60 protein-coding genes (2 of these 60 running past the window's edge) are annotated in these 55,551 nt (G+C 62.8%); 25 read left to right on the forward strand and 35 right to left on the reverse strand.

Features of this window, described 5'->3' with window-relative positions; translation table 11 throughout:
- The 4 genes from guaA to ABJ363_01235 all read left to right on the forward strand — a co-directional run.
- On the forward strand, window positions 1-1,142 hold the 3' portion of the coding sequence (guaA, locus tag ABJ363_01220) for a glutamine-hydrolyzing GMP synthase (GenBank protein ID MEP4377593.1). It extends 433 nt beyond the left edge of the window; only the last 1,142 of its 1,575 coding nucleotides appear in the window; its start codon lies beyond the left edge, outside the window; the stop codon is at window positions 1,140-1,142.
- Window positions 1,143-1,256: 114 nt separating this feature from the next.
- Complete coding sequence (locus ABJ363_01225) at window positions 1,257-2,069, forward strand: class I SAM-dependent methyltransferase (protein MEP4377594.1); 813 nt, start codon at window positions 1,257-1,259, stop codon at window positions 2,067-2,069.
- Window positions 2,070-2,080: 11 nt separating this feature from the next.
- A complete protein-coding gene (locus tag ABJ363_01230) occupies window positions 2,081-2,884 on the forward strand; it encodes a GNAT family protein (protein ID MEP4377595.1) in 804 nt (267 codons plus the stop codon).
- Window positions 2,881-4,137 (forward strand): alpha-hydroxy acid oxidase, encoded by a 1,257-nt coding sequence (locus tag ABJ363_01235; protein MEP4377596.1) that lies wholly within the window; start codon window positions 2,881-2,883, stop codon window positions 4,135-4,137. Before ABJ363_01230 ends, ABJ363_01235 begins: the two co-directional genes overlap by 4 nt.
- Here the strand turns inward: ABJ363_01235 and ABJ363_01240 are convergent.
- A complete protein-coding gene (locus tag ABJ363_01240; protein ID MEP4377597.1) occupies window positions 4,134-5,165 on the reverse strand; it encodes an adenosine deaminase in 1,032 nt (343 codons plus the stop codon). The genes ABJ363_01235 and ABJ363_01240 overlap by 4 nt on opposite strands.
- Before the next feature lie 75 nt (window positions 5,166-5,240).
- Window positions 5,241-5,552, reverse strand: coding sequence for a hypothetical protein (locus ABJ363_01245; protein MEP4377598.1), 312 nt, complete (start codon window positions 5,550-5,552; stop codon window positions 5,241-5,243).
- Window positions 5,553-5,774: 222 nt separating this feature from the next.
- Here ABJ363_01245 and ABJ363_01250 point away from each other — a divergent pair, with 222 nt between their 5' ends.
- The 3 genes from ABJ363_01250 (at window position 5,775) to dusA (ending at window position 7,993) form a co-directional block, all read left to right on the forward strand.
- Window positions 5,775-6,263 (forward strand): twin-arginine translocation pathway signal, encoded by a 489-nt coding sequence (locus ABJ363_01250; protein MEP4377599.1) that lies wholly within the window; start codon window positions 5,775-5,777, stop codon window positions 6,261-6,263.
- A gap of 5 nt (window positions 6,264-6,268) precedes the next feature.
- Entirely contained in the window at window positions 6,269-6,901 is a 633-nt protein-coding gene (locus ABJ363_01255; protein MEP4377600.1) for a ferric reductase-like transmembrane domain-containing protein, read from the forward strand.
- A 78-nt stretch (window positions 6,902-6,979) separates the two neighbouring features.
- On the forward strand, window positions 6,980-7,993 hold the full coding sequence (gene dusA, locus ABJ363_01260; GenBank protein ID MEP4377601.1) for a tRNA dihydrouridine(20/20a) synthase DusA: 1,014 nt from the start codon (window positions 6,980-6,982) through the stop codon (window positions 7,991-7,993).
- Between the two features lie 24 nt (window positions 7,994-8,017).
- Here the strand turns inward: dusA and ABJ363_01265 are convergent, their stop codons facing one another.
- Both ABJ363_01265 and ABJ363_01270 read right to left on the reverse strand, forming a co-directional pair.
- The gene (locus ABJ363_01265; GenBank protein ID MEP4377602.1) at window positions 8,018-9,427 is read right to left on the reverse strand and encodes an ATP-binding protein; all 1,410 of its coding nucleotides are present in this window, start codon (window positions 9,425-9,427) and stop codon (window positions 8,018-8,020) included.
- A complete protein-coding gene (locus tag ABJ363_01270) occupies window positions 9,424-10,155 on the reverse strand; it encodes a response regulator (protein ID MEP4377603.1) in 732 nt (243 codons plus the stop codon). Before ABJ363_01270 ends, ABJ363_01265 begins: the two co-directional genes overlap by 4 nt.
- Window positions 10,156-10,593: 438 nt before the next feature.
- Between ABJ363_01270 and ABJ363_01275 the strand changes: the two genes are divergently transcribed.
- On the forward strand, window positions 10,594-10,926 hold the full coding sequence (locus ABJ363_01275; GenBank protein MEP4377604.1) for an EF-hand domain-containing protein: 333 nt from the start codon (window positions 10,594-10,596) through the stop codon (window positions 10,924-10,926).
- A gap of 55 nt (window positions 10,927-10,981) precedes the next feature.
- On the opposite strand, the gene ABJ363_01280 is transcribed toward ABJ363_01275, so the two are convergent.
- On the reverse strand, window positions 10,982-11,941 hold the full coding sequence (locus tag ABJ363_01280; GenBank protein MEP4377605.1) for a GNAT family N-acetyltransferase: 960 nt from the start codon (window positions 11,939-11,941) through the stop codon (window positions 10,982-10,984).
- Between the two features lie 5 nt (window positions 11,942-11,946).
- Window positions 11,947-12,852, reverse strand: coding sequence for an N-acetylmuramic acid 6-phosphate etherase (locus ABJ363_01285; GenBank protein ID MEP4377606.1), 906 nt, complete (start codon window positions 12,850-12,852; stop codon window positions 11,947-11,949).
- 125 nt (window positions 12,853-12,977) lie between these two features.
- Here ABJ363_01285 and ABJ363_01290 point away from each other — a divergent pair, with 125 nt between their 5' ends.
- Window positions 12,978-13,883, forward strand: coding sequence for a BadF/BadG/BcrA/BcrD ATPase family protein (locus ABJ363_01290; protein ID MEP4377607.1), 906 nt, complete (start codon window positions 12,978-12,980; stop codon window positions 13,881-13,883).
- The gene (gene nagA, locus ABJ363_01295; GenBank protein MEP4377608.1) at window positions 13,880-14,974 is read left to right on the forward strand and encodes an N-acetylglucosamine-6-phosphate deacetylase; all 1,095 of its coding nucleotides are present in this window, start codon (window positions 13,880-13,882) and stop codon (window positions 14,972-14,974) included. Before ABJ363_01290 ends, nagA begins: the two co-directional genes overlap by 4 nt.
- Before the next feature lie 14 nt (window positions 14,975-14,988).
- On the opposite strand, the gene ABJ363_01300 is transcribed toward nagA, so the two are convergent.
- The 4 genes from ABJ363_01300 to ABJ363_01315 form a co-directional block, all read right to left on the reverse strand.
- Complete coding sequence (locus tag ABJ363_01300; protein MEP4377609.1) at window positions 14,989-16,122, reverse strand: DUF1343 domain-containing protein; 1,134 nt, start codon at window positions 16,120-16,122, stop codon at window positions 14,989-14,991.
- A 52-nt stretch (window positions 16,123-16,174) separates the two neighbouring features.
- A complete protein-coding gene (locus tag ABJ363_01305) occupies window positions 16,175-16,492 on the reverse strand; it encodes a hypothetical protein (protein MEP4377610.1) in 318 nt (105 codons plus the stop codon).
- 195 nt (window positions 16,493-16,687) lie between these two features.
- Window positions 16,688-17,029 (reverse strand): DUF2794 domain-containing protein, encoded by a 342-nt coding sequence (locus ABJ363_01310; GenBank protein MEP4377611.1) that lies wholly within the window; start codon window positions 17,027-17,029, stop codon window positions 16,688-16,690.
- 83 nt (window positions 17,030-17,112) lie between these two features.
- On the reverse strand, window positions 17,113-17,439 hold the full coding sequence (locus ABJ363_01315; GenBank protein MEP4377612.1) for a hypothetical protein: 327 nt from the start codon (window positions 17,437-17,439) through the stop codon (window positions 17,113-17,115).
- A gap of 171 nt (window positions 17,440-17,610) precedes the next feature.
- Here ABJ363_01315 and ABJ363_01320 point away from each other — a divergent pair, with 171 nt between their 5' ends.
- Genes ABJ363_01320 through der form a run of 3 tightly spaced genes read left to right on the forward strand, consistent with a single transcriptional unit; the run spans window position 17,611 to window position 20,982 of the window.
- Window positions 17,611-18,255, forward strand: coding sequence for a tetratricopeptide repeat protein (locus ABJ363_01320; GenBank protein MEP4377613.1), 645 nt, complete (start codon window positions 17,611-17,613; stop codon window positions 18,253-18,255).
- Between the two features lie 2 nt (window positions 18,256-18,257).
- Window positions 18,258-19,601, forward strand: a complete 1,344-nt coding sequence (locus ABJ363_01325) for a PQQ-binding-like beta-propeller repeat protein (protein ID MEP4377614.1) — start codon at window positions 18,258-18,260, stop codon at window positions 19,599-19,601.
- Between the two features lie 19 nt (window positions 19,602-19,620).
- A complete protein-coding gene (gene der / locus ABJ363_01330) occupies window positions 19,621-20,982 on the forward strand; it encodes a ribosome biogenesis GTPase Der (protein ID MEP4377615.1) in 1,362 nt (453 codons plus the stop codon).
- 38 nt (window positions 20,983-21,020) lie between these two features.
- Here der and ABJ363_01335 read toward each other — a convergent pair whose 3' ends face one another.
- Genes ABJ363_01335 through ABJ363_01370 form a run of 8 tightly spaced genes read right to left on the reverse strand, consistent with a single transcriptional unit; the run spans window position 21,021 to window position 29,572 of the window.
- On the reverse strand, window positions 21,021-21,746 hold the full coding sequence (locus ABJ363_01335) for an SDR family NAD(P)-dependent oxidoreductase (protein MEP4377616.1): 726 nt from the start codon (window positions 21,744-21,746) through the stop codon (window positions 21,021-21,023).
- Window positions 21,747-21,754: 8 nt separating this feature from the next.
- Window positions 21,755-23,230 (reverse strand): amidophosphoribosyltransferase, encoded by a 1,476-nt coding sequence (gene purF, locus ABJ363_01340; protein ID MEP4377617.1) that lies wholly within the window; start codon window positions 23,228-23,230, stop codon window positions 21,755-21,757.
- Window positions 23,227-23,892: a CvpA family protein gene (locus ABJ363_01345; GenBank protein MEP4377618.1), complete on the reverse strand. Its 666-nt coding sequence runs from the start codon at window positions 23,890-23,892 to the stop codon at window positions 23,227-23,229. Before ABJ363_01345 ends, purF begins: the two co-directional genes overlap by 4 nt.
- Before the next feature lie 3 nt (window positions 23,893-23,895).
- Window positions 23,896-25,302 (reverse strand): DNA repair protein RadA, encoded by a 1,407-nt coding sequence (gene radA / locus ABJ363_01350; GenBank protein ID MEP4377619.1) that lies wholly within the window; start codon window positions 25,300-25,302, stop codon window positions 23,896-23,898.
- A 3-nt stretch (window positions 25,303-25,305) separates the two neighbouring features.
- Complete coding sequence (locus ABJ363_01355; GenBank protein MEP4377620.1) at window positions 25,306-26,088, reverse strand: ATP-binding cassette domain-containing protein; 783 nt, start codon at window positions 26,086-26,088, stop codon at window positions 25,306-25,308.
- Window positions 26,085-26,855: an ABC transporter permease gene (locus ABJ363_01360; protein MEP4377621.1), complete on the reverse strand. Its 771-nt coding sequence runs from the start codon at window positions 26,853-26,855 to the stop codon at window positions 26,085-26,087. The genes ABJ363_01355 and ABJ363_01360 overlap by 4 nt, the downstream gene beginning before the upstream one ends.
- A 2-nt stretch (window positions 26,856-26,857) precedes the next feature.
- Window positions 26,858-28,018 carry an alanine racemase gene (gene alr, locus ABJ363_01365; protein ID MEP4377622.1) on the reverse strand — a complete coding sequence of 387 codons (1,161 nt, stop codon included), beginning with the start codon at window positions 28,016-28,018 and terminating at the stop codon, window positions 26,858-26,860.
- Between the two features lie 30 nt (window positions 28,019-28,048).
- Window positions 28,049-29,572 (reverse strand): replicative DNA helicase, encoded by a 1,524-nt coding sequence (locus tag ABJ363_01370; GenBank protein MEP4377623.1) that lies wholly within the window; start codon window positions 29,570-29,572, stop codon window positions 28,049-28,051.
- A gap of 241 nt (window positions 29,573-29,813) precedes the next feature.
- Here ABJ363_01370 and ABJ363_01375 point away from each other — a divergent pair, with 241 nt between their 5' ends.
- Window positions 29,814-30,797: an NADPH:quinone reductase gene (locus ABJ363_01375; protein MEP4377624.1), complete on the forward strand. Its 984-nt coding sequence runs from the start codon at window positions 29,814-29,816 to the stop codon at window positions 30,795-30,797.
- 7 nt (window positions 30,798-30,804) lie between these two features.
- Here the strand turns inward: ABJ363_01375 and ABJ363_01380 are convergent, their stop codons facing one another.
- From ABJ363_01380 to rpsF, 6 genes are all read right to left on the reverse strand, one after another.
- The gene (locus ABJ363_01380) at window positions 30,805-31,260 is read right to left on the reverse strand and encodes a YaiI/YqxD family protein (GenBank protein MEP4377625.1); all 456 of its coding nucleotides are present in this window, start codon (window positions 31,258-31,260) and stop codon (window positions 30,805-30,807) included.
- A gap of 21 nt (window positions 31,261-31,281) precedes the next feature.
- Window positions 31,282-32,514 (reverse strand): cyclopropane-fatty-acyl-phospholipid synthase family protein, encoded by a 1,233-nt coding sequence (locus ABJ363_01385; protein ID MEP4377626.1) that lies wholly within the window; start codon window positions 32,512-32,514, stop codon window positions 31,282-31,284.
- An 83-nt stretch (window positions 32,515-32,597) separates the two neighbouring features.
- Window positions 32,598-33,311, reverse strand: a complete 714-nt coding sequence (gene rplI / locus ABJ363_01390) for a 50S ribosomal protein L9 (GenBank protein MEP4377627.1) — start codon at window positions 33,309-33,311, stop codon at window positions 32,598-32,600.
- A 1-nt stretch (window position 33,312) separates the two neighbouring features.
- Window positions 33,313-34,275 carry a hypothetical protein gene (locus ABJ363_01395; GenBank protein MEP4377628.1) on the reverse strand — a complete coding sequence of 321 codons (963 nt, stop codon included), beginning with the start codon at window positions 34,273-34,275 and terminating at the stop codon, window positions 33,313-33,315.
- Between the two features lie 47 nt (window positions 34,276-34,322).
- Window positions 34,323-34,580 carry a 30S ribosomal protein S18 gene (gene rpsR / locus ABJ363_01400; protein ID MEP4377629.1) on the reverse strand — a complete coding sequence of 86 codons (258 nt, stop codon included), beginning with the start codon at window positions 34,578-34,580 and terminating at the stop codon, window positions 34,323-34,325.
- 5 nt (window positions 34,581-34,585) lie between these two features.
- Window positions 34,586-35,086: a 30S ribosomal protein S6 gene (rpsF, locus tag ABJ363_01405; GenBank protein ID MEP4377630.1), complete on the reverse strand. Its 501-nt coding sequence runs from the start codon at window positions 35,084-35,086 to the stop codon at window positions 34,586-34,588.
- Window positions 35,087-35,365: 279 nt separating this feature from the next.
- Between rpsF and fabD the strand changes: the two genes are divergently transcribed.
- The 5 genes from fabD (at window position 35,366) to mltG (ending at window position 40,004) form a co-directional block, all read left to right on the forward strand.
- Complete coding sequence (gene fabD, locus ABJ363_01410) at window positions 35,366-36,307, forward strand: ACP S-malonyltransferase (GenBank protein MEP4377631.1); 942 nt, start codon at window positions 35,366-35,368, stop codon at window positions 36,305-36,307.
- Window positions 36,308-36,316: 9 nt separating this feature from the next.
- Window positions 36,317-37,054 (forward strand): 3-oxoacyl-ACP reductase FabG, encoded by a 738-nt coding sequence (fabG, locus tag ABJ363_01415; protein MEP4377632.1) that lies wholly within the window; start codon window positions 36,317-36,319, stop codon window positions 37,052-37,054.
- A 232-nt stretch (window positions 37,055-37,286) separates the two neighbouring features.
- Complete coding sequence (locus ABJ363_01420) at window positions 37,287-37,523, forward strand: acyl carrier protein (protein MEP4377633.1); 237 nt, start codon at window positions 37,287-37,289, stop codon at window positions 37,521-37,523.
- A gap of 83 nt (window positions 37,524-37,606) precedes the next feature.
- On the forward strand, window positions 37,607-38,866 hold the full coding sequence (gene fabF, locus ABJ363_01425; GenBank protein MEP4377634.1) for a beta-ketoacyl-ACP synthase II: 1,260 nt from the start codon (window positions 37,607-37,609) through the stop codon (window positions 38,864-38,866).
- Window positions 38,867-39,029: 163 nt separating this feature from the next.
- A complete protein-coding gene (gene mltG / locus ABJ363_01430) occupies window positions 39,030-40,004 on the forward strand; it encodes an endolytic transglycosylase MltG (protein ID MEP4377635.1) in 975 nt (324 codons plus the stop codon).
- 33 nt (window positions 40,005-40,037) lie between these two features.
- On the opposite strand, the gene ABJ363_01435 is transcribed toward mltG, so the two are convergent.
- Together ABJ363_01435 and ABJ363_01440 are read right to left on the reverse strand one after the other, a co-directional pair.
- The gene (locus ABJ363_01435) at window positions 40,038-40,838 is read right to left on the reverse strand and encodes a glucose 1-dehydrogenase (GenBank protein ID MEP4377636.1); all 801 of its coding nucleotides are present in this window, start codon (window positions 40,836-40,838) and stop codon (window positions 40,038-40,040) included.
- Between the two features lie 15 nt (window positions 40,839-40,853).
- Entirely contained in the window at window positions 40,854-41,579 is a 726-nt protein-coding gene (locus ABJ363_01440) for an SDR family NAD(P)-dependent oxidoreductase (GenBank protein MEP4377637.1), read from the reverse strand.
- A 136-nt stretch (window positions 41,580-41,715) separates the two neighbouring features.
- Between ABJ363_01440 and ABJ363_01445 the strand changes: the two genes are divergently transcribed.
- Entirely contained in the window at window positions 41,716-42,591 is an 876-nt protein-coding gene (locus ABJ363_01445) for a YicC/YloC family endoribonuclease (protein MEP4377638.1), read from the forward strand.
- An 8-nt stretch (window positions 42,592-42,599) separates the two neighbouring features.
- A complete protein-coding gene (gene gmk / locus ABJ363_01450; protein ID MEP4377639.1) occupies window positions 42,600-43,253 on the forward strand; it encodes a guanylate kinase in 654 nt (217 codons plus the stop codon).
- Between the two features lie 44 nt (window positions 43,254-43,297).
- Here gmk and ABJ363_01455 read toward each other — a convergent pair whose 3' ends face one another.
- The 6 genes from ABJ363_01455 to lptF form a co-directional block, all read right to left on the reverse strand.
- The gene (locus ABJ363_01455; GenBank protein MEP4377640.1) at window positions 43,298-43,498 is read right to left on the reverse strand and encodes a hypothetical protein; all 201 of its coding nucleotides are present in this window, start codon (window positions 43,496-43,498) and stop codon (window positions 43,298-43,300) included.
- 24 nt (window positions 43,499-43,522) lie between these two features.
- On the reverse strand, window positions 43,523-44,362 hold the full coding sequence (rsmA, locus tag ABJ363_01460) for a 16S rRNA (adenine(1518)-N(6)/adenine(1519)-N(6))-dimethyltransferase RsmA (GenBank protein ID MEP4377641.1): 840 nt from the start codon (window positions 44,360-44,362) through the stop codon (window positions 43,523-43,525).
- The gene (locus ABJ363_01465; GenBank protein MEP4377642.1) at window positions 44,355-45,596 is read right to left on the reverse strand and encodes a peptidylprolyl isomerase; all 1,242 of its coding nucleotides are present in this window, start codon (window positions 45,594-45,596) and stop codon (window positions 44,355-44,357) included. Before ABJ363_01465 ends, rsmA begins: the two co-directional genes overlap by 8 nt.
- A gap of 84 nt (window positions 45,597-45,680) precedes the next feature.
- Complete coding sequence (lptD, locus tag ABJ363_01470) at window positions 45,681-47,810, reverse strand: LPS assembly protein LptD (protein ID MEP4377643.1); 2,130 nt, start codon at window positions 47,808-47,810, stop codon at window positions 45,681-45,683.
- Window positions 47,810-48,910, reverse strand: a complete 1,101-nt coding sequence (gene lptG / locus ABJ363_01475) for an LPS export ABC transporter permease LptG (GenBank protein ID MEP4377644.1) — start codon at window positions 48,908-48,910, stop codon at window positions 47,810-47,812. The genes lptD and lptG overlap by 1 nt, the downstream gene beginning before the upstream one ends.
- Before the next feature lie 12 nt (window positions 48,911-48,922).
- Entirely contained in the window at window positions 48,923-50,032 is a 1,110-nt protein-coding gene (gene lptF, locus ABJ363_01480; protein MEP4377645.1) for an LPS export ABC transporter permease LptF, read from the reverse strand.
- A gap of 225 nt (window positions 50,033-50,257) precedes the next feature.
- On the opposite strand from lptF, the gene ABJ363_01485 reads away from it, so the two are divergent.
- The 3 genes from ABJ363_01485 (at window position 50,258) to ndk (ending at window position 52,749) form a co-directional block, all read left to right on the forward strand.
- A complete protein-coding gene (locus ABJ363_01485; GenBank protein MEP4377646.1) occupies window positions 50,258-51,748 on the forward strand; it encodes a leucyl aminopeptidase in 1,491 nt (496 codons plus the stop codon).
- A 13-nt stretch (window positions 51,749-51,761) separates the two neighbouring features.
- On the forward strand, window positions 51,762-52,220 hold the full coding sequence (locus ABJ363_01490) for a DNA polymerase III subunit chi (GenBank protein ID MEP4377647.1): 459 nt from the start codon (window positions 51,762-51,764) through the stop codon (window positions 52,218-52,220).
- 106 nt (window positions 52,221-52,326) lie between these two features.
- Window positions 52,327-52,749, forward strand: a complete 423-nt coding sequence (gene ndk / locus ABJ363_01495; protein ID MEP4377648.1) for a nucleoside-diphosphate kinase — start codon at window positions 52,327-52,329, stop codon at window positions 52,747-52,749.
- Window positions 52,750-52,782: 33 nt separating this feature from the next.
- Here ndk and ABJ363_01500 read toward each other — a convergent pair whose 3' ends face one another.
- The 3 genes from ABJ363_01500 to purM all read right to left on the reverse strand — a co-directional run bounded on the left by ABJ363_01500 (window position 52,783) and on the right by purM (window position 54,737).
- Window positions 52,783-52,908, reverse strand: coding sequence for a hypothetical protein (locus ABJ363_01500; GenBank protein ID MEP4377649.1), 126 nt, complete (start codon window positions 52,906-52,908; stop codon window positions 52,783-52,785).
- Window positions 52,909-52,998: 90 nt separating this feature from the next.
- Window positions 52,999-53,652, reverse strand: a complete 654-nt coding sequence (gene purN, locus ABJ363_01505) for a phosphoribosylglycinamide formyltransferase (protein ID MEP4377650.1) — start codon at window positions 53,650-53,652, stop codon at window positions 52,999-53,001.
- Complete coding sequence (gene purM, locus ABJ363_01510) at window positions 53,649-54,737, reverse strand: phosphoribosylformylglycinamidine cyclo-ligase (GenBank protein ID MEP4377651.1); 1,089 nt, start codon at window positions 54,735-54,737, stop codon at window positions 53,649-53,651. The genes purN and purM overlap by 4 nt, the downstream gene beginning before the upstream one ends.
- Window positions 54,738-54,846: 109 nt before the next feature.
- Between purM and ABJ363_01515 the strand changes: the two genes are divergently transcribed.
- Window positions 54,847-55,551: the 5' portion of a DUF2066 domain-containing protein gene (locus tag ABJ363_01515; protein ID MEP4377652.1), read on the forward strand. 477 nt of this gene lie beyond the right edge of the window; only the first 705 of its 1,182 coding nucleotides appear in the window; the start codon lies at window positions 54,847-54,849; its stop codon lies beyond the right edge, outside the window.

The raw sequence follows: 55,551 nt of genomic DNA on the forward strand, positions 1-55,551 counted from the left end.
GCGTCACGGCATTGCCCGACGGGTTTCGGGTCGTTGCGACGAGCCACGGCGCACCGTTCGCGGCGATCGCGGATGATGAGCGCAAGTTCTACGGCGTTCAGTTCCATCCCGAGGTGGTACACACCCAGGACGGTTCACGCCTCTTGTCGAATTTCGTCCATCATGTTGCAGGCTGCCGCGGTGACTGGACAATGGCGGCATTTCGGGCGGCGGAGATCAAGAAGATCCGAGAACAGGTCGGTGACGGCCGGGTGATCTGCGGGCTGTCGGGGGGCGTGGACAGCTCCGTCGCAGCGGTGCTCATCCATGAGGCGATCGGCGACCAGTTGAATTGCATCTTCGTCGATCATGGCCTGTTGCGCGCGGGCGAGGTGGAGGAAGTGGAGCGGGTGTTCCGCGAGCGGTTCAACATTCCCCTGGTTGTGCGTGACGCGAAGGACATGTTCCTCGACAAGCTCGACGGCGAGTCCGACCCGGAGACGAAGCGGAAGATCATCGGCGGGACCTTCATCGATGTGTTCGAGGAGGAAGCCGCGAAGATCGGCGGCGCGGATTTTCTGGCCCAGGGGACGCTCTATCCCGATGTCATCGAATCCGTCAGCCCGTTCGGCGGGCCGAGCGCGACCATCAAGTCCCACCATAACGTGGGTGGGTTGCCCGAACGCATGAACATGGAATTGGTGGAACCGTTGCGTGAATTGTTCAAGGACGAGGTGCGTGACCTCGGTCGTGAACTGGGCATGCCCCACGAGATCGTCGGCCGCCACCCGTTTCCGGGGCCGGGCCTCGCGATCCGGATGCCCGGAGACTTCGATCGTGAAAAGCTGGAGATGTTGCGCCAGGCCGACGCGATTTATCTCGATGAAATTCGCAAAGCCGGCCTGTATGATTCGATCTGGCAGGCCTTCGCCGTGCTGCTGCCGGTGCGGACTGTGGGCGTGATGGGCGATGCACGCACATATGATCATGTCTGCGCGTTGCGGGCCGTGACCTCGACCGACGGCATGACGGCGGATAGTTATCCTTTTGAGCATGCCTTCGTGGCCAGGGTGGCGACCCGCATCATTAATCAGGTACGCGGTATCAACCGGGTGGTTTACGACGTAACCTCGAAACCGCCGGGCACGATTGAGTGGGAATAGTCGTCCTTGCGCGTGAATGAATTTGGGGGTCATCCTTCGACGCCAATTTCTGCGGCAGTGCACTGGAGAAGAGCAGGTCGCAAAAGACGGCTTTCCCGAAGGACGCAACGAGCCATGAACATGCCGCAGTTCGTAAAGGAAGTCGCCGACGGGAAGCGTTTCGAGTTCGGTAAAAACTGGAAAAAATTCCTTGGAACGCTCAGTGACGAGCGTATCGCCGATGCTGAAACCTCCCTCCGGACGATGCTCGAGGTCGAGGACCTCGAGGGCAGGACATTTCTGGATATCGGCTGCGGAAGCGGTCTTTTCTCTCTGGCCGCGAGAAACCTTGGTGCGGACGTTCGTTCATTCGACTATGACCGCTCGTCTGTCTGGTGCACCGCCGAATTGAAAGACCGCTACCATAAGGACGACCCGCGATGGATCATCGAGCAGGGGTCCGTGCTCGATATCGAATACCTTAAGTCATTGGGAACATTCGATATTGTCTATAGCTGGGGGGTGCTTCACCACACCGGCGATATGTGGAATGCGTTGGAAAATGTGTGTTCGTCCGTTAACGACGGCGGCCAGCTGTTCATCGCGATCTACAACTATCAGCAGTTCGCGAGCGGCTATTGGTCCTTTGTGAAGCGAAGCTACAATTCGAGCAAGTTGATGCGCCCGTTCTGGGTTCTGCTGCACCTGATCTACCCGACGATACCTTCGATAATTCTAAAAACCGTTCGGGGCCGCCGGCCTCCGAGAGGGATGACCTATTGGTATGACCTCTTGGACTGGCTCGGCGGATATCCGTTCGAAGTCTCATCGCCTAAGCGCATCTTTGATTTCTACAGGCAACGCGGTTTTGCCCTGACGCAGCTGGAGACGGTTGGCGGCAAGCATGGGTGCAACGAGTTCGTGCTCCGGAAATCGAAACTTGATTGACACTTGGCCACATGCTGCAGGAAACAGCGGTTGGTAAGCTTTCTCCATTTCCTCCTTTCCGCAGTCGCGGCATCCCGATGATCGAAAAAAATTCACTTGGCCAGAATGTTGGGATTTCGTTGCCCGGCTGGGTGCCGCCGCCACGCCCACCACGTGAAGCTCTGTTGGGGAAATTCTGCCGGCTGGAGCCGCTGGATGTCGCCGCGCATGCCGGCGACCTGCATCACCATTTCGGCGAAGACACGGATGGACGCGACTGGTCTTATCTGCCCTACGGGCCGTTCGATAGCCTCGGGGCATTCGAAGCGTGGATGACCGATACCTGTCTCGATGCGGACCCGTTCTTCTATGCCATTGTCGATACCGCAACAGGACGCGCGGCCGGGATGGTGAGTTTTATGCGCATCAATCCCGCGCATGGCTCGATCGAGGTGGGGCACGTGCACTACGCGCCTGCGATTCAGCGTGGTCGGGTGACGAGCCAGGCCATGTATCTGATGATGCAGTGGGCTTTCGAGGCGGGTTACCGGCGTTATGAATGGAAATGTCATAGTTTCAATCGTCCTTCGCGCGTCGCGGCGCAGCGGCTGGGGTTTTCCTATGAGGGCGTGTTTCGCGATCACATGATCCATCGGGGGCGCTCGCGCGATACGGCCTGGTATGCCTGCGTCGCGTCCGAATGGCCGGCGCTGAAGGCGGCCTATGAAACATGGCTCGATCCGGATAATTTCGATGCCGAAGGTAACCAAAATATACGCTTGTCCACGCTTACGAGACCCATCCTCGTGGCCACCGATCCGGAGTTGGAACCATGACCGAAGATAGTCCGAAGGCGGGTTCCGAAGAGCCCGATTACAAGGTCACGGCGGGGCGGCCCGACACGTCGACGCGTGCGGGCAAGCTCAAGATGCTCTACCCAACCATCGAGGATTTGCGCGCCAAGGCGCGCAAACGCGTGCCGCGCTTTGCCTTCGACTATGTGGATGGTGCGGCCGGGGCGGATGAACCGAACCGCAAGGGCAACGCTGCCGCGCTGGACGGAATCGAAATTCTGCCGCGCTACGGGGTCGAAAACTACAGCGCCGACACTTCTGTAGAGCTGTTCGGCAAACGCTATGCGGGGCCGTTGGCCATTGCCCCGATGGGGCTGCCCGGCCTCGTGCTGCCGGGTGGCGAGGAGATTTTCGCGCGCGCCGCGGCGGCAAATGAGATCCCGTTCACGCTCGGCAGTTCGGCGCTTGCGCCGGTCGAACATGTGGCCGAACTGGCCAACGGCTTCGCATGGTTCCAGATATATCGGATGCCGCGCGACGATCTCGCCATCAACATGGACTGGATCGCCCGGGCAACGGCCGCAGAGGTCGCCGCCCTGGTCGTTACCATCGACGTGCCGGCGCGTACGAAGCGCCCCCGCGAGCTGCGCAACAGGCTGGTGCTGCCCTACCGGATCGGGCCGCGTACGGTCGCGGATGTGGTGACTCATCCGGCCTGGTTGAGGGCCTATCTTCGTCACGGGCAGGCGATGTTCGCCAACTTGCGTAAGTATGCGGGCGAAAATGTCAGCCATGCCGAGGTCGCGGACTTTGCGCGGCGCGAGGGCGGCGGCGCCTTCACCTGGGACGAAATCGGTCGGTTCCGCGACGCCTGGAAGGGACCGCTCGTGATCAAGGGCATCCTGCATCCGGGTGACGCCGAAAAGTCCGCCGAACTCGGCGCGGACGGGATCGTGGTCTCGAATCATGGCGGCCGTCAGCTCGAAGCCGCGCCGGCTTCCGTGGATGTCCTGCCGGGCATCGTCTCGGCGGTTGGCGGACGCACGGAAATCCTGTTCGACGGTGGCTTGCGCAGCGGGGTGGACCTGATGCGGTCGGCCGCGCTGGGCGCGCGGTTCAACCTGGTCGGCCGGGCGTTCATGTACGGGCTTGCCGCACTGGGCGAGGACGGACCGGGTTTCGTCGCAGACTTCTTCATCGAGGAACTGCGCGAGGCGCTTCGCCAGGTCGGAGCGCGTGATCTCTCGGGCGCGCGAGACTTGGATATACGCCATCCCACGGCGTGGAAATTCTAGTCGGCGTCGCGGATAAACGTCTCGGCGTGGCGATCGACAGCATCGATTCGGGCCTGTTTCTCGCCATCGGGCAGGAAGGACGCGGCGAAGGAGTTCTTCGCCAGAGTCACGATATCGCCAGGTGACAGGCCGAGCGCGTCGGAGACCGCCTGGTAGTTGTCGTTGATATAGCCGCCGAAATAGGACGGGTCGTCGGAATTGACCGTGACCAGCAGGCTCGCGTCGAGCGCTTTCTTGACCGGTTGCTCGGCCATGGACGCAATCCCGCTGAGCCGCAGGTTTGATAGCGGGCACATGGTCAGCGGTGTCTTATCGCGCGCCAGGCGGGCAACGAGCGCCGGATCGTCGAGCGCGTGATTACCGTGGTCCACCCGCGATACCTTCAGAATATCCAGCGCGTCGGCGACGTATTCGGCGGGGCCTTCCTCACCGGCATGGGCGACGGCGAGGAAGCCTTCGTTGCGCGCGGCCTCATACACCCGGGCGAAGTTCGCCGGCGGGTTTCCGGCCTCGCCGGAATCGAGGCCGACGCCGTGGATATGGTCCTTGTGGCGGCACGCCGAATGAAGCGTGTCGAAGGCCTGCTCCTCGGGCAGGTGGCGCAGGAAGCACATGATCAGCCGCGACGTGATGCCGAGCTCGGTCTGGCCCTGCTCCAGCGCAGAGACGATCCCGCCCAGCACGGTCTCGAATGCCACGCCCCGGTCCGTATGGCCCTGGGGGTCGAAGAAAATCTCGACATGGGTCACGCCCTGATCGGCGACCTTTTCCAGATAGGCCCAGGTCAGGTCGTGGAAATCGCGGGCCTCGATGAGGACGGACATGCCGGCATAGTAGAGGTCGAGGAAGTCCTGCAGCCCATCGAAGTTATAGGCCGCGCGGATTTCTTCGACATTGTCGTAGGGCAAACTGACACCATTACGCCGTGCCAGTGCGAGCATCATCTCGGGTTCAAGGGTGCCCTCGATATGTAGGTGCAACTCTGCCTTGGGCAGCTTGTCGATCAGCTTGTCGGTGGTGTCAGCCATCGACGCCGATTTTAACCGACTGCCCGGGTCCGTGCCGCGAATTAATCGCGACATGGACACCGGTTGTCGGAACAATCAGGAATGGTCACGGTCCATTTTCTTCATATGTCGCCCGTCATGATCGTCGTCGTCGCCATGGCGTTGTCCCTCATGACTTTCACCGTGGCGACCCTCGCCGCGATGGTCTTTGTCGTGGTCGGATCGGCTGGCCGTGGAATGTCGTTCTTTTTCGGAACCCATACCCCGGCCCATATGCTGCCCGTCGCCATCCTGCATTTGGGTATGCGGCCCGGTCATGCCCGGGCCTTTCATGGAGTCCCCATCGGCGAGTGCCGCACCGGAAATCAACAGGGCCGCGAGTGCGGCGGTTGTCAGTAGGGTTTTCATTGCGATTCTCCAGTTGTTTATAAGAGAAACATAATATTAGAATATTCTGAATAAAGGGGTGCGGCGGAATATCGCGCTTCCGGTCGCGGCGACCGTTCTCCGCGTCTTCACGGCAATGGCCGGAAGTCACAAGACCGTGAAAGATGTTTAATGCGCTTTCGGCCTCCCTTAATCTAAGCGGCGCGGCTAATCGCGCGACCGAAAATTGGATCAGAGATCGACATGACCACTGATGGACTGACACGCCGGACCATACTCGTCGCAGGGGTGGCTGCCGTTGTGACCGGCACTCCCGGACTGCTCGTGCCTGCCCGCGCACAGGGGCTGGCGCCGACACGATCAATGCGGGGCGGTTCCAATAATTATCAGCCCGGTGCGCCTGTCGTGGAGAAGATCGGCGGTGGCGGCTTCTGGATGTCCGGTACCGTGCGGCGCGCGGGTGATGGCGCGCCGGTCCCGGGCCAGCGTATCCAGATCTGGGCCCATACGACCGAGGGTCGCGAGCGGGATCCGCAAAGCCACGGGGCGACACTGTCAGACGCAAATGGCGAGTTCCGCCTGGAAATGCCGCAGATTGTGCCGACCTTCGGCCAACCCCATGGTCATCTCGCCTATGACGGCGGAGATTTTGAAACCGTTTTCCTGCGCCCGGTCATGCGAAGTGCGGAGCAGACAAGCCTCCGCGCGGACTTTGTGCTGCGCCCGGCCTGACTACGATGAATGACCGGGGCAGGCACCGGGTCCCTGGATTTCTGATCTGGGCCGCGCTTCTGGTCGCCGTTGCCGTGCCGATTGCCGCAGCGGCGTTCAGCCCGCAGCTCGCCTGGCGCGACCCGGTCTACATCGGCGCCGGATTCGCCGGGGTTGTCGCGATGTCACTCCTCCTACTTCAGCCATTGCTGGCGGGCGGCTATCTCCCGGATTTGTCCGTCCGCAACAGCCGGCGCATTCATCGCTTGATCGGAACCTGCCTGGTGGCGGCCGTCATGATCCACGTTGCCGGTCTCTGGGTCACGAGCCCGCCAGACGCGCTCGACGCGCTCTTGTTCCGGGCGCCAACCTTCTTCTCCGCCTGGGGCGTGGTCGCCATGTGGGCCGTCTTCGGTGCCGCACTGCTCGCCCTGTTGCTTCGCCGTCTTCGTTTGAAATGGTGGGTATGGCGGCTCTGCCACACCTCCCTGGCGGCGGCCACCGTCGTGGGGAGCGTCGTCCATGCCGTGCTGATCGAAGGCACCATGGAGACGGTGTCGAAAGTGTTGCTATGCGCGGCCGTGCTCGCAGTGACGTCGAAGGTCTTGATCGATCTTCGGGTATGGACGACGGAAACCCGGCGAAAGCGAAAAGCCTGAAATCCGTTCGGGCAGTGATGCGTGGTACGACATCACGCCTTAACGTGACGCCCGGTTTGGCGTATGTCTTCGTCAATCATGACCAACGCAAAGACATTCCCGGCCGCGCCGCTCTCCGTGGCGCCGATGATGGACTGGACGGACCGCCATGAGCGGTACTTCCTGCGCCTGATCAGCGCCCATACGCGGCTTTATACGGAAATGGTCACCACGGGGGCGATCCTGCATGGCCCGCGTGAGCGGTTGCTCGCCTTCGATCCGGCCGAACACCCGGTGGCGCTTCAGCTGGGCGGCGCCGACCCGGCCGCGCTCGCCGAATGCGCGCGGATCGGCGCCGACCTGGGATATGACGAGATCAATCTCAATGTCGGCTGCCCGTCCGACCGTGTGCAGTCGGGGCGGTTTGGCGCCTGCCTGATGGCGGAGCCCGATCTCGTGGCCGAAAGCGTGGCGGCGATGCGCCAGGCGGTGGATGTCCCGGTGACCGTCAAGCACCGGATCGCCATCGACGATCAGCCCGAATGGGACACGCTCATCGATTTCGTGGACCGGGTCGCCGCAGCGGGATGCGAGCGCTTTATCATCCATGCCCGCAAGGCCTGGCTCGAGGGTTTAAGCCCGCGCGAGAACCGCGAGGTGCCGCCGTTGCATTACGATCTGGTCTATCGCCTGAAGACAGAGCGGCCGGGTCTGCACATCACGATCAATGGCGGGATCGAGGATCTGGATTCGGGAGCGGAGCATCTTCGCCACGTGGATGGCGTGATGCTGGGCCGCGCGGCCTACCAGAATCCCTACATACTGGCGGCTGCCGATCAGCGATTTTTCGATGCCGATCTCGATCTAAGGACCCGGCACGAGATCATCGAGGACTTTTGCGCCTATATCGAACGGGAAGTTGGCGCCGGTACCCATCTGATCGCAATGACGCGGCATATCCTCGGCTTGTTCAACGGGTTGCGCGGCGCGCGGGCGTGGCGGCGGTATCTCTCGGAAAATGCACCCGGCTTCGACGGGTCACCCGTCGAGGCCGCGGCATTGGTTCGGGAGGCGGCAAGCTTCGTCGAGGAGAACCGCCGCGCGGCTGCGTGAAGAATCGCCTGACTCTCGGACGGACTACTTGTGCGGCGGTACCTTGGTGCCGGTCGTATTGGGCGCGGCGTACATGTCCCGGGGGAGTGCGACGGATACCTTCAGGCCGTTTGGCACCATGTTGCTCAGTACGATTGTGCCCCCATGTGAGCGAATGATCTGTCGGGCGATCGATAGTCCTAATCCGGCACCGCCGGTATCGGAACTGCGGCTGTCCTCACCCCGAACAAAAGGCTCGAACATGTGATCGAGACGTTCGGGGGGAATGCCGGGACCATCATCCTCGATCTCGATGGCAAGCTCCATGTCTTTCCCGGTCATGCGAACGCGTGCGGTGTGACCGTAGCGGCTTGCGTTGTCTATCAGGTTTCCGAATGCCCGCTTCAATGCGACGGGTCTGCCTGCGACAATCGCATCTCCTTCGATTGTCAGCGCGGCTCCCATTTCGTTGCAAAACCCCTCCAGCAGTTCGCCGATATCGACGGCCTGTTTTTCCTCGACATCACCATCACCGCGGGCGAAGGCGACAAGTCCGTCCGCCATCACCGCCATTTCGTCCAGCGTGCGGATTATCGGCTCACGCGCATCATCCCCCAGCATTTCGGCTCGAATCCGGAGTGAGGTGATGGGCGTGCGCAAATCGTGTCCGACAGCAGCCAGCGTTCGAGTGCGTTCATCCTCGAACCGGGCGATCTGGTCTTGCATCGTATTGAATGCGGCGGTGGCCTCCCGCATTTCCCGCGCTCCGCGTTCGAGTATGCGTATGGAATGGTCACCGTGACCGGCTGAGCGCGCCGCCTGCGCGAGCTCACTCAAGGGCTGGGTCAGGCGACGGACGAATAATAGTCCGACGCCGAGAACCGCAAACAGGGATACACCGAGGACCAGAAAGAACACGTCCTCACGAATGCGATTTCCCACGCGCCGCGCGCCGCGCGTTACAACATTGAGCCAGGTGCCATGTGATTCACCGGACGTCTCTGCTAGCGCAATGGAGATGGTGATGATCTCGGGTGGCGCTGGCGGAAGAGGCTGATCTTTGATGTCTTCACGGTCGGCCCGCTCGCGAATTCGAACCCGAACATCCCGATCCCCGAGGGCGCCCGAAATGCTGTCGCGCAGTGATCGAGAGCGCGCATCCGACCCGGGATTGCGGACGAGCGGTTGCGGTCCGATGCGCACGCGCGCAACGCGTGTCGAGGCATGTCGTGCAATTGCTTGCCTGATGTCGGGACTTACGGCTTCCAGTGCGGGGACGAGGGCAACGATGCGCTCGATTTCCTGCGCTTCCCGTGCGGCGCGCTCCTGCTGTTCCCGATCCAGCGACAGCACAGCAAGCGCCGCCAGGTTTGCGACCACCAACGCGCTGGCCAGCAACAATGCGAAGCGTCCGGCAAGCCCCTGCGGAAGGTAGCGCGAAAGGTGGGGTTTCATGCCCGATCCGTCTGTTCGTTGTCCACATCGGCAGCCAGCGCGTAGCCACCGCCCCAATCTGTCACCAGAAGTTTGGGATGTTTCGGTTCAGCTTCTATTTTGCGGCGCAGGCGGCTGACCTGATTGTCGATTGCCCTGTCATAGGCCTTGGCGTCGCGTCCTGCCGTGAGATCCAGCAGGCGTGCGCGGCTCAGGATCTCTCTCGGATGGTCCAGAAATACCGTCAGTAATCTTGTTTCAGTCGACGTCAGTTCGGCGTGGCGCCCGTCTTCATGATGCAGAGAACGCTCAACTGGGTCGAATATCCAACCGGCAAAGCGGCGGGTCTCGATTTCAATGCTCGCTGCTGGCGGTGGAGTGCGGCGGAGAACTGCGCGGATCCGCGCCAGCAATTCGCGGGGGTTGAAGGGTTTGACAAGATAATCATCGGCGCCAATTTCCAACCCCACGATGCGGTCGATCTCGTCGGCCATTGCCGTGAGTAATATCACCGGCGGCCCACCTTGTTTCACCAGCCATCGGCAGAGGCCAAGTCCGTCCTCTCCCGGCATCATCACATCGAGAACCACGAGACTGATTGTTGTCATCTTGATCAGTTTGCGGGCTTCATCCGCGTTCGCGGCAAGCTGGGTTCGGAATCCCTGTTTTCGCAGGTATTGACCCAGCGGTTCCCGAATATCCCGGGCGTCATCGACAATCAGTATCTGAGGTTCTGCGGTGTCCGACATTCGTCGCTTGGTCTTCCGAATGAAATTTCGTGCTGTCTGAATGTGCGCAGGATTGCGCTTGTATTTCCAGACCCGGCCACGACGACGAGCAAGAACTTTGTCGCAATTTGTCGCAAGGCCGGTCATTGCGACGAATGGCGCCAAACGAGCAACAGCGTTGACACACATCAGTTGCGTTCTTCGCCTAGATCAAGGGCGAGGGGCGATGGCCTCTTTCAACGCTAACTTATGAAAGGTTCCACAATGAAACCGTCCAAAATTCTTCCGGTGCTTGTCCTTGCCGCCTCCACTCTGGTGTCGGGAGTCGCGCTCGCAGATTCCGAACGCGGGTCCAAGCACGATGAATCATCTTCCCGGGCCCATGCGATCAAGGTTGAATCGCACGCCGATCATGGCGGCAAAACCCGCTCCGGTCGGGGCGGACCAGGTGGTGCCGCCATGTTCGAGAAACTGTTCGTCCAGATGGATGCCGATAAAAACGGAGCTGTGACACAGGAGGAAGTCGATACGTTCCGCGCCGCGCAGGTTCAGAGCGCAGATGCCAACGGCGATGGTGCGCTGAATATTCAGGAGTTTGAATCGCTCTATCGCGCCTTTACCCATACCCGCATGGTCGATGTCTTCCAGGTTCTTGACGACAATGGCGATGGGGTCATCAGTCCCGATGAAACGGATGCGAAATTCGGCTCGTTGGTGAAGCGAATGGACCGCAACGGCGATGGTGCGTTGAGCATCGAGGACCGCGGCCGGAAAGGTGGTCACCGCGGATAAAGAATGTCGAAGCGGGCGGGGTGCGGCGCGCCCCGCTCGACTCGTTGTCCGTCAACTATACGTAACCGCCGACCAGCCAGGATTCCGTGCCGCCCAGACCGGACTTGAAGCGCTCGACACCGGGTGCCTCGGCGCTGATGCCGCCCAGATCGAAACCGTCATATCCGTCGGCCTTCAAAAGCTGGATAGCGTGCCACAGCAAAAGGTGGGTCGCGCGCAGGTCACGGCCGGTATCGCCAGTCCATCCCACCAGATAGGTTGCTGTCTTGCCGTGATGGGCGAGCAGGATACCGGCCACCGGGGATCCCGCATGTTCGGCGACCATCAGGCGCAGGCCCGCGGTCGCGTTGCTGTGCCTGTGGAGGGCGTCGACGAGCCCGCCCGAAGGCCCACGATAGCCGCCCAGTTCCATATGTTCTGCATGGCGCTCGGTAAGCCAGCCGAGACGGGCGCAGTCCCGGTCGTCGATGACCGTGAGATTGTTCTTTTCGCCCTGAACGAGCGCGTTGCGCCAATTCTGCCTTTGCCCGGCCCGAAGCTCTTCCAGAGATTTCGACAGGTCGAGCCAGATGGTCCGGTAGCCGTCCACGACCCGTTTGAAACCGGCCGTCAGCATATGCACGCGATGCTCGGGGGTGTCGCTGAGTTCGGGGTGAAACGTGACCGGTCGCCCGCGACGCAAACGGAAGCGTTTTCGCAGGAGTTCGAAGGCGAGTTTCCGCATCTGCGCGGGTATTTCGTCATGTATCCACAGCGGGCCGCGATAGATCGTCTGGTTCCCGGGCGTCCGCAATATGGGCTTGCCGTGGGCGACCACCAGCCCGATGGGTTGTTTGTTGAAGCGGATCAGGCCGAAATCGGCCCTGGCGCCCTGTACGTCATGAAGCGCCAGCGCATAGGTCGAGGTCTGGGTGAGGGTGGGGCGTTTGCACGCGGCCAGCATCGTGTCCCACTGATCGCGTCCGTGGCGGTTCCAGGTAATCCTGAACGGGTTGAGATCGGGCCCTGGGGTCATGCCGGTCAGGCCGTGTCCGCGCCGGTGTTTGCCGCCAGGGCCAGACGCAGATCGCCGCCATGGACATCGAGCAACGCCTCGGCCTCGCCGAGGGACATCCCCCGGGCGATCAGCACGGCGGGTTTGACCGCATTCTCGCTTGTCGCCAGCGCGGCGCGTGCAGCGTCTTCCCCGACACCTGCCGCCTCCATGACGATTCGCGCGGCCCGGGCACGCAGCTTGTCGCTCGACGCGATCACGTCGACCATCATGCCGCGATAGACCCTCCCGAGACGGATCATGATCAGGGTGGAGAGCAGGTTGAGCGTGACTTTCTGCGCGGTGCCGGCGGTCATGCGGGTCGAGCCACCGATCGGTTCCGGCCCGGTTTCCAGCAAAATCGGATACGCCGCCGCATCCAGCAAAGGCGAGCCGGCATTGTTGGCGATGCCGATGGTCACCGCCCCGGCTGCACGCGCCGCCGCACAAGCCGCCAACGCGTAAGGTGTGACACCGCTGGCAGACAGGATGACGCAAACATCTGCCGCGTCGACGTCGATGGCGTCCGAATCCAGCTGTGCCTGGCGGGAATCGTCCTCCGCGCCTTCGGCGGTCCGGGTGAGGGCCTCGGGCCCGCCCGCGACGAGATAGGCAAGCCGGGCATGGGGCCAGCCGAACGTGGGTACGAGTTCGACCCCGTCCTGAACGCCGAGGCGCGCCGATGTACCGGCGCCGCCATAGATGAGTCGCCCCGTCGGGTTTTCACGCAAACGCTTGGCCGCCGCGCGTGCCGCTGCCGTCAAATCGGAGACCGATTGCCGGATTGCAGCCAGCCCGCTCGACTGGGCGTCGAGGATCGCGGCGGCGATGTCCTCGTCGGTGCGCGTTTCCAGGTCGCTGAATGCTTCTGCGAATTCTTCGGTTTTACGCATGTGCTGCTTTGCCTGAGATCACGAATCCTCCATAGCATATGCAATCGCGCCGCCCATTTCCCAAACATGAGACCGCCCGGGCTCGTGTAGGATGGCGCAACGAAAAGGAACGGCAGCGTCTGGCCATGAACGAACGTTTGTATTGTTGCGTTGACGGTGGTGCCAGCAACACGCGGGTCGCCCTTTATGACGATTCGGGCCACAGGCTCGGCCTGACCGTGACGGGCCCGACGAGCCTGACCATTCGCGGCACCGCGGCCTGGGATGAGATCCTTGTCGCGCTGGAGAACCTTTCGCGCGCGGTTGCCCTTGAGGGAGACTATCTCTCCCATACCCATTTCGGTATTGGGCTTGCCGGCGCGAACAATAAATCCCAGCGGCAGAAATTCGTGGACGCCGCGCCCCTGGCGGGGGCATTGCGGGTCTCGACGGATGCCTACATCGCCGCGCTCGGCGCGCATGGTGGTGCTCCAGGGGCCGTGATCATCATCGGTACCGGCAGCGTCGGCTATCGGATCGAAGCGGCCGGGCGTTGCCGGCTCGTGGGCGGCTGGGGATTCCCCATCGGCGATGAGGGCAGTGGCGCGTGGATTGGACGGCGCGCGGTCGCCCAGGTTGCGCAGATCGTCGACACAAGGTTTCGCAAGCGGGTTACCGAAATGCATCACGCGGTGATGGCGCAGACCGGTCAGTCGCGCGACGGGCTGCTGGACTGGCTGCTCGCCGCGCCACCCGCCCGGTTCGCCGAACTGGCGCCGTTGGTGGTGGAGCATGCAGGATGGGGGGATACCGCCGCGCTCGAGATCGTCAGCGAAGCCGGTCGCGAAATCGATGCCCTGGCGGAAGCTCTGGATTCCGGGCGCAGAATCCCGCTGGCGCTGGTCGGCGGGCTGGCGGAGCCTTTGGATGCCTTCCTGCCCGATCGCTTGCGAAGCTGGGTACGTACGCCACAGAAAGACCCCGTCAGTGGCGCATTGATGCTGGCGCAGGGGCGTGCACCGGATGAAACAATCATGTGGCAAAACCGATGAGCGAATCACAACGTGCAGGACACATCCTCACCCCCGACGGTTGGGTCGATGGCCAGATCGCGTTCGACAGCCATATCGTGGCCATCGAAGAAGGTGAAATTCCCGCAGACGCGCCATACGTCATTCCCGGTTTCGTCGACCTCCATGTGCCGGGTGGCGGCGGCGCCGATGTGATGCAGGGTGAAGAGGCTGTGCGGACAGCCGCGCAGTTACATGCCCGGCACGGCACCACGTCGTTCCTGCCGGCGACCATTACTGCCCCCGAAGACGAACTCGTCGCGGCTCTGGCGGGTATTGGCAAAGTGCAGACAGCGCGCCAGCCGGGCGAAGCTCGGGTTCTCGGTGCCCATATGGAAGGCCCCTATATCAACGCCGTCCGCCTCGGCGCTCAGCCGCCCTTTGCCCGCGATCCCGATCCGGCGTTCCTGGAGGTCGTGATGGGGGAAGGCGTCGTGAAGCTCGTTACGCTGGCGCCCGAGATTACCGGTGGCCTGGACATGATCCGCCAGCTGGCCGAAGCGGGGATCGTGGTCCAGATCGGCCATTCGGATGCTGACTATGAAACGGTTTGCGCAGCGCTGGACGCCGGGGTAAGGGGATTCACCCACCTGTTCAACGCCATGTCGCCGCTGCATCATCGCGCACCGGGGGTTGCCGGGGCGGCGCTGGCGCATGGCGAATACGCCGCACTTATTCCCGACGGCATTCATGTCGTGCCGGGGGCCTTGAAGGTCGCCCTGCGGTCGATCCCGAGGCTGTTCGTGGTCACTGATGCGACAGCGGCGGCAGGAATGCCCGACGGCGAGTATCCGTTGGGCAGTCACACCGTGACAAAGCGTGACGGCAGCGTGTTTCTGGCCGACGAGACGCTGGCCGGCAGCGCCCTGACGATGGACCGGGCATTTGCGAATTTGCTGGGTTTGGGGTTGTCGCTGGATGAAGCGAGCCACCGCACATCCGCCTATCCGGCTGATTTCCTCGGCCGGATGGATCGCGGGCGCCTTCAGCCGGGTGCCTGGGCCGATCTTGTATTACTGGACCCCGCCTACAAGCTGGTCGAAGTGGTCATCGAGGGTGAGGCGATCGGCTGATCCGGACCGTCATGCTATCGCCAGTCCTGCAGGATGGCGTCGGCGGACCGACCCGTTTCGAGCTGTGTTCGAAGATCGGCGCGTCCGAACAGCACATCGATCGCCATGTCGGAGGTTGAACCGCCAGCCGGCAACCACGCGAAGTCTTCGTGTTTTTCCAAAAGCCACGCGAGCAGATATACGCCGAGCGCGAGCGGCTCGTGGCGGGGCACACGCCTTGGCCAAATCGCGACCCCGGGAACCGGCTGTCCCGATGCGGGCGGGCGGGTGAAGAATATCTCGCCGGGTGCAGCGCCGAAGCCCGTCGACCATTCATTGACCGCGTGGGCGAGGGCTTCGGCGTCGAGACCCGGTGCGGAAACCGAGCGAAATGAGACCGAAGTGCCCCGGCCCTCGCTCACATTCGTGGCTTCGAGCAGCACCAGTCCGGCATAGGCCGCCACCGCGTCGGGGTGAGACAGGGCCGGCGACGGCGGAATCCAGCCGAGCGGCGGCTGCAGCGATACGTCGGCGGGATAGACCGCAAACGGCGCCTGGGTGATCATCGGTGCGACGGAGAGCGCGATGAGTTCACCTATGGTGCGACCGTGGACGAAAGGCACATCGAAATAGGCGAGCAGGGACCTGCACTCGGCCTCGGGGCGGGGGCCCTCAATCGTGGGGCCGAGAGGGTTGGCGCGATCGCAGACGATAACCTCGATGTGACGCTCCAGTGCCGTGCTGGCAAACCGGGCCGCCGTCGCGGCGTAGGTGTAGCAACGCACACCGACGTCACGCAGGTCGATAACCAATGCATCCAGCCCTTCCAGAACAGCGTCCGCATTGTCCTCCGCGCCCTCGTACAAACTGTGAACCGGGAGTCCCGTTAGCGGATCCGTGCTGTTCGACACGGCTTCGCCGGCGCCCTCAGACAGCCGCATGCCATGCTCCGGTGTAAACAAACGCGGGCTGTCGCCACCATGGCCGCCTATGGCCCGCATTAGCGCCAGCGTTGCCGGAATCTGATCTGCCGTGGTGCAGGCGTGATTCGTCAGCAGGCCAACCTTTTGCATCGCAAGACGCCGGGTCATTTGTTCATCGGCAATCAGACGGTCGAGACCTGACAGCGCGCGTTTTCCATTTTCAGCGCGGCTGTCCGTCCCGGTCATGGGGCAAGCTTACCGACGTGGGGGGTCGGGAACAATGATCGCCGGCATGGGGTCAGGCCCGCCAGTTGAGGATCGCGCCGCCGCGTTTTGTGACCTCGTCTTCCGCGGCCTTCTCGGCGGGGAAGCGCCGCAGGACCTCACCCGACTGGGTGTCGAGAATCTCAACGAAAACGTCTGATTCGAACGGGTCATAGTTGAGGCGCGCCTCGATCTTCGACTTCACGGGCTCCGGAATCCGGATGGGTTCGGGCACGCCCGGCTTCTCCGCAGGATCTTCCGGAAGTTTCTCCGTGACATCCTTGGGGATCGGCTTTGGCGCGCTGATTCGCGCTTCGCCGGGACTGGTTATCTTTCGCTCGAATACTTCCATCATCCGCTCCGCGGAACTCTCCGTGATCCTCAACAGAAACTCGGCATGGTTTTCATCAACACCGCCATACGACACTGGTTTGGACCCGATTGCGGCGAAGCGCAAACAGGATTGCATCGAGTTTTAGAATTCCGATTTTTCGCTAAAAACGGCGGAAATATCGGGCGAATTTGAGACAAATTCACGCAGAGCGAATCAGCCGATGGTCCGCAGCCGGGGTTTGCTTTTGATTGCGTCCAGGACTGTTTCCAGGCTCTCGCTTTGTTTCAGGCGCTGGGGGCCACGAGAAACCGCATAGAGCGGGGGCCGGCCGCCCTTGCCGGGGGATTTTTCGATCGCATAGAGCGGGTGCTCGGCAGTGTGCCGAAAAACGGAGAAAACCGCCCGGTCGCGGGTAAAATCCATCGCGTAATCGCGCCATTCACCGGCCGCGACCCGCCGGCTGTACTCGTTCAGAAGAATGCGGAGTTCGTTCCGGCCGAACGTAACCTTGCCTGCCTTGTGACTGGATTTGTGCAGGGTCTGATAGGAACTCATGAGTGGAACGCTCGCCCGTGACCGTTGAGTGGCTGACGGGGCAAGTTTTCCTGATTTTCGGGGGCCTGTCCAGCGAACCCGGCTCAGGGGGCGAGGCGGGTTTCCGTTTCGAAACGGTTGGCGACCTCGTAGCAACTCACCCGCGCAATCGATTGGTAGCAGACGAGATTGGCCTGTTCGCCGGAATCCTCGTAACGCTTGGGCTGACACCAGGCCTCCCCGCGCAACGAATGGCGAAAGGTGCATTCTTCGCCTGTCGCAAATGACATGACATGGTCAGACACAGTCTTGCCGGAATCCATCACGGTCACCACGCTGGCGCCGCCGAGCGCAAGCGTGGCCGGGTCGGCACATGCCGCCAGGGCGAGGGGGGCGGCGATGGCCAGAATGTTTCGAATGCCCGGTCGCATGATCGGATTTCCTCTTGTTGAGGTACGATTGTGTCAGCGTCGGGTTAAAAAATGGTATGACCCCATACCGACTTTGATCAAAACGCCGTTAAACGGTTGATTTCGGTGCGCTGTGCGGCGATATAGCGGCGTGTGATAATCACGCGAAGTTCTTGAAAAGGAATTGTTTTCGTGTCGGATCAGCTGTTCCGCGAAGTAGATGAAGAAGTCCGCCAGGACCGTTTCCAGGAGATATGGAAGCGCTATGGCATCTATCTGGTGATTGGCGTCGTTGTGATCGTCGGCGGGACCATCGCCTTCGTCCTCTGGCGCGATGCCCAGCAGAGTGCCCGCGATGCGGATAGCGCGCGTTTTCTGGATGCCGTTGTGCAGGAAAGTGTGCAAGCAGACGCGGCGCTGCGCGAACTTCGCGTCCTGGCGCAGGAAGGCACGCCCGCCTATCGGTTCCTCGCACAGTTGCGCGAAGCGCGCCTGCTGGCGACCCAGGGTGACAAGGCCCAGGCGCTTGCTGTTTTCGATTCGATCGCCGCTGATTCCGACCTGCGCGGCACCTATCGTGATCTGGCGCGCCTTCTGGCCGTCGCGAACGGGTTGGACGTCTTGTCCCAGAATGAAGTCGAGGCGCGGATCGGGCCGCTGAATACGGACGGCAATCCCTTCCAGGTGACCGCGCGGGAATTCCTCGCCGTCGCCGCCATCCAGGCCGGCGAGCGAGAACGGGCAGCGGAACTGTTGCGCGCGAACCAGGCCGACCCCTCGGCACCGGTCGCATCGCGCGCGCGCGCCACAGAACTTCTCACGGCGATCGGTCTTTGATCATGTTCGCGAGCATGTTCGTACCCGTGCGTAAAGTATGGCTTCTGCCGGTAATGCTGTTCACGCTTGCCGCCTGCGATACGTTCGATTTCCTCGGTGCGAGCGACGATGTGCCATTGCCCGGCGAGCGGATCGCGGTTTTGCAGGCGCAGGATCGGATTTCCGCGTCATCCCAGGTCGCCGACCTGGCCATCCGACTGCCGCGGCCCCAGATCAATGAAGACTGGCCCCAGCAGGGCGGTTTCGCCAACCACGCGATGCATCATCTTGCACTCTCCGGCAATCCGGTTGAGGTCTGGTCGTACAGCATTGGTTCGGGCGGCGATGATGATGCCCCGATCCTGTCCGGTCCGGTCGTCGCCAATGGGCTGGTGTATTCGATGGATTCCGACGCGGTCGTGACCGCGCGACGGGCGGACAACGGGGAGACCGTCTGGGCAGCGGACATCGAACCCGAAGATGAAGATGACGGAAACTGGGGCGGCGGTGTCGTCTATGATCTTGGCCGGATTTATGCCGGCACCGGTTTCGCACAGGTCGTCGCGCTCGACGCCGCGACGGGACGCGTACTCTGGCGGACGTCGGTATCGGGACCGATGCGCTCGGCCCCAACGGCCTTCGGCGGCAAGGTCTATGCGGTCACGAAGGACAACCAGATCTTTGCCATTGATGCCGATCTGGGGGTCGTCGATTGGACCCATACGGGCATCGAAGAGGGGGCCGGACTGATTGGTTCGGCGAGCGCCGCGGTGGACGGCGATATTGTCGTGGTCCCTTATTCGTCGGGTGAGATATTCGCACTCCGCGCCGAAAACGGGCGCCAGCTCTGGAGTGACAATCTGGCGGCGATCCGGCGCGTGGACGCCGTGTCGGCCCTGGCGGATATCCGCGGGCGCCCCGTTGTCGATCGTGGCCGGGTCTATGCCATAAGCCATTCGGGACGGATGGTCGCGATCGACCTGGCCAGCGGACGACGTGTCTGGGAAGCCGAAGTGGGCGGGGTGAACCAGCCCTGGATCGCGGGCAATTTCCTGTTCGTCGTCAGTACCGAAGGTGATGTCGTGGCGCTGGTCGCCGAGAACGGGCTGGTCCGCTGGGTGACCCCGCTGGGCCGGTATGAAGACCCCGAAGACCGTGAGGGCCTGATCAACTGGTCGGGTCCGGTGCTTGCCAGTGACCGGCTGATCGTGACGGGCAGCCATGGCGTCGCGGTCGCACTGTCGCCCTATACCGGTGAAATCATCGGTGAGATCGACATGCCCGGCGACGTATCGCTGCCCCCCATCCTGGCGAACGAGACCCTGTATTTCCAGACCGATGGCGCGCGCCTGATCGCGTACCGTTAGGTCCCGGCGGGAACCTTCCATGCAACCGACCGTGGTCATTGTCGGACGTCCCAACGTCGGCAAATCGACGCTGTTCAACCGTTTGGTGGGCCGGCGCGAGGCGCTGGTCGACGACAGGCCGGGGGTCACGCGCGACCGCCGCGAAGGGCAGGGTTCGCTCGGTGATCTCGAGTTCCGGATCGTCGACACGGCGGGTCTGGAGGAGGCATTCGACGACAGCCTGCCGGCACGCATGCGCCGCCAGACCGAGCAGGCGCTCGCCGAGGCCGATGTTGTTTTCATGGTGTTCGATGCGCGCGCGGGGATCACCCCGCTCGATGAGCAATTCTCCTCATGGCTCCGCAGCCGGGATGCAAATGTCTTTCTCGTCGCCAACAAATGTGAGGGCCGCGCCGGCGAGAGCGGAGTCCTGGAATCCTATGCGCTGGGTCTGGGCGATCCGATCGCGATCTCCGCGGAGCATGGCGAGGGCATTCATCTTCTGTTTGATCCGATCGCCGCGGCCGCAGGACCGGCCGAGAGCGACAGCCGGGATGAACCCGATGCGGATCCGGATGCCGATACATCCGTGCTTCGCCTGGCGATCGTCGGGCGGCCGAATGTCGGCAAGTCGACCCTGATCAATACGGTGCTCGGCCAGGACCGGCTCCTGACCGGCCCCGAAGCCGGGATCACACGGGATGCGATATCGGTCGAATGGATGTTCGAGGGCCAGCGCATCGCGCTGGTGGATACGGCGGGTATGCGCCGCAAGGCCCGGATCGACGAGAAGCTGGAGAAACTGTCTGTCGGAAACTCACTCCACGCCATCCAGTATGCGCATGTGGTGGCGCTCGTGCTCGACAGCGAACAGATGCTCGAGCGCCAGGACCTGGCCATCGCCCGTCATGTGATCGAGGAAGGCCGCGCCTTCGTGATTGTGGTCAACAAGTGGGACCTGATCACCGATCACAAGGCCGCACTGGATTTGTTGCATGACCGGATGCAGGTGTCGCTGCCACAGGGTGCCGGAACGCCGATCGTGACCCTGTCGGCGACGACCGGGCGCGGTCTCGACAAGCTGATGCCGGCGGTACTGGGGGCCTACAAGGACTGGAACCTGCGCATCACGACGTCGGAACTGAATGCCTGGCTGAATGATTCGATCGAGCGTCATCCGCCGCCGCTGGCGGCAAACAAGCGTCCCATCCGCCTGCGCTACGCGACCCAGCCGAAGGCCCGGCCGCCGACCGTCGTGCTTTTCGGAAACCGGCCGGAAGACCTGCCGACCAGCTACATTCGCTATCTCGAGAACAGTTTTCGGGACAGGTTCAAGCTTGCCGGCACGCCGATCCGCGTGCTGACCCGCAAGGGTGATAACCCCTATCACGACAAGAAATAGCTGTGTCGGTGCGCAGCGCGCCGCAGGGGCGGTATCCCTCAGGCGAGGTCGATCAGCTCGTCGTGCCGCGTGCACGCCGGAGACGCCAGTTCCACGAATGTCCCGGTAATGTCCTCGGGAGTCTTGAGAGTTTCCGGGTCCTCGCCGGGGAACGCCGCAGCGCGCATGCCGGTGCGCGTCGCACCGGGGTTGAGCAGATTGACGCGTACGTTCGTGTCCGTCAGTTCGGATGCCCAGACATGCACAAGCGTTTCCAGGGCGGCCTTGGTGACCGCGTAGGCGCCCCAGAAGGCGCGCGGTTTGGCTGCGGCCGCGCTGGTCACCATGATCGCGCGCCCGGCGTCCGAACGGCGCAACAACGGGTCCAGGGTTCGGATCAGGCGCCAGTTTGCATGGACGTTGACGTCGAAGACGCCATGCCACGCCTTGGCCTCATAGTGGGTGAGGGGCGTCATTTCACCCAGCGCGCCGGCGTTGCCGACCAGGATGTCGAGTTTATCGAACCGTTCCAGCAGCGCCGGTCCCAGCGTGTCGATGCGCTCGAACTCGGTCAGGTCGCACGGCACCAGCGTGGCCTGACCGCCTGCTGCCTTGATCGCATCGTCAACTTCCTCGAGACCGCCGACCGTGCGGGCGAGCAGGATTACATGGGCTCCCTCCGCGGCGAAACGCTTCGAGACCGCCGCGCCGACCCCGCGGGACGCGCCGGTGATCAGGGCCACGCGGCCGGCAAGGGCACCCGAGCCTGTTGTTTCGTTCGCCATCGTCTCGCCTAGGCCAACTCGGCGAGGAGCGACATCTGCGACGTGTTGTCGGTGTCGTTCATGTCGGTGAGCATGATCGGGTACTCGCCGCTGAAACAGGCATCGCAATATTGTGGGGCTTCGTTGTCGCGCCCTGTTTCGCCCATGGCCCGGTAGAGCCCGTCCATCGATACATAGGCCAGGCTATCGGCGCCGATCAGTTGGCGAATACCGTCCACGTCCTTGTTCGCGGCCAGGAGTTCGGACGCCTGCGGGGTGTCGATGCCGTAGAAGCAGGGGCTTCGCGTGGGCGGGCTCGAAATCCGGACATGCACCTCTGCGGCACCCGCGTTGCGGACCATCTCGACGATCTTCTGGGAGGTCGTGCCCCGGACGATGCTGTCGTCGACGAGGATCACGCGTTTGCCGTCGAGTTGGCCGCGGTTGGCATTGTGCTTCAGGCGGACGCCAAGATGGCGGATTTCATCTGTCGGTTCGATGAAGGTACGCCCGACATAGTGGTTGCGGATCAGGCCGAGTTCGAACGGGATTCCGGCTTCGGCCGCATAGCCGATCGCCGCCGGCACGCCGCTGTCGGGCACCGGGATCACCAGATCGGCTTCGACCGGACACTCGCGCGCCATCTCCGCGCCGATCGCCTTGCGTGCCTCATAGACATTCTTGCCGTCGACATTGGAATCCGGCCGGGCGAAATAGATGTACTCGAAGATGCAAAAGCGTTTGCGCGCCGGCGGGTTGGGCTTGTGGGAGTGCAGGCCGTCATCGTCGATGACGATGATCTCGCCCGGTTCCACGTCGCGCACGAAGTCCGCGCCGATGATATCCAGCGCGCAGGTCTCTGACGCCAGAATCCAGGCATCCCCGATCTGGCCCAGTACCAGCGGTCGCACGCCCAGCGGATCGCGGGCGCCGATCAGCTTGCGGCGCGACAGCGCGACGAGTGAATACGCACCGTCGATGGCTCGCAATGCCTCGATCACCCGGTCGAGAAGCCGCGCCTCCCGGCTGGTCGCGATCAGGTGCTGGATTACCTCCGTGTCCATCGTCGACTGGAAAAGCGAGCCAGCCTGAACGAGTTCACGCCGCAGCTGGCGGGCATTGGTCAGGTTGCCGTTATGGGCCAGCGCCAGCCCGCCGAAGCTGTAGTCGGCATACAGCGGCTGCACGTTACGCAGGACCGTCTCGCCGGCGGTGGAGTATCGGTTATGGCCGATCGCGGAATCGCCGGGCATCCGGTCAATCACGTCCCGGTCCCCGAAAATGTCACCGACGAGGCCCATCGCCCGGTGGGGATGAAAGCGCATGCCGTCATAGGACACGATACCGGCGGCTTCCTGCCCGCGATGCTGCAGGGCATGCAGGCCGAGCGCGGCAAATGCCGCCGCGTCTTCGGTGCCGAAGACCCCGAAGACTCCGCATTCTTCGTGGAATTTGTCCGGGTCGGCGGTTGCCTGGAACGGGTGGGTGGTGAGTGTGTTGGTCACTGGTTCCGCCGGATCAGATCTTCGAGGCCATCGCGCTCGCGCTCGTTATACCCTTCTTGCGGCCGCGGCGCAGAGGATTCGGGGGGCCGGGTGAGACGGTCGAGCGCGTCGCGCGCGGCGTCGATGTCGTTGGCGCGTTGTTGCGCGCGTTTGAGCGCGTCGCCGGTCTCGCCAATGACCTTTGCGGGCAGCAGTTCCTTGACGAGTAGCGCGCCACGTTCAACGGCGGGCCGCGTGCGGGCGTTCTCTACCCAGGGCGGTGGCTCGTCTCCGAAAACATCGCTGAGGAAGAGAAACGCGACGGAAATGACGATCCCCGCGGTGGCAAGGCCGGCAAGCAGCCCGAGCGAACGATCGAGTGCGTTGAGCCGGCCCGCGCGGACCCAGCCGCTGAGGATGTGGCTCAACAGATGGAGCACGATCAGCGCGACGATGAACAGGGCCGCGCCGGCGACGAGGTCGGCCAGCCATTCGGGATTGATGTACCGTGCCGCAAGGGGCGAGACGCGCGCGAGCCCGAAGATCGTGATCAGGCCGGCGCCGATCCAGGATGCGACGAACAAGCCGCCCCGCACGAAACCCGTGACCAGCCCGAACAGGGCGCCGAGGAAGATTGTCGCGAGGACCGCGATATCGAAAATGCTGAAGCCGCCGAAATCCATGGCTCAGACCGTCGCCAGATTGCCGCGCTGCGGCGTCGTGTCGAAACGGTCGAAGAGGTCGCGCAACCGGGCGATCTCGCCGACATCGAGACGGGTTTGGGCTTTTTTACTGCCCTGCTTGCGTCCGGTGCCGAGCGGCGGTGTCCAGGCGCGCTCGAAACCCAGTTTCTCCGCTTCGCGCATACGGGCATCCGCCTGGCCCACCCCGCGGACTTCGCCGCCGAGGCCGATTTCGCCAAAGACGACCGTACGCGGCGGCAAAGGCTGTTCCAGATGGGCCGACACGAGCGCGGCCGCCACGGCCAGGTCGGCAGCGGGTTCGCCCACCCGCAGGCCGCCGGCGACGTTCAGATAGACGTCGTGGGAGCCCAGATTCATGCCGCACCGGGTCTGCAGGACCGCGATGATCATCGCCAGGCGGCTCGAATCCCAGCCGACCACGGCGCGGCGCGGCGTACCCAGCGGGGTCGGCGCCACCAGCGCCTGAATCTCGACCAGCAGCGGCCGTGTGCCCTCGATGCCGGCGAATACGGCCGAGCCGCTGGTGGTGTCGCTGTGGCCCGCGATGAACAGTTCCGACGGGTTCTCGACCTCGGCGAGGCCTGCGTCGGTCATTTCGAAGACACCGATTTCGTCGGTGGCGCCGAACCGGTTCTTCACCGCCCGCAACAGGCGATACTGGTTGGCGCGTTCGCCCTCGAAATACAGGACGGCGTCGACCATATGCTCGAGTACCCGGGGGCCGGCAATCGCGCCTTCCTTCGTGACATGCCCGACCAGGATCATGGTCACGCCGCGGCGCTTCGCGACACGGATCAGCTCCTGGGCACAGGTGCGCACCTGTGCCACGGTGCCGGGCGCGGAATCGAGATTGTCGGCATACATCGTCTGGATCGAATCGATGATCGCGACGTCGGCGCCACCGACGGTATCAAGCGCGGCGAGGATGTCGCGGATGTTGGTGGCCGACGCCAGGTCGACCGGCGCGTCTGCCAGCCCGAGCCGTGCGGCTCGCAGGCGGATCTGATCGACGGCTTCCTCGCCCGAGATATAGGCGACGGAGACGCCGGTCCTGGCGAGCATCGCGGCCGCCTGCAACAGGAGCGTCGATTTGCCGATGCCCGGATCGCCACCAACCAGCAACGCGGAACCCGGGACCATGCCACCCCCACAGACCCGGTCGAGCTCGGCCATGCCGGTCATGCGTCGGGTGCGCTCGTCGGGGGCGCCGTCCAGTGACGTAAATGCGACGGCCTTGCCGCCAGCCTTGGTCACGCCCTTGGGGACGTTGGTCTCGCCCGATTCCTCGACAATCGAGTTCCACTCGCCGCAACCGTCACACTTGCCGCTCCACTTGCGGTGGACCGCGCCGCAGGACTGGCACACGAAGTTGCTTGTCGCGCGCGCCATGGCCTAGACCGCAACCTGAAGCTGGATCGGCCCGATGGAGCGTCCATTGATGAACTGGTCGACCATGTCATTTCCAGAGTGATCGATCTCGGCGACCGGACCATGCCAAACGATCCGACCTTGGTAGATCATGGCGATATTGTCGGCGATTCGCCGTGCGCTTGCCATGTCATGTGTAATCGTCAATGCCGTCGCGCCGAGTTCGCGGACGGATTTTACGATCAGGCTGTCGATGACGCTGCCCATGATCGGGTCGAGGCCGGTTGTCGGCTCATCGAAGAACAGGATTTCAGGCCGCGTCGCGATGGCCCGCGCCAGCCCGGCGCGTTTCTGCATGCCGCCCGACAATTCGGCCGGCGATCGGTCGGCGATATCGGCGTCGAGGCCGACCATGTTCATCGCCTGCAGGGCCGCGTCACGGGCGTCGTGCCGGCGAACGCCCTGGCTCTGGATCAGGCCGAAGGCGACGTTTTCCCAGACGGGCAGGCTGTCGAACAGGGCCGCGCCCTGAAACAGCATGCCGAATTTCCGGGTCACCCGCTCACGCTCGCGCGGCGACATGCCGAGGGTTTCCTCGCCATCGATCAGAATGGAGCCGGAATCCGGCTCCAGCAGGCCGATGATGCTCTTGATGAGGACCGATTTACCCGTGCCCGAACCACCGATCACCGCGAGCGAGCGCCCGGCGGGCAGGTCCAGATCGACCCCGCGCAGAACTTCGTTGGTACCGAACGCCTTGCGCAGGTCCCGGACCGAGATTTTCGGTGCCTCTCCGGGGGCGGTCATGACGCAAAGAACACGGCGGTGATGATGAAGTTGAACAGCAGCAGGAGGATCGAGGCCGAGACCACCGCGTTGGTCGTTGCCTGACCGACACCCTGTGCACCGCCCTTCGAATGGTAGCCGTGATAGGTCCCCATCAGGGCGACGAGAAAGCCGAACACGGCGGCCTTGACGAGGCCGGAGATGAAGCCGGTCCCGTCCAGACTGTCCCAGGTGCTCTTCAGATAGGTGGTCGGATTGAAGCCGAAATCATAAATCGAGACCAGAAACCCGCCGAGTACCCCGATAACGTCTGCAACCAGGACCAGCAGGGGCAGCATGGCGATGGCGGCGATGAGGCGCGGGGCGACGAGATATTTGTAGGGGTTTGTCGAAAGGGTCGTTAGCGCGTCGATCTGCTCGGTGACGCGCATGGTGCCTATTTCGGCCGCCATCGCCGCACCGATGCGGCCGGCGACCATCAAACCGGCGAGGACGGGGCCCAGTTCGCGGGTGATGCCCCAGACCACGACGTTGGCGATCGTGGCCTCACCGGCGAAGCCGAATCCGCTGAAACTCTGCAACGCGAGGACCGCGCCGGTAAAAATGGCGGTCAGGCCCACCACCGGCAGGGAGTAGTAGCCGATTTCGATCATCTGCTGGACGATCAAGCGGGGATAAAAGGGCGGCCGCACACAGTGATACAGGCCGATGCCCGCGAAGCCCGCGATCTGGCCGATCATCGCGAAGGTGGAGATCGTGCCGCGACCGATGGATGCCAGAAATCCCATGATCAATTCGTTCCACCCCGGTATTCGAGATGTAGCCGCGGGCCCAGCCGGCAAAGGGTCTCATACGCGATGGTCCCGGCGGCGTCTGCGAGGTCGTCGGGGCTGACGTTGGGCCCCAGAAGTTCGACCGCTTGTCCCGGGCGACAAAGCGCGGCCGCGAGGTCGGTGACATCGATGGTGATCAGATCCATGGAAATCCGTCCCGCGAGCGGGGCAGGCTGCCCGTCGATAAAGGCGCACATGCTGCTGCCCTCCGTATTACCGGTCGTGGTTCCGGCGGCGCGGGGGTATCCGTCGGCATAGCCTGCCGCGAGGGTCGCAATCCGACGGGTTCCGGTGACCTGATGGGCGGCACCGTATCCAACGGTCATGGGGGTGTCAACGTCACGGACTTGCAGAATTTTCGTATGAATTTCAACAACTTGTTTCATGGGATTGGGGCCATTGGCGTTCGGCCGAATCCCATAGAGTGACGCGCCCGGCCGGACCAAATCGAAATGATAGGCGGGGCCCAGAAAAACCCCGGGCGAATTCGCCAGACTGGTTTGAAACGGGTCGATCAACGGCGTCAGGCGTTCGCACGCAGACACAAAGCCGTCGCGCTGTGCCGCGTTCATCGGATGGTCCGGCGTGTCGGCACATGCGAGATGGCTCAGGACCGTCGATATCCCGACCCCGTCCAAACGCGCGGGCTCGGCCAATATTGTCTCGAGTTCCCCCTGGCCCAGCCCTAGTCGATTCATGCCCGTATCCACATGCAGAAAGGCATCCGGAACTTGCATGGATGCGCCGCGGCAAGCGGCGGCCCAGGTCTCGATCTGGGGCATGCTGTTCAGGGTCGGTGTCAACCGGTTGTCGAGGAATGTAGCGATGGCTTCGGGCGTCGGCCCGTTGAGGACGACGATCTCGGCCGTGGCGTTTGTCGCGCGCAGATGCGCGCCTTCGGCCGGTGTCGCGACGAAAAACGTGTCGCAGCCCGCTTCCGCCAGCGTGCGTGTAACGGGACCGACGCCGAGGCCGTAGGCATCGGCCTTGACCGCAGCGCCGACGCGCGCGCCGGGGCAGGTGGACCGGATCAGGCGGAAATTATCGGCGATCGCGTCCAGGTCAACGATCAGGACGGCGCCGGTATCGGCCGGGATGATAATTTCGTGTGCCGCCAAGGGTTTAGTGCCTTGTAACCATGGAAGGCTCTAGTACCGGTCCTCGGGCAGATAGTCGTCGGGCGACAGGTCGGCGAACTGGGTGTAGTCGCCGTTGAACTGCAACACCACCGTCCCGATCGGTCCGTGCCGCTGTTTGGCGATGATCACTTCCGCCTTGTTCCGGCATTTTTCGAGCAACTCCATATAGCGTTGCTCGCGTTCCAGAAAGGTTTCCGATTTTTCGCTGTCGCGCGGGGTCGGCTTCTCGCGCTCGCGGTAATATTCCTCGCGATAGATGAACGTGACCACGTCGGCGTCCTGCTCGATCGATCCCGATTCGCGGAGGTCCGAAAGCTGCGGGCGTTTGTCCTCGCGTTGCTCGACCGCACGAGACAACTGACTCAACGCGATCACCGGGACATTCAGCTCCTTCGCCAGTGCCTTCAGGCCACGGGTGATTTGGGAGACCTCCTGGACCCGGTTGTCACCGCGGCTGTTGGCCGGTGGATTAATGAGCTGCAGATAGTCGATGATGATCAGGCTGAGACCGTGCTGTCGCTTGAGCCGTCGCGCCCGGGTCCGGATCTGCGCCATGGTCAGCGCCGGCGTGTCATCGATAAACAGCTTCAGGCCATGCAATGCCTGGGAGACGGCGAACACCCGGTTATACTCTTCCTCGCGCACATCGCCGCGCCGGATCGAGTCCGAACGCACATGGGCCTGTTCGGAAATAATACGCGTGGCGAGCTGTTCGGCCGACATTTCGAGCGAGAAAAAGGCGACGCTTTCGGTTTCCTCGATCTCCGTCCCGTCGGGTCCGTCCTTGCGCTGCTTCGTCGAGGCCGCGTGGTAGGCGATGTTGGTGGCCAGCGCGGTCTTGCCCATGGATGGCCGCGCCGCGACGATCACCAGATCGGACTCATGCAGCCCCCCCAGCAGCTTGTCGAGATCGGTGAAGCCCGTTGGTACGCCGACAAGCTGACCGTCACGCTTGTAGGCCGCCGCCGCCATGTCGATGGCGCCCGTGACGGCACTCTTGAAGTCCCGGAACCCGGTATCGGTCGTGCCTTCCTCGGCCAACTGGAAAAGCATCTCCTCGGCGCGCTCGATCTGCTGGGGTGCGGGCGTTTCGAGCTCATATTCATACGCGTTGTTGACCACCTGGCCGCCGATATCGATCAGCTCGCGCCGCAGGAAACAGTCATAGACCTCGCGCCCCAGGTCGAGCGCGTTCTGGATGGTGATAACCGCGTTCGCCAGTTCGGCGATATAGGCCTGTCCGCCGATTGCTTTCAGGTCCGCATCGTCCTTGAAATAGTTTTTCAGGGTCACCGGATCGGCGATCTGGCCGTGCTCGATCAGGTGGGCGCAGGCGGCATAGACGCTGGCATGGGCCGGGTCGGCGAAATGTTCGGGCAGGAGAAACTCCTGCACCCGCTCAAACGAGCGGTTATTGACCAGAATCGCGCCCAACAGCGCCATCTCCGCCTCGAAATTATGCGGCGGAGAGCGGAATCCTATCCCGCCTTCTTCGCCGTGCAGAGGCATGATGTTGGCGGCTTCGTCGGCCATCGGATCGGTCATATCGCTCGTTGTCATGGCGCTGCACCCTAATGATGCTGGCGTCCCCACATTGTACCCATCTGCGGTGAGTCTGGTGGAACATGAGGATAAGCCGTTTCGCGAGGGGCAAATTTCCGCTTGCGGCAACCGAAAATCTGAGTAATTGCCCGCGTCTTTCGCTGCTGGCCGGGCTGGCCGGGCGGACCATCGGGTCTATAGTCATCCCCGCAAATCCAACGGGGGAAAGCAAATGCGTGCAGCCTGGTACGCGGAATTCGGTGCCGCGAAGGACATATTCGAAATCGGGGAACTGGATAAGCCGGTGGCCGGCGACGGCGAGGTGCTCGTCAGGGTGCATGCCACGGGCATCAATCCGCTGGATGTGAAGCGCCGCGCCGGTCTGCGCGGGCCCATGATGGGAGAGGTGATGATCCCGCATTTCGATGGTGCCGGCGTGATCGAGGCGGTCGGTGCGGGCGTGGATGCGGGCCGCATCGGCGAGAGGGTCTGGTTGTATGAGGGACATATGCGACGTGCCAACGGGACGGCCGCAGAGTATATCGCCCTCGATGCCTCCCGCGCGAACCCGCTGCCCGAGGGCCAGAGTTTTGCTGCGGGGGCGTGTCTGGGTATTCCCGCGATGACCGCCCATGCTGCCGTGTTCACGGATGGACCCGTCGGTGGCCAGACGATACTGGTGACCGGCGCCGCCGGGGCGGTGGGCAACTATGCCGTGCAGATGGCGCGTAATGGCGGTGCAACTGTCATCGGCACGGTCAGTTCTGACGAGAAAGCGGCCCGCGCGATGGAAGACGGTGCGACCCACACCATCAACTACAGGACCGAGGACGTCGCCGCGCGGATCAAGGAACTGACCGACGGCAAGGGCGTCGACCGTGTGGTTGAGGTCGAGCTCGGCGGCAATATCGAGACGACGGTCAGGATTCTCAAGACCGGGGCCACCATCGCGGCCTATGCGTCCATGGCCGAGCCGGTGGTGCCGTATCCGTTCTACAAGCTGCTGGCGAAGGCCCCCACACTGCACATCATCGGCTGTTTCACCATGGCCGAGGCATTCAAGACGCAAAGTGTTGCGGACATCTCCCGCTGGATGGCGGCGGGGAAGCTGACCAGCCGGGTCGCGCGCGAGTTCCCGCTGGAAGATATCGCGGCGGCCCATGAGCTGGTCGAAGAAGGCAGCCAGGTGGGCGGTGTGGTCGTGACGATCGAGTAGGGTGCGGCTATGGGGCGTTCTTGATCGCCTGGATTGTCGTTTCGAGGGCCTGCAGGAAATTCGACCGGTCCTGTTTGGCAAATGCGCGGGGGCCACGCGTGGTCTCGCCGGCCGAACGCAGGTCCGTCATCAGGTCCCGCGTGGCCAGCGCCATGCCGATTGAGGCCTTGTCGAGCGCCTTACCGTTGGGTCGCAGCGCGCGGGCGTCCTTCTTGATGCAGCGGTCGGCAAGCGGGATGTCCTGGGTGATGACAATATCCCCCGGGCCGATACGCTCGGCGATCCAGTCATCGGCCACGTCCGCGCCGTCGGCAACGACTGTCTGGGACACGAGCGGATGCCCGTGGAACCCGAACATGCCGCTGTTCGAGACGAGATGGACGCGCAGCTGGTGCCGTTCAGCGACCCGCACGATCTCGTCCTTCACCGGGCAGGCGTCGGCATCGACATAGAGTTCGAGCATGAGCAATGTGACGCGCCGGGACTACTCCGCGGCCTTCGTCTCCGCCTGACCGACCGCCCGGTCCCAGTCGGTGATGTAGTCCCGGGTCAAGGGAACCGCGTCCTGGCGCTTGGCGATCTGGATCTGGAAGACCATCTGGCCCATCCGCCGGAAGGCGATCTCACAGCCGAGCAGATAGAACTCCCACATCCGGCAAAAACGCTCGTCATAAAGCGCCAGCGCCTTGTCGCGCTGATCCATGAAGCGGTCGTACCAGATGTGCAGCGTATCGGCGTAGTGCAAGCGCAGGATCTCGATATCCGTGACCCACAGGCCGGCCTTTTCGATGGCCGTGAGGGTCTCGGACAGGGATGGCGTGTAGCCGCCGGGGAAGATGTACTTGCGCAGCCACGGGTTGGTGTTGCCCGGTGGTTCCATCCGTCCGATCGAATGAAGCAGGAAGACACCGTCATCCGAGAGCAGTTGCCTGGCCTTTCGGAAATACTCCGTGAAATGGCCTGCACCCACATGTTCGAACATGCCGACCGAGACGATCCGGTCAAAGGTCTCCGGTTCGTCGCGATAATCCTGGAGCTTGAAACGGACCCGGTCGGAAAGTCCGGCGTCTGCCGCGCGCTGCTGGCTGACCTTGTGTTGTTCCTTGGAGAGGGTCACGCCCGTGACGTCGGCCCCTGTGGTCTGCGCAAGATAGAGCGCCATGCCGCCCCACCCCGACCCGATGTCGAGCACCTTCATACCCGGGCGGTCGAGCAGAAGCTTGGCGGCGATATGACGCTTCTTGTCGTGTTGGGCCCGCTCAAGATCCGTGTGGGGTTCATTGAAATAGGCGCAGGAATATTGCCGGTCCTGATCCAGGAACAAGTCATACAGATCATCGGACAGGTCGTAGTGATGGGCGACATTCTTCTGTGCCTTGCCGACCGGATTATATTGCTGGATGTGCCGGAACAGCCGGCTCATGACCGCGGTCAAACTCGAAAACCAATGGTCCTCGAAGATTTCGATATTGCGGCCGATGAGATCGATCAGGTCGTAGAGGTTGCCTTCTTCGATTATCAGCGTGCCGTCCATATAGGCTTCGCCGACTGCGAGACGCGGGTTTATCAGCAACCGTCGTTCGGTTGCGCGGTCCTGTAGGCGAACCTTGACGCGGGGCGAAGCACCGTTTCCGAAACGGTGCGTTTTTCCCCCTGCATCTATAAGGCTGAAATCGCCCTCACCGATGATCCCGTCGAGAAACCGCGCGAGAAGCATCGCATCCCCCGTTTTGCAAAATAATTACGACGCGGTGAAAATCTAGCAAAACCTGCATCGCGGGGCAAAACACGGATTTGCGTTCAGGAGGTGACCTCTTCCGCCTCGCCGTCAGCACCCGATTCCGGGCTGTCTTCGCCGGCGGATTGATCGTCGGTTTCCGAAGCTTCGCCCGCGACGCGTTCGGCGACCTCTTCCTCGACCATGCCCTCGATAGCCTCGGCTTCGGCGGCCTTGTCGTCGGCCACGGCGAGCGCTTCGTCGGCAAGCGCAACGGCATTCTCGGCCGCTTCGGCGTCCTCGGCGATCTGCGTGATCGACTGGCCATGCTCGCGCTGGGTCGCGGCTTCGTCCTCGGTACGGGCGATGTTGATCGTCAGCTCGACAGAAACTTCCGGATGCAGGGAAATGCGGATCGGATGAAGACCCAGCTCCTTGATGGCCCGGTCGAGCAGAACCTGGCCGCGCCCGACCGTGACACCGTTTTCGGTGACAACGTCGGAGATATCGCGTGCGCTGACCGAGCCATAGAGCTGGCCGCTGTCGCCCGCCTGGCGGATCAGGGTCACATCGAGGACCTCGATCTTGCCGGCCACGGCTTCGGCTTCCTCGCGCCGCTTGAGGTTTTCTGCCTCGAGCTGCGTGCGTTGGGATTCGAAATGCTCCCGATTACCATCGGTGGCGCGCAATGCCTTTTTCTGCGGCAGCAGGAAATTGCGTGCGTAGCCGGATTTCACGGTGACAACGTCACCCATCTGGCCGAGTTTTTCGATACGTTCGAGAAGAATTACATCCATGTCATACCTCCTGGCCGGGTCGCACCAATCCGGTGCGCCGGCGAAGACCGAGTATCTGGTCTGCCATACCGATCAGTGCGACAGGCACACTCAACGGCGGGAAGACGATTAGAAAGCCGTAGAAAACGGCAAGGATTACGAAAGTGATTGGTGTGCGCCGCGCAATCGCGTGAAACGTGCCGACCCCGACGAGGAACATCGGCACGAAAATGGCAATCGCCGCATTCTGGCCGAGATAGGCGTAGTTGCCGTCTCCCCACCAAACGAACAGCAAGGCCACAAGGAAAGCCACCGGCACCCAAAGCGGGGTCCGGAGTTCTTCCATGCGCGGCGTGGGCCGCCCCAATGCGCCGCGGTTGTGGAGCAGGGCGATGGCCCCGGCGGTGGAGACCGTGAGCAACAACAGCCACACCACCATCACCGCGCCCGGGAAGAACGGCGCCATCATGCTGGACATCGACCGGATCCGGAACAGACCGAACTCGGGGAAAAGCCCCGTCAACGCCGGTTCCAGAAATGTTCGGGTTAAAACCGCAAGATCCGTGTCGCCCTTGATCACCATCAAACCGATAATGACCATGACGGCAATGGCTGCCGCGAGTAGCCAGGCCATGACTGTCAATGGCGGTTGCCACTCGATATAGCCCAACGACGACGTGCGTGAGCGTCCCAGCATGTGCACGGCAAACACAATCGGTGCGGCAAACAACACGGCGAACAGAATTGACGGTTCCGGCCCCAGCGCAAGCGCCAGGACAATACCCGTGATCACCACAAGCCCGGTGAGGCCTGCACCCGCCGCCGCGATCACACCGATTCCCAACCCGGCGGCCATCAAGGGGATGCCGGTCAGGGTCAGGGGTGCGGCCGCGCCGATGCCGAACGCGAACGGCACCGCAAACAGCAGTGCAGCCAGCGCACCAGCGCTGAGCGTTAAGGCATAGGGTCGGACGGCGTTGATCATCGTCATGTTCCGAACGGATACTTGTGAGGCACCCGGCCTGCCTGTCGTCAGTCGACGACGTAGGGAAGCAACGCCAGGAACCGTGCGCGCTTGATGGCGCGCGACAGCTCACGCTGTTTCTTGGCGGAGACAGCGGTGATCCGGCTCGGCACGATCTTGCCGCGTTCGGAAATGTACCGGGACAGCAATTTGGTGTCCTTGTAGTCGATCCGTGGCGAATTCGCGCCCGAGAACGGGCATGTCTTGCGACGACGGAAGAAGGGGCGTCGGCCGCCTCCGCCGCCACCGCCGGTGCGGGGTCCCATGGCCATTATTCTTTCTCCCCTTCGCTTGCAGCGGCGGCCGTATCGTCGGCCGGTGCTTCGGTTGCCGGTGTTTCGGCAGCAGGCGCCGCCGGTGCGGCTTCCGCCGCCGGCTTCGCATCTTCGCTCTTGGCGGCAGGCTTGCTGTCCCCGTCATCGTCATCGTCGCGGCGCGAACCGCGTTCCTTGCGGCCCTGCATCATGACCGACGGGGCTTCCTCATGCTCGTCGACCCGCAGCGTGAGATAGCGAAGAACGTCGTCATGGATGCGCTGCTGACGCTCCAGTTCGAGGACGACATCCGACGGGACATCGAGGTTCATCATGACGTAGTGACCCTTGCGGTTCTTCTTGATTCGGTAGGCGAGGTTGCGGAGGCCCCATGATTCGGAGGCCACGACCTTCCCGCCACCGGTTTCAACGACCCCGGTAAAGGTTTCGATCAGTTGATCGACCTGCGTGCCGGAAATATCCTGGCGCGCAATAAAGACGTGTTCGTAGAGTGGCATATTCTGCGACTCCCCTTGGCTGTTAGCTGACCACCGACGATCGCCCCTTTCGGGCCGCGTCCGCATGGTCATAGCCGGCCTGCAATGGCGAGACCGGCAAGGAGTTGACGCCGGATGTCTCCCGGCGCCGCTTGAGGCGCGGGAATACACCACAAGCGCCCTGTTGGCGCAAGCGATAGATCAATGTCTTGCCCGCGCGTATCGGGTTGCGTTGCCTTGCGGCTCGGCGGTGGCGGCGATATGAAGGTCGGGCACCGTGAAATAATGAAAGTTACAGATATGAATCGCGCATTCGTCTTTCCCGGACAGGGAAGCCAGGAAGTGGGCATGGGGCAGGGCCTTGCGGCGGCCTTTCCGGCCGCCCGGCTTGTTTTTGAGGAAGTCGACGACGCGCTGGAGGCGCATCTCAGCCGGATCATCTTCGAAGGTCCGCAAGACGAACTCACATTGACCCGGAACGCCCAGCCGGCGCTGATGGCCATGAGCATGGCGGTCGTGCGCGTCCTCGAGGAAGAGGGCGGGGTGAAGGTCTCCGAGGCGGCGTCGTATGTTGCCGGCCACAGCCTCGGTGAATATTCCGCGCTGGCCGCGTCGGGGGCGTTGAGTATCGCCGACACGGCGCGGCTCCTGCAGACCCGCGGCGAGGCCATGCAGGCCGCCGTTCCCGTAGGCGTGGGTGCCATGGCGGCGATTCTCGGACCCAGCCTGGAAGAAGTGGAGGCGATCGCGGCCGAAGCGGCCGGGGATCAGGTCTGTGATGTGGCCAATGATAATTCGGACGGGCAGGTCGTGGTCAGCGGCAACACGGAAGCCGTTGAGCGCGCCGTGGAAATTGCCAAGGAGCGCGGCGCGCGCCGCGCCATCCTGCTGCCGGTGAGTGCGCCGTTCCACTGTTCGCTGCTCGATCCGGCCGCGGATGTCATGACCTATGCATTGGCGAGCGCCGCAATTTCCGTGCCGAACCCGCCCGTGATTGCCAACGTCACGGCGACACCGGTTTCGGAACCCGATGAGATTCGCAGCCTCCTGATCGAGCAGGTCACCAGCCGGGTGCGCTGGCGCGAAGGGGTGCTGGCCATGCGTGAGCTCGGGGTTGAGGAATTGTGTGAACTCGGTGCCGGCAAGGTTTTGTCGGGTCTGACCCGACGGATCGACCGGGAGATGACGAGCCGCGCGATCGGAACACCGGATGATATCGAAGCCTTTATCGGCGCGCTTTAGGGGGGCGATATGTTTGAGCTGAATGAAAAGACCGCACTTGTCACCGGTGCGACCGGGGGTATCGGCGATGCGATTGCCCGGGCACTGCATGCGCGCGGTGCGAATGTGGTGATCAGTGGAACGCGTGCGGAACGGTTGGAGGCATTGGCCGCCGATCTGGGGCCCAATTGTCACATCGCGGCGGCGGACTTGTCCGACCCGGCCGCGCCCGACGCCCTGGTCGCGGCCGCCACCGAAGCGGCGGGCGGGGTCGATATCCTGATCAACAATGCCGGCCTGACCCGCGACAATCTTGCCATGCGGATGAAAGACGAGGAGTGGCAGCAGGTGCTCGACGTAAATCTTTCGGCGTCGTTCCGTCTGAGCCGCGCTGTCCTGCGGGGCATGATGAAGGCGCGGTGGGGCCGTATCGTGACGATCACCTCGGTGGTCGGCGCGACGGGCAATCCCGGGCAGGTGAACTATGCGGCATCGAAGGCCGGGTTGACCGGGATGACGAAGGCACTTGCGCAGGAAGTTGCCAGCCGGGGTATCACCGTCAATTGCATCGCCCCGGGGTTTATCGAGACACCGATGACCGACGCCCTGTCCGATGACCAGAAGGCAACACTGCTCGAGCGAATCCCCACGGGCCGGCTTGGGCTGCCCGCGGACATTTCGGCCAGCGCCGCGTATCTGGTGAGTAACGAGGCGGGATATGTCACCGGGCAGACGCTGCATGTAAACGGCGGGATGGCGATGCTGTGATGATGGGACCAGGAGCTGTGATCCCGCATGCGCTTGACGTTAAGGACGAACGCCGGTAAACGCCGCCACTGAGTAGCGTCGGGATTACCGCCTATGGCGAGACGCGTGACGCTGTGATAGGGATGAACGGTTGATTTCGGGGGTACTCGGACACCGAATCGTCTTAAATCAGTACCGTATCAACGGTGTCGAAGACGACACTGAGAAACCAAGGAAGCAAGGGCAGGCAGACATGAGCGATATCGCTGACCGCGTGCAGAAAATTGTTGTCGAACATCTGGGTGTCGACGAGGGCAAAGTTTCAGAGGGCGCGAGCTTCATCGATGACCTCGGCGCCGACAGTCTCGACACCGTCGAGCTCGTGATGGCGTTCGAAGAAGAATTCGGATGTGAAATTCCCGACGATGCCGCTGAGAAAATTCTCACGGTCGGGGACGCAGTCAAGTTCCTCGAATCCGCGGCAGACTGAACCACCGATTGAACCATGCGCGCGTTGCGCAGTTCGTTCGTCTGTGAGTTTCAACTGACCGTGCAACCGCGCATCGGAATCCAATGAGACGTGTCGTCGTAACCGGAATGGGTTTGGTCACGCCGTTAGGCGTGGGCCTCGATCATAATTGGGGCCGTTTGACCAACGGTGACTCCGGTGCCGTGGGGATTCAGAAATTTGACGTGTCCGACTTGCCGGCCAAGATCGCCGCACAAGTACCGCGCGGCGATGGCTCGGACGGCACGTTCAACCCCGACAATTATGTTTCGGCGAAGGATCAGCGCCGGATCGATGAGTTCATCATCTACGGGGTCTCCGCCGCGGTCGAGGCGGTCGAGGATTCGGGCTGGAAGCCGGACGATGTGGAGGGTCAGGAACGCACGGGCGTCATGATCGGGTCGGGCATCGGCGGCCTGCAGACCATATACGAAGGCTCAACCCTCCTGAACGCCGAAAGTCCGCGCAAGGTGGGGCCGTTCTTTATCCCGTCTGCGCTGATCAACCTTGCGTCGGGTCAAGTATCGATCAAATACGGGTTCAAGGGGCCGAACCACGCTGTCGTGACGGCCTGTTCAACCGGCGCTCACGCGATCGGTGATGCCGCGCGTCTGATCATGTGGGATGATGCCGATGTCATGGTGGCGGGCGGTGCCGAGGCGGCAATTTGCCGTATCGGGATTGCCGGCTTCGCGGCCTGCCGGGCGTTGTCGACCGGCTATAATGACACGCCCGAGGCGGCTTCCCGGCCCTATGACAAGGGCCGTGACGGCTTTGTCATGGGTGAAGGGGCCGGCGTGGTCGTGCTCGAGGAGTACGAGCACGCCAAGGCGCGTGGCGCCAGGATATATGCCGAGATCATCGGCTATGGCATGTCCGGCGATGCACATCACATCACGGCGCCGGCGGAAGACGGCAATGGCGGGTTCCGGTCCATGCAGGCCGCGATCAAGCGCGCCAAGCTCAATCCCGATGATATCGACTATGTGAACGCGCACGGCACATCGACTCCGCTGGGCGACGAGATTGAGCTGGGCGCGGTGAAGCGCCTGTTTGGCGATCATGCCTATTCGTTGGCCATGTCCTCGACCAAGTCCGCAATCGGTCATCTGCTCGGTGCGGCCGGTGCGGTGGAGGCGATCTACTCGATCATGGCAATCAACAACAATACCGTGCCGCCGACGATCAATCTCGACGATCCGTCGGATGCCTGCGACATCGACCTGGTTCCCCATGTCGCCAAGGAAAAGCCGGTGCGCAACGTCCTGAGTAATTCCTTCGGGTTCGGCGGCACAAACGCGAGCCTGGTGTTCACCGAAGTCTGACGGCCGGCACGCCGGCCCGTGCGAATCCGGGCGGCGCGGCTATCATGCCGTCGCGATGAGCGACACTCCTCCATCTGAAACGCCCCGCGAAGGGCCAGCTGCCGAAAGGTCTGGCGAGAGACCCGCCCGGCGCCCGCGCCGTGGCCTTGGCTGGCTCGTTTCCATGTTTGTGTTTGTGCTGATCGCGGGCGCGACCCTGGCCGGTGGCGGCACGGTCATGTTGCACCGGGCCTACAGCGACCCCGGGCCCCTGGCGGCCGACACGTCCGTGGTCATACCGCGCGGTGCGTCCGGGCAGGCGATCGCTTCTATCCTGGTTGAATCGGGTGTTGCGGCGGACACGCGTCTGTTCGCCATCGCCGTTCGCTTTCTGGCGCCGGACCGCCCGCTGCGCGCCGGGGAGTATTCGTTTTCGGCCGGGGTCAGCCTTCGTGATGCGGTGGCCAAGCTGCAGGCGGGCGACACCGTCGTGCGCCGTTTGACGGTCGCGGAAGGCCTGACAACCCGTGAAATTCTCGCGCTCGTCATGGCGGCCGAGGGGCTGATGGGCCCCACTCCCGAACCCTTCGAAATCGGCGAGGGGGCGATGCTGCCGGAGACCTATCATTTCAGTCTGGGTGATACGCGCGCGGAGCTGGTCGCCCGTATGATCGCCGCCCGGGATGCAGCACTCGCCCGCCTCTGGCAGACGCGGCAACCGGACCTTCCCCTGGCATCGCCCGAGGCGGCCCTCATTTTGGCCTCTATCGTTGAGCGCGAGACCGCCGTTCCCGGGGAGCGCGCACGGGTGGCGGGCGTATTTATCAATCGTCTGAGAAGGGGCATGCGACTGCAGTCCGATCCGACGGTCGCTTACGGACTGTTCGGAGAGAACGGTGCGCTCGATCGGCCGTTGCGCCGCACCGATCTGGGTGTCGATCATCCCTACAATACCTACGTTCATCGCGGCCTGCCGCCCGGGCCGATCGCCAATCCGGGGCTCGCCAGCATCGCGGCGGTTCTCAATCCGGCGGCAACCAAAGACCTTTATTTCGTCGCCGACGGCACCGGCGGCCATGCGTTCGCGCGGACATTGGCGGAACATAACCGCAATGTCGCGCGCTGGCGGCGCATTCAACGTGAGCAACGCGCGCGGTAGAGCGCATCGTGCTGGGTGGTTATTCGGTCGGATTCAGATTTTCTGGTCGGGTTGCGCCATGACTTGTTTGAGGACGCGCCAATAGCCGCCGACGTCGGTGAAGCCGCCGTCGACGGTCATGTCATGGCCTGTGATGTAGCTCGAATCATCGCAAGCCAGAAACAGCACGACTTTGGCGATTTCCTCCGGGCTGGCGCCCCGTTCCATGGGTGTCTGTTCGGCCAGCGCCTCGACGAAGTCGACGGATTCCGCCACCAGCGGCGTGTGCACCAGTCCCGGATGCACGGCGTTCACGCGAATATTCCAATCCACGAGTTCCATCGCTGCGCTTTTGGTGATCCCGCGTATGCCCCACTTGCTGGCGCTGTAGGCGGTCGCGAAATGTCCCGTCAGGCCTGCGATGGAGCCGGTGTTCACGATGCCACCGCCGCCGCTGTCGCGAATCAGCGGGGCGGCCGAACGGATGCCAAGGAACGGCCCCGTCAGGTTGATCGACAGCAACCGGTTCCAATCCTCGAGATTGGTGTTGGTGACCGAGCCCCCACGCAGCGGAACTCCCGCGTTGTTGACCAGAATATTCAGGCCGCCGAAATCCGTCGCGATGCCGTCGATCGCGCCTGCCCATTCGTCCTCGCTGGCCACATCGAGATGCCGGTATTCCGCTGTGCCACCGCCGTCGCGAATGACCTGGGCCTGGGCTTCGCCCGCGTCGTCGGCAATATCGGCGAGGATGACCTGCGCGCCGGCCTGGGCGAACAGGTTGGCTTCCGCAGCACCTTGTCCGCTGCTTGCCCCGGTCACGAGCGCCGTTTTTCCGGCGAGTTTCTGATCCATGAAAATGTCCTCGGTTTACAGGAATGCGAGCATGCGAATGCCCAGATAGAGTGGCAGAGGAAATGCGATTCGCGATTTTCCGGCAGCCAGTCCCCGCACGATCCGGCGCGCGGCCTGGTCGGCATCCATCAGCATCGGCATGCGAAAATTGTTGGCGTCGGTCATTGGCGACCGCACAAACCCCGGGCAAATCACACTGATACCGACAGCGCTGCGGCGGTATGCGCGTCGTAATCCTTCGCCATAGAAGCGAACCGCGGCTTTGCTGGCGCAATAGGCTGGCGCCGCGCCAAAGGCCCGGAAACCGGCGAGGCTCGACATGATGGCGATCTGCCCGGCATCGCGCGCGAGCATGCGGGCGAGGACGGGTTCGACGGAATTGACCACCCCATCGACGTTGGTGGCGAATATCTCGGCATCGCTGGCGTCGGGCGCACTGCCCAGCTTGATTGTTCCGGCAGAGATACCGGCATTCGCGACGACCAGATCCAGCGGGCAGTTCGCATCCGCATGCTTGAGCCACGCCGTCATCGAGACCGGGTCCGTGACGTCGGTTCGGCGCGTTTCACACCGGGCGCCCTTTGCCCGGCATGCGTCGGCGACCGCGTCGAGGCGCGCGATGTTGCGCCCGCCGAGTGACAGCGATCGATCCGGCGCGGCATAGGCAACGGCCAGAGCCGCGCCGATCCCGCTGGAGGCGCCCGTAATCAGTACATGACCGGGATTATCGAACGGCGGCACCGGGCTTCCTGCGGTTGCGCACCGGGTTGTTGGTGATCCGGTGCCAAGTTATAAGGCAAAGCATGATAGCAGCACTGCCGCGCGCCGGGTTGAGTCACCTCCTACCGGTCTTCTCCACGCTATGACCCTTCAAAGCATGACCGGTTTCGCCCGCACGGCCGGGCAGGATGATCTCTACGCGTGGACGTGGGAGGGACGCAGCGTTAACGCGCGCGGTCTCGATGTGCGCTGTCGTGTTCCGAACGGCTATGAGGCTGTCGAACAGGCGGTTCGTGCGGCAGCGGCCAAAATGTTCCAGCGCGGCAACATCACCGTCGGTGTGTCCCTCGAAAGGGTCGGCCAGACGAGTACCCGTTTCCGGATCAACCGGGACCTTCTGGACCAGGTGCAGACGCTGCGCGCGGAATTGGGCGACGCGATTGCCGATACGCCGCCGACCATCGACGGCCTGCTGTCCATACGCGGCATGCTCGAGCCGGTTGATGTCGTGGAGGACGAGGACATGCGCGCTGCGCGCGAGACCGCGATGGTCGCGTCGGGGCAGGACATGCTGACGGCGCTGGCGGGCGCACGGGCCGGCGAAGGACAACGTCTCGACGAGATTATGACGGGCCATCTGGATGTCCTCACAAGCCTGACGCAGGAGGCCGCCGGTGCGACCGCGACTCAGCCCGCGGCGATCCGCGAACGTCTCTCTGTGCTTGTCGAGGAGCTTTTGGGGGCCGACCCGAAATTGCCCGAGGAACGGTTGGCACAAGAGGCGGCGGTGTTGGTTGGCAAGGCCGATATTCGCGAAGAACTGGACCGCCTCGCCGTACATGTCGCGGCCGTGCGTGAGTTGCTGGACGATGGTGCGGCCGTCGGACGGCGGCTCGATTTCCTGTGCCAGGAGCTAAACCGGGAAGCGAACACGCTGTGTTCCAAATCGGCGGATGTCGAGTTGACGCGGATCGGCCTGGCGATGAAGGCGACCATCGAGCAGTTTCGCGAGCAGGTGCAGAATGTCGAATAGGACGCAATATGGTCGATGAAACGACCGGTGGGCTGGAGATCAGGCGGCGCGGGCTGATGCTTGTCCTCTCCTCGCCTTCGGGCGCGGGCAAGACGTCAATCTCGCGCGCCGTTCTGGAGCGGGATTCGGGAATATCCCTGTCGATTTCCGTGACCACCCGGCCGCGCCGGCCGGGCGAGGTCGACGGTGAACACTATGTCTTTGTTGACCGGACGGAATTCGATCTGATGGTGAATCGTCAGGAGCTGTTGGAGTACGCCAAGGTCTTCGACCACTATTATGGGACGCCACGCGGCCCCGTCGACGACGCCCTCAGTTCAGGCCGTGATGTGCTTTTCGACATCGACTGGCAGGGCACCCAGCAGGTGGCGGAGCGCGCCCGCGACGACCTGGTGAGCGTCTTCATCCTGCCGCCAACGACGGCCGAACTCGAACGGCGGCTGCAAACCCGGGCCCAGGACAGCCATGAGGTGATCGCCGATCGCATGGCGAAGGCCGCAGACGAGATCACGCACTGGTCCGAGTATGACTATGTGGTGGTCAATGAAAGCTTTGAAGACAGTGTCGCGAAGGTGATGGCCATACTTGACGCCGAGCGCCTTCGGCGGCCCCGGCAAGAAGGCTTGTCAGACCTCGTGCGTCTGCTGCGGCAGGGCCAGTAGACAAAACGCCGAGCGGGTAGTCCGGCAAACCCGCAAGCTGCCGCTCATTTGGAGCTGCGAAGTGCTACCTCTTCATCCAGCAGCACCGCGAGCTTGCGGATCGAATCCTGCTGGCAGAAGGGAAGACCCAGCCGTGCATATTCGGGTTCATGCACCCGATGACGAAAGCCGGGGACGGCGGGGTCGTGGGCCGGTCTGGTTGCCTTTGCCTCAGACGAATTTTCGCGTTTCAGGAATTTCAGCATTCGCGAACATTGGCATCGCAGAGTTCAGCGCGCAAGCGGACGCGCGCCCAGAACACGCGCAATCGCGCAGAATTGTTCGACGCTGAGATCCTCCGCCCGGGCGTCTTCGGGCACATTTGCCGCGGCGAGAATGTCTGCCCCACCGATCTGGGCGAGGGCACGGCGAAGCATCTTGCGCCGTTGGCCAAAGGCCGCGCGCGTGACGATTTCAAGGTCTTCCCGGCGCGCGGGCGCGAGCGGAGTCGAACGGATATCGAGGCCGATCACGCTGGAGGTAACATTGGGAGGCGGCACGAAGGCCGATGCGGGTATGTCAAAATGGGTTCTCGGTTCCGTCAGCCAGCGCGCGAGGACGGAAAGCCGGCCGTAGGATTTACTGCCCTGGGTCGCGACGATGCGGGCGGCCACTTCTTTCTGAAACATCAACGTAAAGCCGAGGAAGGCCTCTGATTGCATGAGCCAGTTGATGAGCAATTGTGTGCCGACATTATAGGGGAGATTTGCCACGATCCGCCGGGGATGGGGGGTAATCTCGGTCAGGTCGGTCTTCAGGGCGTCGGCGGAGATGACGGTCAGGCGTCCCGCGGCCCGCTCGGCCAGTTCGCGCAATGCCGCAACCGCGCGCGGGTCGCGCTCGATGGCGAAGACATGCCGGGCGTTGGATTCGAGCAGCGCCCGCGTCAAACCTCCCGGGCCGGCGCCGATTTCGATCACGTTGATGCCCGTCAGATCGCCCGCGACGGATACAATTCGCCGTGTCAGATTCAGGTCGAACAGAAAATGCTGTCCGAGTGATTTCTGGGCCGCGATCTCGAAGCGCCCCACGATTTCTCGCAAGGGCGGCAGCGCGTCGGCGTTAAACACGCAGATCGACGAACGCAGACCGTCGCAGGTCGCGCAAGTAGCGCCGTGAAAGCATGTCGACGCGCTCGCGTTCGAGTGTTCTGCGAATGACGTCGCGGTCCGGTCCGATGTTTTCCTGACGCTCGCAGATCATGAGCACCTGCACGCCGGACGGCAGGCGGATTGGCGCGCTTGCCTGGCCGACATCGAGCTGGGCTGCGAGCGCGCGCAAATCGGCGTTCAGATCCTTGAGTTTGAACGTGGACGGTGTCGCGGGCTGCGGGGTTCCGGCCTCGGTAGCCGCGGCTGCAAAATCATCGCAACCCCGCACACTCGACGAGATGGCCCGTGCGGTCTGCATATGCGCGTCGATGGCAGCGGGCGCGTCATCCGCAGCGACTTGCAGCAGCATTTGACGCAATGCGACGGTGCGATCATTCGGGTCCGGCGGTTCGTTTGTGCGTTGGTCGATCAATATGATGATCTGTATGCCATCGGGCACCTTGATCGGCTCGGATATTTCCAGACGATCCAGGTTGGCAATTACATTGTCGATCGCGGGGTCCAGTTCGCCCGGCTGAACCCAGCCGATATCCCCGCCGGTTGCCGCGGTCGCACTCTTGGAGAATTGCTGGGCCACGGACCGAAAATCAGCACCATCGCGCAGCTGTTTCACGAGCCGATCTGCCAGGACTTCGACATCGCCCACATCGGCAGGATTGTCGACGGGCAGAAGAATCTCTCCGACCCGGTATTCGGTTACGCCTGCGGTGGCCTCGATGCGCGCAACGACGTCATCGATTTCTTCATCGCCGATCTCGATGGTTGGGATAACCGTGCGTGCGAGAAGTTTCTGCCAGGAAAGGTTTGACCGAATTTGAGTCAGCGCCGCGTCCAGAGAAATACCCTGGCTTCCGAGGAAGGATTCGAAGCCGCCGGCCGAGAGCCCGTTCGATGATTCGATTTGTTCCAATGCAGAGTCTATTTCACGCTGGGTAACACGGATATTCAATCGCTCCGCTTCCTGATTTTGCAGGGCTTCGTCGATCAGTTCCCGTAGCACCTGAGGCGCGATGCGGCGTTGTGTTTCGGCGTTATTCGGCAGGCCGGACGAGGAGATCAGAAGGCGCATGCGTTGCTGCACGTCAAAGATCGATATGACTTTCTCGTTGACCACTGCGGCGATGCGTTGCACGTCCTGCGCGGAGGCAGGTGTCGTCACCGTCACGCTCGCCGCGAAGCACGCCGCTGCCATGCACGCCGCCCCGAGCAGCCGCCTCAGGGGCGTGCGTACGCACGTCGAGGGTGCGGCGCGTGTCTGGTGAACTGCCTGTTTCATCTAGAAGACCGAAGAGCCAATCTGTCCAAGGCTTTTGAACGTAATTCTGAACGTCAGGGATTCAACCCGCGGGATATCCCGATCGGATGTGAACGTCCGGCCATATACTAGCTCGAAGTTCATACAATCGCACTCGTAGACGAGCGAGGCGCCATAAGAAAGCGTTCCGCCCTCCGCCGTAAGGTCGCGCCGGGTTTGCATCTGCGCCGACCATTGATCGGTCAGTTTGGATTTCAGCGATGCCGTGACCTCTTCGCGATCGGGAAACCCGCTGGTGCGATCGAAAAACACATAGTTGAGATCGGCGGCCAGCGCGGGTGGGCCTACCGTCGTCGAGATTTCGGTCCGTCGTGCGCGCAGGGAATCATGATCGAACCGGGTCTTGTAAAGCAGGTTCCAGAACCGGTTGGGCGTGATCTGCAGGTTGGCGACGATATCCGAGAGTTGATCCTCGAGCCCGGTTCCCAGTGGATAGGGGCTGGGTTTGCGGAACCGGAAGGATTGGCCAACCGTCAGCGTGGAGGCGCCGCCCCGTGAACCAAATACCCCCGTGCGGATGCCGTAGACCACGCGCTGCCCGCCCTCGACACGGTCGGTGCCCGAGAACCGGTTGGCGTCGAACAGGTTGGTCTCGTCGAAGGCGATACTCTGGCTGTCTTCGTCGGGAATACGCTCCGGGTTGCCGCCGTTGGGTGCGACAACAAGCGCCATGATGGGCTCGAAAGTCTGACTGTTCGGCCCCGAGCGGCGAACCCATGGATAACGCCAGCTCACCACGGCCTGGGGGAATATGCGTCCGACCACCGCATCTTCACGGCCGTTGTTCGTTTCCACATCGTCGACGTTATAAAGATCGCCCTGGACCGAGGTCCGAAAACTGGTGATCGAGCCCAGGCTGTCGGTGTGGGATATTTGCCAGCCGGGGGTGAGGCTGATCCGCTGGGTCGACGCGCCTTCTTCGCGGGTGAGCGCACGCATATTCGCGTCGAGCGTTGTCATGCCGCCGAAACTGCCGGGCGGGCTGATGTAGCGATAGTCGAGATTCGGGGCAACGATCGGGGTTTCGTTCTGGATGTCTCCGTCGCGCAGACCCTGGAAATACAGCGCCTCGGCGACGGCGTAGGACCGTGACCCGAAGCCTTCCACATAGAGCCGGTTGGTGAGCGTGTCACCGCCCTGGAATCCGTAACGTCCAAGATAGGTGTCGTCGCTGGCGAGGCGGATATCCGCCCCCCAGCGCCACAGCTCATCGATGGAAAACCGCGTTTCGGAATCGATGTGGCCGCGCAGCCGGGTCTCTCCGGTCTGGGCGTCATCCCGCGTGAACGACGCGCGGGTGCGATTCTCGCCGCTGGCGAATCTTTGCCGGTATTCACCGGTCACGACAGGGAACTGGTCGGTTGAGATGATCGGGTCGAACGTCAGATCGCTTTCGTCCGAGATCGCCCAGAAATACGGGACCTGGATCGATGAACCCAGCAGACTGGAGGCCCCGAACGTCGGGGTCAGGACGCCCGACTTGCGTTCGACGGTCGGGTCCGGGTGGCTGAGATACGGTGTGTAGGCGACGGGAAGCCCGAGCAGTTCCAGTGTGGCATCGCGATAGACGACTTCCTGGGCTTCGGCGTCATGCACGACCCGGCGCGCCTTGATTTGCCAAAGGGGTTCTTCATCGAAGCCGAGGCAGTTGCGGCAAGGCGAATAGACCGCGCGCGTCAACTCGGTCTCCACGCCGCCACGGCGCTGCGCGCTGACCGCCGCGAGGCGCGAATCGTCGTTCAGGAGCATCCGGAATCCGCGCAGGAACCCTTCGCGCATGTCTGAGGTGAGTTCGGCAAATTCGGCGAACAGCACCTCGCCCGTCGGTTCAAGCAGCACCACGTTGCCGGTTGCGGTGACGATATCGTCGCGCTGGTTATATGTGACCGCATCGGCGTTCAGTATTCGTTCACCCTGAACGATCTCCACATTGCCGCGCGCCGTCGCGGTTCCGAGCTCCTCATCGAATGACAAATCATCCGCCGTCATCAGAACCGGTTGTTCGGAATCCACCTGTTGGCCGATGGCCTGCGTGCCGGTTGCCACCGCCGCGAACAGACTGACCGCAATCCAGAGCGCGCGTATCGACATCATCCGTCTTCCTGATGGAGGAGGAAGGCGATGCCAATCAAAAGGCTGACGCCGGCCGGAGTCCAGGCCGCCAGGATCACGGGCACGCTTGCGCCGAGGCCCAGCGCCTGGATGACGTTCGTCAGCAGAAACAGGAAGAACCCGGCCAGGACTCCGGCGCCGACCAGAACAATGGTGCCGCCGCGCCGGGTCAGACGCAGAGAGAATACGGCTGCGATCAGAACCATTGCGGCCAGCAGGAACGGCTCCGCCAGGAGTGTGTGCAGTTGGAGCTGGTGTGCCACGGGCGAGAATCCGGTTTCTTCGAGTACCCGTATAAACCGCGGCAAATTCCATAATGCAACGGTGTCGGGGCTCGCGAAGCTTTCCTGAATCTTGTCGGGCGTCAGGTCGGTCGCGAGATCCTGTTTGGCCACGAAGACGCCGGCGCGTCCCGGCCGGGTCAACCAAGCCTCGGACAATTCCCACCGCCCATTCAGCAACAAGGCGCTCTCGGCGTCGATCCGGCCGGTAAACTTGTCGTCGTCGGCGAACTCGAAAACGATCACCTGCTCCAGGCGAAGTTCGTCGGGTTGGACGCGCTCGGCGTGAATCACCGTCTGGCTCGCGCCGTCATGGCCATTCTGGCGAAGCCATATGCCTTCCGCAGATACCGCCAGCAGGGATGAGCGCCCCGTGAAATACCTGCCTTCGAGTTCTTCGAACTGCGAAAGCAAAACGGCGGAAAGGGGATTGATGACCGAGATGTTGATGATGCCGAGCGCCACGGCGGCGATGATGGCGGGGGTCAGGAACTGCCAGACCGAAACGCCGGCCGCACGCAGGACAACCAGTTCGTGGTTCCGGGTCAGGCGCAGGAAGGTGAATATGCCGCCGAACATGACCGCGAATGGCACGGCTTCCTGGGCAAGAAAAGGCGTCCGCAGCAATGCCATGCTGGTGATGACGCTGAATGTCGCTTCGGACCGTCCGCTGCCGCGGCGCAGCAGCTCGACGGCATCGATCAGCAGGATGACTGCGACGATCGTGGCGAACATGATCACGAACCAGATCAGGAACTGGCGCAGGATGTAGAAGGATATGGTGCGCGAAGCGATCACGGGCGTGGCGGCCTAGGCATCTGCGGCGACCGTGGGTCGATGGCGCGGATTGCGCACCAGCCAATAGATCGAGAAGAGGATCGCACCGACCGGCAGCGCATAGCTGAACGGAATGATGGCCAACGAACGCCGCGAGACGTTGAACAATCCCAGCGCGGCGACCTGGAGGGCGAAAATCAGCGCAATGGCGAGCAATATCCGGCTGGCTTGGCCCCGGCGGTTCAGGTCGCCGGAAAGTAGCACGGCCATGGCGACGGCGGCGAAGGCCAGGATATGCAGAGGGCTGGTGAGACGCCGGTGGCCTTCGGCGATGAGTTGGCCCGAATAGGTGCGGTCGTGCAGCCCGTCGCCCGGCCACAGAAGCGAACCCAGAAAGCGTTCCTCGGGTTCGCGCCATCGGGTGGAAACATCCTGGCTGAGAAGGCTGAGATCGAGCGAATACTGGTCAAAGTTGAACAAGGTCAGGCGGCCGGACTCCCGATCGACTTCCTGCTGGCTGCCGTTGAACAGAACCACCCGGGTTCCCTGGCCTGTCTGGCTCGCGGTGCCGCGCTCCGCCGTGTAGGTCACAGGGCGTTCGGGGTCGCGGGAATCATGGGCAAAGATGCCGCGCAGTTCGCCCTCGCCGGAGCGCTCACGCACGTAGATGGTCAGACCGCTGACCGGCGTATTGAAACGCTGTTCCTGGAGCAGGACGCTCCCGTAGCTGTTGCGATAGTTGAACTGCTGCAGCTTGAAGGCATGCGTTGATGCGGGAACCAGGTAAAGCTGCAGGGCATATCCGACGAGGACGCCGAGAACGCCCAGCACAAGGCCGGGCCGCGCGAGGGAAATCTGGCCGATACCCGCGGCGCGCATGACAACGAGTTCGCTGTCATTCGTAAGCTTGTTATAGACCACAAGGATAGCGGCGAAGATCGCGATCGGCAGAACCACGGCCATGAATTTCGGCAGGTTGAGGGCGGTCATTTCGAACAGGACCGCGACCGGCAGGCCGCGATTGACGATGAAGTCGATCAGCCGAAGCGACCCGAACAACGAAATCAGCAATACAAGTGCGCCGGCGACGAACAGCGTGGCGAATGCCAGTTGCCGGAATATGTATCCGCTGATCGACGTCATGGATGCTCCCGGTTTGACGTTTCCCCGGAAACGTCTCTCAAGTTGCTGATTCGTAAAACAAAGACCTGCCTGTCGAATTGTTTGTAACAGATCGTTCGGCCGGGAAAAACACTTCCGGGGGCGGTGGTGCATGTCTTGCGCCCGGTTCATGGGTACTCTAAATCTCGATAGGCTTTCGGCGGCGTGTCGCGGCCTGTGTCCCGCTTATTTATGGAATGGATTGTCATGAAAATTTCGTTCGCCGAACCGAAGCTTCCCACCAAGGGCCTCCTCGTATTTCTGGTCGACGCGGATGCGCGGCTGGGAACCAGCGCCAGGGCCGTCGACAAGGCGACGAAGGGCGCGCTGTCGCGCGCGCTGGAGGCCGCGAGTTTTGCGGGCAAGAAGGGCGAAAGATTGTCGGTTCTCGCGCCGCAGGGCCGTGAAAAGTTGACGATTTTGATGATCGGCGCCGGCACCGCGAAGGATGTAGACGCGCTGCGTGCCCAGGAAATCGGCGCCCAGATATACAAGGCGGTCGGGGCCGTGTCGGGTTCCGCGGCGACGGTCATCGCGGAGCTGTCCGGTGCCAAGGTGCGTGGCGGTGAACTGGCTGCAAGCATCGCAACGGGCGCGCGTCTGCGGTCCTACAAATACGACAAATACCTGACCGGTTCGAAGGATAGCAGCGGTGCGGACGGCCTCGCGCGTCTTCAAATCATGGTGAAGGGCGCGACGGATGCGCGCCGCCGCTATGCGGTGTTTGCGCCGGTGGCCGACGGTGTGGATATGGCCCGTGATCTTGTGTCCGAGCCGAGCAACGTGAAATCACCCAAATGGATGGCTGCGCAGTGCCGCAAGCTGACCAAGCTGGGGGTCAAGGTCGAGGTGCTGGGTGAGGCGCAGATGCGCAAGCTCGGCATGAAGGCCTTGCTGGCCGTTGGCCAGGGCAGTGTTCGCGAATCCCAGCTCGTGGTGATGCGTTGGAACGGCGCTGGCAAAGACGACGAGACCGTGTCCTTCATCGGCAAGGGTGTGACCTTCGATACCGGCGGGATTTCGATCAAGCCGGCCGGTGGCATGGAAGACATGATCTGGGACATGGGTGGCGCGGGTACGGTCATCGGTGCCATGCGCGCCATCGCGGGCCGCAAGGCCAAGGCGAATGTCATCGGCGTCGTTGGCCTGGTCGAAAACATGCCCGACGGCAATGCCCAGCGCCCCGGCGATATCGTGACATCGATGTCGGGCCAGACGATCGAGGTGATCAACACCGACGCCGAAGGCCGGCTCGTTCTGGCGGACGCGCTTTGGTACACGCAAAAACGCTTCAAGCCCGACGTGATGATCGACTTCGCGACCCTGACCGGGGCGATCATGGTGGCGCTCGGGCGCGAATATGCGGGTCTTTACGCCAATGACGACGGTCTGGCGCAACGCATCGTGTCTTCGAGCCAGGGGGTGGGAGAGAAAGTCTGGCGCATGCCGCTCGACGAAGCCTTCGACCGGCAGATCAATACGCCGCGCGCCGACATGAAGAATGTCGGGCCGCGCTGGGGGGGCAGCATCACGGCTGCGCAGTTCCTGCAGCGTTATGCCAACGACGTGCCCTGGGCGCATATGGATATTGCCGGTGTCGCATGGTCCGACAAGGAGCAGCCCCTGATGGCGCGGGGTGCGACCGGTTTTGCCGTCCGTACGCTCGATCAGTTCGTGCGCGACAATTACGAAAAATAGGCCCGATCGCACCGTGACGGAAATTCGGTTCTATCATCTGACGCGCCGCACTCTGAACGAGGTGCTGCCGGTCATGCTTGAGCGGACTGTTGTTCGTGATGGGCGGCGCGCCGTCGTGATCGCGGGCTCGCCCGAGCGGGTCGAAGACCTGAACGCGCATCTGTGGACCTACAATGACCGTGTCTTCCTGCCCCATGGGAGCAAGGCCGACGGGCATGGTGCATTGCAGCCGGTGTGGCTGACCGACCAGGATGAAAACCCCAATGACGCGCGGGTCTTGTTTCTGGCCGACGGCGCGCAGTCGGCCGACCCCGGAAGCTTCGATCTCGTTTGCGAGCTGTTCGACGGGCGTGACGAAGCCATCGTGAGTGCGGCGAGGGCGCGCTGGCAGTTGTACAAAGATGCGGGGCACGATCTGACTTACTGGCAGCAAACCGAACGTGGCGGCTGGGAGCAGAAGGCGACCGGTTAGTTGAATTTGGCTTGCCGAATGTTCAGCGCGGCGATCGGTGCCTTGTCGCCGCCGCCTGTGCTGGATATAAGGCGCCAACATTTCCATTCCTGACCGGAGCAAATTCATGGCCCTCGAGCGCACGTTCTCGATCATCAAACCCGACGCAACGAAGCGGAACATCACCGGCAAGATCATTGCCAAGTTCGAGGACGCCGGATTGCGTGTTGTGGCGCAACGCCGCATTCACCTCAGTCGCGAGCAGGCCGAAGCCTTCTACGGGGTCCATCGCGAACGCCCGTTCTTCAATGACCTGGTCGCGTTCATGACGTCCGGGCCGGTGGTTGTGCAGGTTCTGGAAGGTGAGGACGCCATCGCGCGAAATCGCGAGATCATGGGAGCAACCAATCCCGCCGATGCGGCAGACGGCACGATCCGCAAGGAATTCGCGGAATCGATCGAAGCAAATTCCGTGCATGGCTCGGATGCGCCCGAGACGGCCGCCGAAGAGATCGCCTTCTTCTTCGACGAGAATGAAATCGTCGGCTGATTGCAGCGCCTGTTCAGGCGCGTGATGGGCTCTCTAGACGAGCGTCCACCACATGAGCAGCAGGATGATCGTGACCGCGATTCCCGAGTAGGACATCAGTTTCAGAAAACCGCCCCAGGTTTTCCAACGACGGTCGAGATTCATAATTTCGTCGGACATGTTCACTCGCATGTTTTGATGAAGCCTTGACGCGAGTTCTATACGCGACCGCCGGGGGCGTCAAAGCCCTTCGGCGCAGGCGCCTGCGCTTTATCCCGCCGGCGGCGAAATGAGGGGGGCCACATCGTCGGCCGACATTTCAACGATCGCGCGCTCGTCGACGATTTTCACGCGATTTTCGGCCAGCAGCCGGACGGCAAGCGGGTAACACATGTGTTCTGCCTCGAGGATACGCGCGGCGAGCGTGTCTTCGTCGTCGCCCGGCATGACCGGGACGGCGGCCTGGACCAGAATCGGCCCGGCGTCCATTTCCGGGCGCACGATGTGAACGGTACAGCCGCTCAGCCGTACGCCCGCCGCGATGGCCTGCGCATGTGCGTCGATGCCCTTGAAGGCGGGCAGGAGCGAGGGGTGAATGTTGACCACCCGGTCGCGCCAAGCCTCCACAAACCAGCTTGACAGGAGCCGCATGAAGCCGGCCAGGCAGACAAGTTCCGCCCCCGATGATTTGAGGTGCTTGTCGATAGCCCGGTCGAAGCTTTCGCGGTCCGGGTATTCGCCATGCGCGACCACCGCGGTCTGTATGCCGGCCGCCTCGGCATGATCGAGCCCCGGGGCATCGGGCCTGTTGGACACGACCAGCACGATCTCGGCGGGAAAACCCGGTGCGGCGCAGGCGGCGATCAAGGCCTGGAGGTTGGAGCCCCGGCCGGAAATCAGAACGCCGATCTTCAGGCGGCTCATGCGCTCCCGCCAAGCGCCGCCGCGAATTCGGATATCCCGATTTCGCCGTCGGCATCAGGCACGATCGTGCCGATGATCCGGGCGTCTTCACCCGCGGCGTTGAGGGCGTCGACGATGTCGCCGGCGCCCGCCGCACCGGCCAGCGCGATCATGCCGATGCCGCAGTTGAAGGTTCGCGCCATCTCCATGTCATCGACGCCGCCGGCCTGGCGAAGCCATTCGAAAACAGGTGGTGCCGACCAACTCGTGCCGTCGAGCGCGGCGCCGAAACCATCGGGCAGCGCGCGCGGGATATTCTCAAGCAGGCCGCCGCCGGTGATGTGCGCAAAACCCTTGAGCGCGGGCAGGCCGGTGACGGCGAGACAGGCGCGGACGTAAATGCGTGTCGGCGTGAGAAGCGCGGCGCCGAGTTCCTGGCCCGCATCAAAAGGCGCAGGTGCCGTCAATTCTGCGCCCGCACGTTCGACGATTTTCCGCACCAGGGAATAACCGTTCGAGTGAACGCCGCTGGAGGCGAGACCAATGACAAGGTCGCCGGCTTCAATCGGACGGTCCGCGCGCGGGAATGCCGTGCCGCGTTCCATGGCGCCGACGGAAAACCCGGCGAGGTCGAACTCGCCGCTGGCATAAAGCCCTGGCATCTCCGCGGTTTCGCCACCAATCAGAGCGCAGCCGGCCGCCTTGCAGCCTTCCGCGATACCGGTCACGACCGCGGTGGCCACCGCCGGGTCGAGCCCGCCGGTGGCGAAATAGTCCAGAAAGAACAGCGGTTCCGCGCCTTGCACGACAAGATCGTTGACGCACATGGCAACCAGATCAATCCCGAGCGTATCGAAACGGCCGGTTTCGAAGGCGAGTTTCAGCTTGGTGCCCACGCCGTCGGTTGCTGCAACGAGAATGGGGTCCTCGAACCCCGCCGCCTTGGGATCGAACAGGGCGCCAAAACCGCCCAGCCCGTCCATCGAGCCGGCGCGTTGCGTTGCCGCAGCCAGCGGTTTGATGGTCTCGACGAGGGCGTTGCCGGCCGCGATATCCACGCCGGCATCTTTGTAGGAAAGCCCCAGTGTTCGTCTCCTCGCGCGCATTGCGCATCATTCGTGCTATTGCTTTGCCACATTCGCGGCGCAGTGTTCCTGTAGACCGCGAATCATGCCCCGTCGGCTCGTCAGAATAGGTGTTTCAAGGTCATTTGCAATGTGTCGCGCGCTGCAAAAATTCAGTCTCGTTCTCGCCGTGTGGCTGCTTGCGGCGGGTGCCGTTTCCATCGCCGGATCGTCTGCGCTCATGGCGCAGCAATCCGCGCTCGAGGATATCTTCGTTGTTCGCAACGTGGCGTTGGATGAAAGCGCCGAGACCGCGAGCGCGGCGCGTACGCGCGCGCTTGCCAACGGTCAGCGCGAGGCGTTCGCGCGGCTCGAGGCGCGGCTGACGCGCAGCGTACATCGCGGCCTGGCGTCGGTCGTCGATGCCGACACGCTGCGTTTCCTCGTCGATGCTATCCAGATCGATGACGAGAAGACGTCGGATGTACGCTACCTCGCGAATCTGACGGTCACTTTCAAGCCCGATGCCGTGCGTAGCCTGTTCCGCCAGTCCGGGGTGCCTTTTGCCGAGCTGCGCAGCCGGCCGCTGACGATCATCCCTGTCCTCGCGACCCGGACCCGCTATCTTCTTTGGGACGATCCGAACGCGTGGCGCGAGGCGTGGCGGAACCATCCCGAGGGCACGGGCCTCGTGCCCATGCTGGCGCCGATTGGGGATCTTGCCGACCTGACGGGGCTGACGGTGGAGCAGGCGGTTGACGGTGATGCGGATGTGCTGGCGCGCTTTGCCGAACGCTATGGCGCGCGCGGTGTGGTTGTCACGATTGCGAATATTTTCGAGCCCGAGCCCGGCTTT

This window comes from Alphaproteobacteria bacterium (assembly GCA_039980135.1).
Lineage (GTDB): Bacteria > Pseudomonadota > Alphaproteobacteria > UBA6615 > UBA6615 > UBA8079.

Coding starts and splice junctions, on each gene's coding strand:
- ABJ363_01225 (MEP4377594.1), top strand. CDS start 1,257: ATGAACATGCCGCAGTTCGTAAAGGAAGTCGCCGACGGGAAGCGTTTC.
- ABJ363_01230 (MEP4377595.1), top strand. CDS start 2,081: ATGCTGCAGGAAACAGCGGTTGGTAAGCTTTCTCCATTTCCTCCTTTC.
- ABJ363_01235 (MEP4377596.1), top strand. CDS start 2,881: ATGACCGAAGATAGTCCGAAGGCGGGTTCCGAAGAGCCCGATTACAAG.
- ABJ363_01240 (MEP4377597.1), bottom strand. CDS start 5,165: ATGGCTGACACCACCGACAAGCTGATCGACAAGCTGCCCAAGGCAGAG.
- ABJ363_01245 (MEP4377598.1), bottom strand. CDS start 5,552: ATGAAAACCCTACTGACAACCGCCGCACTCGCGGCCCTGTTGATTTCC.
- ABJ363_01250 (MEP4377599.1), top strand. CDS start 5,775: ATGACCACTGATGGACTGACACGCCGGACCATACTCGTCGCAGGGGTG.
- ABJ363_01255 (MEP4377600.1), top strand. CDS start 6,269: ATGAATGACCGGGGCAGGCACCGGGTCCCTGGATTTCTGATCTGGGCC.
- dusA (MEP4377601.1), top strand. CDS start 6,980: ATGACCAACGCAAAGACATTCCCGGCCGCGCCGCTCTCCGTGGCGCCG.
- ABJ363_01265 (MEP4377602.1), bottom strand. CDS start 9,427: ATGAAACCCCACCTTTCGCGCTACCTTCCGCAGGGGCTTGCCGGACGC.
- ABJ363_01270 (MEP4377603.1), bottom strand. CDS start 10,155: ATGTCGGACACCGCAGAACCTCAGATACTGATTGTCGATGACGCCCGG.
- ABJ363_01275 (MEP4377604.1), top strand. CDS start 10,594: ATGTTCGAGAAACTGTTCGTCCAGATGGATGCCGATAAAAACGGAGCT.
- ABJ363_01280 (MEP4377605.1), bottom strand. CDS start 11,941: ATGACCCCAGGGCCCGATCTCAACCCGTTCAGGATTACCTGGAACCGC.
- ABJ363_01285 (MEP4377606.1), bottom strand. CDS start 12,852: ATGCGTAAAACCGAAGAATTCGCAGAAGCATTCAGCGACCTGGAAACG.
- ABJ363_01290 (MEP4377607.1), top strand. CDS start 12,978: ATGAACGAACGTTTGTATTGTTGCGTTGACGGTGGTGCCAGCAACACG.
- nagA (MEP4377608.1), top strand. CDS start 13,880: ATGAGCGAATCACAACGTGCAGGACACATCCTCACCCCCGACGGTTGG.
- ABJ363_01300 (MEP4377609.1), bottom strand. CDS start 16,122: ATGACCGGGACGGACAGCCGCGCTGAAAATGGAAAACGCGCGCTGTCA.
- ABJ363_01305 (MEP4377610.1), bottom strand. CDS start 16,492: ATGGAAGTATTCGAGCGAAAGATAACCAGTCCCGGCGAAGCGCGAATC.
- ABJ363_01310 (MEP4377611.1), bottom strand. CDS start 17,029: ATGAGTTCCTATCAGACCCTGCACAAATCCAGTCACAAGGCAGGCAAG.
- ABJ363_01315 (MEP4377612.1), bottom strand. CDS start 17,439: ATGCGACCGGGCATTCGAAACATTCTGGCCATCGCCGCCCCCCTCGCC.
- ABJ363_01325 (MEP4377614.1), top strand. CDS start 18,258: ATGTTCGCGAGCATGTTCGTACCCGTGCGTAAAGTATGGCTTCTGCCG.
- der (MEP4377615.1), top strand. CDS start 19,621: ATGCAACCGACCGTGGTCATTGTCGGACGTCCCAACGTCGGCAAATCG.
- ABJ363_01335 (MEP4377616.1), bottom strand. CDS start 21,746: ATGGCGAACGAAACAACAGGCTCGGGTGCCCTTGCCGGCCGCGTGGCC.
- ABJ363_01345 (MEP4377618.1), bottom strand. CDS start 23,892: ATGGATTTCGGCGGCTTCAGCATTTTCGATATCGCGGTCCTCGCGACA.
- radA (MEP4377619.1), bottom strand. CDS start 25,302: ATGGCGCGCGCGACAAGCAACTTCGTGTGCCAGTCCTGCGGCGCGGTC.
- ABJ363_01355 (MEP4377620.1), bottom strand. CDS start 26,088: ATGACCGCCCCCGGAGAGGCACCGAAAATCTCGGTCCGGGACCTGCGC.
- ABJ363_01360 (MEP4377621.1), bottom strand. CDS start 26,855: ATGGGATTTCTGGCATCCATCGGTCGCGGCACGATCTCCACCTTCGCG.
- ABJ363_01370 (MEP4377623.1), bottom strand. CDS start 29,572: ATGGCCGACGAAGCCGCCAACATCATGCCTCTGCACGGCGAAGAAGGC.
- ABJ363_01375 (MEP4377624.1), top strand. CDS start 29,814: ATGCGTGCAGCCTGGTACGCGGAATTCGGTGCCGCGAAGGACATATTC.
- ABJ363_01380 (MEP4377625.1), bottom strand. CDS start 31,260: ATGCTCGAACTCTATGTCGATGCCGACGCCTGCCCGGTGAAGGACGAG.
- ABJ363_01385 (MEP4377626.1), bottom strand. CDS start 32,514: ATGCTTCTCGCGCGGTTTCTCGACGGGATCATCGGTGAGGGCGATTTC.
- rplI (MEP4377627.1), bottom strand. CDS start 33,311: ATGGATGTAATTCTTCTCGAACGTATCGAAAAACTCGGCCAGATGGGT.
- ABJ363_01395 (MEP4377628.1), bottom strand. CDS start 34,275: ATGATCAACGCCGTCCGACCCTATGCCTTAACGCTCAGCGCTGGTGCG.
- rpsR (MEP4377629.1), bottom strand. CDS start 34,580: ATGGGACCCCGCACCGGCGGTGGCGGCGGAGGCGGCCGACGCCCCTTC.
- rpsF (MEP4377630.1), bottom strand. CDS start 35,086: ATGCCACTCTACGAACACGTCTTTATTGCGCGCCAGGATATTTCCGGC.
- fabD (MEP4377631.1), top strand. CDS start 35,366: ATGAATCGCGCATTCGTCTTTCCCGGACAGGGAAGCCAGGAAGTGGGC.
- fabG (MEP4377632.1), top strand. CDS start 36,317: ATGTTTGAGCTGAATGAAAAGACCGCACTTGTCACCGGTGCGACCGGG.
- ABJ363_01420 (MEP4377633.1), top strand. CDS start 37,287: ATGAGCGATATCGCTGACCGCGTGCAGAAAATTGTTGTCGAACATCTG.
- fabF (MEP4377634.1), top strand. CDS start 37,607: ATGAGACGTGTCGTCGTAACCGGAATGGGTTTGGTCACGCCGTTAGGC.
- mltG (MEP4377635.1), top strand. CDS start 39,030: ATGTTTGTGTTTGTGCTGATCGCGGGCGCGACCCTGGCCGGTGGCGGC.
- ABJ363_01435 (MEP4377636.1), bottom strand. CDS start 40,838: ATGGATCAGAAACTCGCCGGAAAAACGGCGCTCGTGACCGGGGCAAGC.
- ABJ363_01445 (MEP4377638.1), top strand. CDS start 41,716: ATGACCGGTTTCGCCCGCACGGCCGGGCAGGATGATCTCTACGCGTGG.
- gmk (MEP4377639.1), top strand. CDS start 42,600: ATGGTCGATGAAACGACCGGTGGGCTGGAGATCAGGCGGCGCGGGCTG.
- ABJ363_01455 (MEP4377640.1), bottom strand. CDS start 43,498: ATGCTGAAATTCCTGAAACGCGAAAATTCGTCTGAGGCAAAGGCAACC.
- ABJ363_01465 (MEP4377642.1), bottom strand. CDS start 45,596: ATGGCAGCGGCGTGCTTCGCGGCGAGCGTGACGGTGACGACACCTGCC.
- lptD (MEP4377643.1), bottom strand. CDS start 47,810: ATGTCGATACGCGCGCTCTGGATTGCGGTCAGTCTGTTCGCGGCGGTG.
- lptF (MEP4377645.1), bottom strand. CDS start 50,032: ATGACGTCGATCAGCGGATACATATTCCGGCAACTGGCATTCGCCACG.
- ABJ363_01485 (MEP4377646.1), top strand. CDS start 50,258: ATGAAAATTTCGTTCGCCGAACCGAAGCTTCCCACCAAGGGCCTCCTC.
- ndk (MEP4377648.1), top strand. CDS start 52,327: ATGGCCCTCGAGCGCACGTTCTCGATCATCAAACCCGACGCAACGAAG.
- ABJ363_01500 (MEP4377649.1), bottom strand. CDS start 52,908: ATGTCCGACGAAATTATGAATCTCGACCGTCGTTGGAAAACCTGGGGC.
- purN (MEP4377650.1), bottom strand. CDS start 53,652: ATGAGCCGCCTGAAGATCGGCGTTCTGATTTCCGGCCGGGGCTCCAAC.
- purM (MEP4377651.1), bottom strand. CDS start 54,737: ATGCGCGCGAGGAGACGAACACTGGGGCTTTCCTACAAAGATGCCGGC.